The 56,839-nt window shown below is 72.7% G+C and carries 50 protein-coding genes and 1 pseudogene (1 of these 51 running past the window's edge); 12 read left to right on the forward strand and 39 right to left on the reverse strand.

What is annotated here, in order from left to right:
• From ACZ6Z8_RS10585 to ACZ6Z8_RS10675, 19 genes and pseudogenes are all read right to left on the reverse strand, one after another.
• A protein-coding gene (locus tag ACZ6Z8_RS10585) for a 2-oxoacid:acceptor oxidoreductase subunit alpha (protein WP_465608182.1) crosses the window boundary here: on the reverse strand, positions 1-869 show its 5' portion. Its footprint begins 1,129 nt before the window's first position; only the first 869 of its 1,998 coding nucleotides appear in the window; its start codon is at positions 867-869; its stop codon lies off the left edge, out of view.
• A gap of 260 nt (positions 870-1,129) precedes the next feature.
• Positions 1,130-1,792, reverse strand: a complete 663-nt coding sequence (locus ACZ6Z8_RS10590) for a response regulator (RefSeq protein ID WP_465608184.1) — start codon at positions 1,790-1,792, stop codon at positions 1,130-1,132.
• 71 nt (positions 1,793-1,863) lie between these two features.
• Positions 1,864-2,874, reverse strand: coding sequence for a polyprenyl synthetase family protein (locus ACZ6Z8_RS10595; protein ID WP_465608186.1), 1,011 nt, complete (start codon positions 2,872-2,874; stop codon positions 1,864-1,866).
• Between the two features lie 251 nt (positions 2,875-3,125).
• Positions 3,126-4,763, reverse strand: coding sequence for an NADH-quinone oxidoreductase subunit NuoN (gene nuoN / locus ACZ6Z8_RS10600; protein WP_465608188.1), 1,638 nt, complete (start codon positions 4,761-4,763; stop codon positions 3,126-3,128).
• Positions 4,760-6,394, reverse strand: coding sequence for an NADH-quinone oxidoreductase subunit M (locus ACZ6Z8_RS10605; protein WP_465608189.1), 1,635 nt, complete (start codon positions 6,392-6,394; stop codon positions 4,760-4,762). Before ACZ6Z8_RS10605 ends, nuoN begins: the two co-directional genes overlap by 4 nt.
• A 34-nt stretch (positions 6,395-6,428) precedes the next feature.
• Positions 6,429-8,324 (reverse strand): NADH-quinone oxidoreductase subunit L, encoded by a 1,896-nt coding sequence (gene nuoL, locus ACZ6Z8_RS10610; RefSeq protein ID WP_465608191.1) that lies wholly within the window; start codon positions 8,322-8,324, stop codon positions 6,429-6,431.
• Between the two features lie 14 nt (positions 8,325-8,338).
• Positions 8,339-8,638: an NADH-quinone oxidoreductase subunit NuoK gene (gene nuoK / locus ACZ6Z8_RS10615; RefSeq protein ID WP_030235394.1), complete on the reverse strand. Its 300-nt coding sequence runs from the start codon at positions 8,636-8,638 to the stop codon at positions 8,339-8,341.
• Positions 8,635-9,519, reverse strand: coding sequence for an NADH-quinone oxidoreductase subunit J (locus ACZ6Z8_RS10620; RefSeq protein ID WP_465608446.1), 885 nt, complete (start codon positions 9,517-9,519; stop codon positions 8,635-8,637). Before ACZ6Z8_RS10620 ends, nuoK begins: the two co-directional genes overlap by 4 nt.
• Entirely contained in the window at positions 9,519-10,121 is a 603-nt protein-coding gene (gene nuoI / locus ACZ6Z8_RS10625) for an NADH-quinone oxidoreductase subunit NuoI (RefSeq protein ID WP_465608193.1), read from the reverse strand. Before nuoI ends, ACZ6Z8_RS10620 begins: the two co-directional genes overlap by 1 nt.
• A gap of 6 nt (positions 10,122-10,127) precedes the next feature.
• Complete coding sequence (gene nuoH / locus ACZ6Z8_RS10630; protein ID WP_465608194.1) at positions 10,128-11,468, reverse strand: NADH-quinone oxidoreductase subunit NuoH; 1,341 nt, start codon at positions 11,466-11,468, stop codon at positions 10,128-10,130.
• A 104-nt stretch (positions 11,469-11,572) separates the two neighbouring features.
• Positions 11,573-14,050 (reverse strand): annotated as a pseudogene (locus ACZ6Z8_RS10635) (NADH-quinone oxidoreductase subunit G); the annotation flags it as partial.
• Entirely contained in the window at positions 14,047-15,408 is a 1,362-nt protein-coding gene (nuoF, locus tag ACZ6Z8_RS10640; protein ID WP_465608195.1) for an NADH-quinone oxidoreductase subunit NuoF, read from the reverse strand. The gene nuoF and the pseudogene ACZ6Z8_RS10635, both read right to left, overlap by 4 nt.
• The gene (gene nuoE / locus ACZ6Z8_RS10645; RefSeq protein WP_465608198.1) at positions 15,408-16,289 is read right to left on the reverse strand and encodes an NADH-quinone oxidoreductase subunit NuoE; all 882 of its coding nucleotides are present in this window, start codon (positions 16,287-16,289) and stop codon (positions 15,408-15,410) included. Before nuoE ends, nuoF begins: the two co-directional genes overlap by 1 nt.
• Positions 16,286-17,617: an NADH-quinone oxidoreductase subunit D gene (locus ACZ6Z8_RS10650; RefSeq protein WP_465608200.1), complete on the reverse strand. Its 1,332-nt coding sequence runs from the start codon at positions 17,615-17,617 to the stop codon at positions 16,286-16,288. The genes nuoE and ACZ6Z8_RS10650 overlap by 4 nt, the downstream gene beginning before the upstream one ends.
• Positions 17,617-18,330 carry an NADH-quinone oxidoreductase subunit C gene (locus ACZ6Z8_RS10655; protein ID WP_465608201.1) on the reverse strand — a complete coding sequence of 238 codons (714 nt, stop codon included), beginning with the start codon at positions 18,328-18,330 and terminating at the stop codon, positions 17,617-17,619. The genes ACZ6Z8_RS10650 and ACZ6Z8_RS10655 overlap by 1 nt, the downstream gene beginning before the upstream one ends.
• Positions 18,327-18,881 (reverse strand): NuoB/complex I 20 kDa subunit family protein, encoded by a 555-nt coding sequence (locus tag ACZ6Z8_RS10660; protein ID WP_030286559.1) that lies wholly within the window; start codon positions 18,879-18,881, stop codon positions 18,327-18,329. The genes ACZ6Z8_RS10655 and ACZ6Z8_RS10660 overlap by 4 nt, the downstream gene beginning before the upstream one ends.
• 188 nt (positions 18,882-19,069) lie before the next feature.
• A complete protein-coding gene (locus ACZ6Z8_RS10665) occupies positions 19,070-19,429 on the reverse strand; it encodes an NADH-quinone oxidoreductase subunit A (protein WP_030060100.1) in 360 nt (119 codons plus the stop codon).
• Between the two features lie 736 nt (positions 19,430-20,165).
• Positions 20,166-20,975 carry a response regulator gene (locus ACZ6Z8_RS10670; protein ID WP_465608203.1) on the reverse strand — a complete coding sequence of 270 codons (810 nt, stop codon included), beginning with the start codon at positions 20,973-20,975 and terminating at the stop codon, positions 20,166-20,168.
• Positions 20,972-22,084: a sensor histidine kinase gene (locus ACZ6Z8_RS10675; RefSeq protein WP_465608205.1), complete on the reverse strand. Its 1,113-nt coding sequence runs from the start codon at positions 22,082-22,084 to the stop codon at positions 20,972-20,974. The genes ACZ6Z8_RS10670 and ACZ6Z8_RS10675 overlap by 4 nt, the downstream gene beginning before the upstream one ends.
• A gap of 198 nt (positions 22,085-22,282) precedes the next feature.
• Between ACZ6Z8_RS10675 and ACZ6Z8_RS10680 the strand changes: the two genes are divergently transcribed.
• Positions 22,283-22,870 (forward strand): hypothetical protein, encoded by a 588-nt coding sequence (locus ACZ6Z8_RS10680; protein WP_465608207.1) that lies wholly within the window; start codon positions 22,283-22,285, stop codon positions 22,868-22,870.
• Positions 22,871-22,883: 13 nt separating this feature from the next.
• Here ACZ6Z8_RS10680 and ACZ6Z8_RS10685 read toward each other — a convergent pair whose 3' ends face one another.
• The gene (locus ACZ6Z8_RS10685; RefSeq protein ID WP_465608209.1) at positions 22,884-23,861 is read right to left on the reverse strand and encodes a DMT family transporter; all 978 of its coding nucleotides are present in this window, start codon (positions 23,859-23,861) and stop codon (positions 22,884-22,886) included.
• A gap of 176 nt (positions 23,862-24,037) precedes the next feature.
• A complete protein-coding gene (locus tag ACZ6Z8_RS10690; protein WP_465608210.1) occupies positions 24,038-24,703 on the reverse strand; it encodes a CatB-related O-acetyltransferase in 666 nt (221 codons plus the stop codon).
• 178 nt (positions 24,704-24,881) lie between these two features.
• Between ACZ6Z8_RS10690 and ACZ6Z8_RS10695 the strand changes: the two genes are divergently transcribed.
• The 3 genes from ACZ6Z8_RS10695 to ACZ6Z8_RS10705 all read left to right on the forward strand — a co-directional run bounded on the left by ACZ6Z8_RS10695 (position 24,882) and on the right by ACZ6Z8_RS10705 (position 26,967).
• Complete coding sequence (locus tag ACZ6Z8_RS10695; protein WP_465608212.1) at positions 24,882-25,472, forward strand: TetR/AcrR family transcriptional regulator; 591 nt, start codon at positions 24,882-24,884, stop codon at positions 25,470-25,472.
• A 234-nt stretch (positions 25,473-25,706) separates the two neighbouring features.
• A complete protein-coding gene (locus ACZ6Z8_RS10700; protein WP_465608214.1) occupies positions 25,707-26,417 on the forward strand; it encodes a peptidylprolyl isomerase in 711 nt (236 codons plus the stop codon).
• A 106-nt stretch (positions 26,418-26,523) separates the two neighbouring features.
• Positions 26,524-26,967, forward strand: a complete 444-nt coding sequence (locus ACZ6Z8_RS10705; protein ID WP_465608215.1) for a MazG-like family protein — start codon at positions 26,524-26,526, stop codon at positions 26,965-26,967.
• Positions 26,968-26,999: 32 nt separating this feature from the next.
• Here the strand turns inward: ACZ6Z8_RS10705 and ACZ6Z8_RS10710 are convergent, their stop codons facing one another.
• The 7 genes from ACZ6Z8_RS10710 to ACZ6Z8_RS10740 form a co-directional block, all read right to left on the reverse strand.
• Complete coding sequence (locus ACZ6Z8_RS10710) at positions 27,000-28,310, reverse strand: geranylgeranyl reductase family protein (RefSeq protein ID WP_465608217.1); 1,311 nt, start codon at positions 28,308-28,310, stop codon at positions 27,000-27,002.
• A gap of 224 nt (positions 28,311-28,534) precedes the next feature.
• Positions 28,535-29,230 (reverse strand): demethylmenaquinone methyltransferase, encoded by a 696-nt coding sequence (locus ACZ6Z8_RS10715; protein WP_465608218.1) that lies wholly within the window; start codon positions 29,228-29,230, stop codon positions 28,535-28,537.
• 138 nt (positions 29,231-29,368) lie between these two features.
• On the reverse strand, positions 29,369-29,965 hold the full coding sequence (locus ACZ6Z8_RS10720; RefSeq protein ID WP_465608220.1) for a hypothetical protein: 597 nt from the start codon (positions 29,963-29,965) through the stop codon (positions 29,369-29,371).
• Positions 29,966-30,269: 304 nt separating this feature from the next.
• Positions 30,270-31,025, reverse strand: a complete 756-nt coding sequence (locus tag ACZ6Z8_RS10725) for an amidohydrolase family protein (protein WP_465608222.1) — start codon at positions 31,023-31,025, stop codon at positions 30,270-30,272.
• Positions 31,026-31,085: 60 nt separating this feature from the next.
• A complete protein-coding gene (gene mqnC / locus ACZ6Z8_RS10730; protein WP_380411597.1) occupies positions 31,086-32,306 on the reverse strand; it encodes a cyclic dehypoxanthinyl futalosine synthase in 1,221 nt (406 codons plus the stop codon).
• 180 nt (positions 32,307-32,486) lie between these two features.
• Positions 32,487-34,217 (reverse strand): serine/threonine-protein kinase, encoded by a 1,731-nt coding sequence (locus tag ACZ6Z8_RS10735; RefSeq protein ID WP_465608224.1) that lies wholly within the window; start codon positions 34,215-34,217, stop codon positions 32,487-32,489.
• A gap of 204 nt (positions 34,218-34,421) precedes the next feature.
• The gene (locus ACZ6Z8_RS10740; protein ID WP_465608226.1) at positions 34,422-35,336 is read right to left on the reverse strand and encodes a menaquinone biosynthetic enzyme MqnA/MqnD family protein; all 915 of its coding nucleotides are present in this window, start codon (positions 35,334-35,336) and stop codon (positions 34,422-34,424) included.
• A 419-nt stretch (positions 35,337-35,755) separates the two neighbouring features.
• On the opposite strand from ACZ6Z8_RS10740, the gene ACZ6Z8_RS10745 reads away from it, so the two are divergent.
• Complete coding sequence (locus ACZ6Z8_RS10745) at positions 35,756-35,959, forward strand: cold-shock protein (protein ID WP_030287184.1); 204 nt, start codon at positions 35,756-35,758, stop codon at positions 35,957-35,959.
• Positions 35,960-36,295: 336 nt separating this feature from the next.
• Here ACZ6Z8_RS10745 and ACZ6Z8_RS10750 read toward each other — a convergent pair whose 3' ends face one another.
• Positions 36,296-37,645 (reverse strand): dicarboxylate/amino acid:cation symporter, encoded by a 1,350-nt coding sequence (locus ACZ6Z8_RS10750; RefSeq protein ID WP_465608228.1) that lies wholly within the window; start codon positions 37,643-37,645, stop codon positions 36,296-36,298.
• Between the two features lie 475 nt (positions 37,646-38,120).
• Here ACZ6Z8_RS10750 and ACZ6Z8_RS10755 point away from each other — a divergent pair, with 475 nt between their 5' ends.
• The gene (locus ACZ6Z8_RS10755; RefSeq protein WP_465608230.1) at positions 38,121-39,350 is read left to right on the forward strand and encodes an MFS transporter; all 1,230 of its coding nucleotides are present in this window, start codon (positions 38,121-38,123) and stop codon (positions 39,348-39,350) included.
• 138 nt (positions 39,351-39,488) lie between these two features.
• Here ACZ6Z8_RS10755 and ACZ6Z8_RS10760 read toward each other — a convergent pair whose 3' ends face one another.
• From ACZ6Z8_RS10760 to ACZ6Z8_RS10775, 4 genes are all read right to left on the reverse strand, one after another.
• On the reverse strand, positions 39,489-40,484 hold the full coding sequence (locus ACZ6Z8_RS10760) for a LacI family DNA-binding transcriptional regulator (protein WP_465608232.1): 996 nt from the start codon (positions 40,482-40,484) through the stop codon (positions 39,489-39,491).
• A 162-nt stretch (positions 40,485-40,646) separates the two neighbouring features.
• Complete coding sequence (locus tag ACZ6Z8_RS10765) at positions 40,647-40,991, reverse strand: DUF4229 domain-containing protein (protein ID WP_465608234.1); 345 nt, start codon at positions 40,989-40,991, stop codon at positions 40,647-40,649.
• Positions 40,992-41,184: 193 nt separating this feature from the next.
• Positions 41,185-41,712 (reverse strand): GNAT family N-acetyltransferase, encoded by a 528-nt coding sequence (locus ACZ6Z8_RS10770; protein ID WP_465608236.1) that lies wholly within the window; start codon positions 41,710-41,712, stop codon positions 41,185-41,187.
• A 32-nt stretch (positions 41,713-41,744) separates the two neighbouring features.
• The gene (locus ACZ6Z8_RS10775) at positions 41,745-43,082 is read right to left on the reverse strand and encodes an MFS transporter (protein ID WP_465608238.1); all 1,338 of its coding nucleotides are present in this window, start codon (positions 43,080-43,082) and stop codon (positions 41,745-41,747) included.
• 135 nt (positions 43,083-43,217) lie between these two features.
• On the opposite strand from ACZ6Z8_RS10775, the gene ACZ6Z8_RS10780 reads away from it, so the two are divergent.
• Positions 43,218-44,198 (forward strand): GlxA family transcriptional regulator, encoded by a 981-nt coding sequence (locus ACZ6Z8_RS10780; protein WP_465608240.1) that lies wholly within the window; start codon positions 43,218-43,220, stop codon positions 44,196-44,198.
• A gap of 495 nt (positions 44,199-44,693) precedes the next feature.
• Here ACZ6Z8_RS10780 and ACZ6Z8_RS10785 read toward each other — a convergent pair whose 3' ends face one another.
• Entirely contained in the window at positions 44,694-45,167 is a 474-nt protein-coding gene (locus tag ACZ6Z8_RS10785; protein ID WP_465608242.1) for an ATP-binding protein, read from the reverse strand.
• Positions 45,168-45,866: 699 nt separating this feature from the next.
• Here ACZ6Z8_RS10785 and ACZ6Z8_RS10790 point away from each other — a divergent pair.
• The gene (locus ACZ6Z8_RS10790) at positions 45,867-46,559 is read left to right on the forward strand and encodes a sigma-70 family RNA polymerase sigma factor (RefSeq protein WP_465608244.1); all 693 of its coding nucleotides are present in this window, start codon (positions 45,867-45,869) and stop codon (positions 46,557-46,559) included.
• Positions 46,556-47,755, forward strand: coding sequence for a zf-HC2 domain-containing protein (locus ACZ6Z8_RS10795; protein ID WP_465608447.1), 1,200 nt, complete (start codon positions 46,556-46,558; stop codon positions 47,753-47,755). The genes ACZ6Z8_RS10790 and ACZ6Z8_RS10795 overlap by 4 nt, the downstream gene beginning before the upstream one ends.
• 98 nt (positions 47,756-47,853) lie before the next feature.
• On the opposite strand, the gene purU is transcribed toward ACZ6Z8_RS10795, so the two are convergent.
• Positions 47,854-48,720 (reverse strand): formyltetrahydrofolate deformylase, encoded by an 867-nt coding sequence (purU, locus tag ACZ6Z8_RS10800; protein ID WP_465608246.1) that lies wholly within the window; start codon positions 48,718-48,720, stop codon positions 47,854-47,856.
• Positions 48,721-48,836: 116 nt separating this feature from the next.
• Positions 48,837-49,352, reverse strand: a complete 516-nt coding sequence (locus tag ACZ6Z8_RS10805; RefSeq protein WP_465608248.1) for an SCO4402 family protein — start codon at positions 49,350-49,352, stop codon at positions 48,837-48,839.
• A 173-nt stretch (positions 49,353-49,525) separates the two neighbouring features.
• Here ACZ6Z8_RS10805 and ACZ6Z8_RS10810 point away from each other — a divergent pair, with 173 nt between their 5' ends.
• The gene (locus tag ACZ6Z8_RS10810; protein ID WP_465608249.1) at positions 49,526-50,827 is read left to right on the forward strand and encodes an ABC transporter substrate-binding protein; all 1,302 of its coding nucleotides are present in this window, start codon (positions 49,526-49,528) and stop codon (positions 50,825-50,827) included.
• A gap of 52 nt (positions 50,828-50,879) precedes the next feature.
• Here ACZ6Z8_RS10810 and ACZ6Z8_RS10815 read toward each other — a convergent pair whose 3' ends face one another.
• Both ACZ6Z8_RS10815 and ACZ6Z8_RS10820 read right to left on the reverse strand, forming a co-directional pair.
• Entirely contained in the window at positions 50,880-52,064 is a 1,185-nt protein-coding gene (locus tag ACZ6Z8_RS10815; RefSeq protein ID WP_465608251.1) for a hypothetical protein, read from the reverse strand.
• A 172-nt stretch (positions 52,065-52,236) separates the two neighbouring features.
• Positions 52,237-53,613, reverse strand: a complete 1,377-nt coding sequence (locus ACZ6Z8_RS10820) for a transcriptional regulator (protein ID WP_465608253.1) — start codon at positions 53,611-53,613, stop codon at positions 52,237-52,239.
• Between the two features lie 305 nt (positions 53,614-53,918).
• On the opposite strand from ACZ6Z8_RS10820, the gene ACZ6Z8_RS10825 reads away from it, so the two are divergent.
• Positions 53,919-54,623: a bifunctional DNA primase/polymerase gene (locus ACZ6Z8_RS10825; RefSeq protein ID WP_465608255.1), complete on the forward strand. Its 705-nt coding sequence runs from the start codon at positions 53,919-53,921 to the stop codon at positions 54,621-54,623.
• A 409-nt stretch (positions 54,624-55,032) separates the two neighbouring features.
• On the opposite strand, the gene ACZ6Z8_RS10830 is transcribed toward ACZ6Z8_RS10825, so the two are convergent.
• Positions 55,033-55,725 (reverse strand): metal-dependent transcriptional regulator, encoded by a 693-nt coding sequence (locus ACZ6Z8_RS10830; protein WP_465608257.1) that lies wholly within the window; start codon positions 55,723-55,725, stop codon positions 55,033-55,035.
• Between the two features lie 221 nt (positions 55,726-55,946).
• On the opposite strand from ACZ6Z8_RS10830, the gene ACZ6Z8_RS10835 reads away from it, so the two are divergent.
• Positions 55,947-56,711: a sugar isomerase domain-containing protein gene (locus ACZ6Z8_RS10835; RefSeq protein WP_465608258.1), complete on the forward strand. Its 765-nt coding sequence runs from the start codon at positions 55,947-55,949 to the stop codon at positions 56,709-56,711.
• Positions 56,712-56,839 lie beyond the last annotated feature (128 nt).

Raw genomic sequence — 56,839 nt, forward strand, 5'->3', positions numbered from 1 at the left:
CCGTAGGACAGCGCCAGGTTGCCGGAGATGTTGCGGTAGCGCCCGGCGGGCAGCTTGGCCGGCGGCACCTCGTAGGAGACCGCGAAGGACTCGGTGGTCTCGCCGAAGTTCCAGCCCGCCCGGAAGGCGCTGATGTTCGCCTCGGCGATCTGCGGCTTCTTGGCGAACTTGCCGCGCAGGAAGGCCTCGGTGCCGTGGGTGGGCCGGTGGTACATCCAGGACAGCAGCCCCAGGGCGAACATGTTCTTCGCCCGCTCGGCGTCCTTGCGGGCCAGCCCGCTGTCCTTGAGCGCCTCCAGGGTCAGCGTGGTCAGCGGCACCTTGTGCAGGTGGAAGCCGTCCAGCGAGCCGTCGCCCAGCGGGTCCGCCGGGTAACCGACCTTCGCCAGCGCCCGCTTGGTGAACTCGTCGGTGTTGACGATGATCTCCGCGCCGCGCGGCAGGTCCGGCAGGTTCGCCTTCAGCGCCGCCGGGTTCATCGCCACCAGCACGTTCGGGGCGTCGCCCGGGGTGAGGATGTCGTGGTCGGCGAAGTGCAGCTGGAAGGACGAGACACCCGGCAGCGTGCCGGCGGGCGCCCGGATCTCGGCCGGGAAGTTCGGCAGCGTGGAGAGGTCGTTGCCGAACGCGGCCGTCTCCGAGGTGAACCGGTCACCGGTGAGCTGCATGCCGTCACCGGAGTCACCGGCGAACCTGATGATCACCCGGTCGAGTCTGCGAACGGGCTTGGCGCGCGCGGGCGGCGGGCTGCCCGGGGCGTGCGGACCGGCGGGCCCGGCCGCTCCGGGGCGCTGCGCACCGCTGCCGGTACGGGCCCCGTCGCCGTCCGATCCGTCCACTGCCTCTGACTGATCGACCTGACTGGTCACTGCCGCGGACCTCCTCGTGGGCACACCACCGCGGGCGCGGCCCCGTGCCCCGTCCGCCTGGTGCACCGCTCGCATCCTATGCGCGCGCACACGAGCCCGGCCGGAACTCCGGCAGGAATTTCCACCCGCCCGCGGCTCACCCCGCACCTGTCGACAACGCTCGGCCGCCGGAGATCATTCCGCGTACGGAGCAGTGCGCCGCCACGGGGCCGGAAGGGCTCCCCGGGCCGCGGGCGGGAGCGCCCGGCGAACCGTCGCGGTCAGGAGTTGAGGTAGGTGAGCACCGCCAGCACCCGGCGGTGGTCCTCCGGGCTCTGCGCCAGGCCGAGCTTGAGGAAGATGTTGCTGACGTGCTTCTCCACCGCGCCGTCGGAGACCACCAGCTGCTTGGCCACCGCCGCGTTGGTGCGCCCCTCCGCCATCAGCCCGAGCACCTCGCGCTCGCGCGGGGTGAGACCGGCCAGGACGTCGCCCTTGCGGCTGCGGCTGAGCAACTGCTGCACCACCTCCGGGTCCAGCGCGGTACCGCCCTCGGCGACCCGCACCACCGCGTCGGCGAACTCGCGCACCTCGGCGACCCGGTCCTTCAGCAGGTAGCCGACGCCCCGGGTGGAGCCGGCCAGCAGCTCGGAGGCGTACCGCTCCTCCACGAACTGCGACAGCACCAGCACGCCCAGCTGCGGGTAGCGCCCGCGCAGTTCCACGCACGCGCGCAGGCCCTCGTCGGTGTGGGTCGGCGGCATCCGCACGTCCGAGACCACCACGTCCGGCAGGGTGTCGGAGGCCGCCAGGTCGTGGACGGTCTTCACCAGGGCAGCGCCGTCCCCGACCCCCGCCACGACGTCCAGGCCGCGGTCGGTGAGCAGCCGGGTCAGACCTTCCCGCAGCAGTACGGAGTCCTCGGCGATGACGACGCGACGCATGGCGACCTTCCGGGCAGGCGTGAGCTGACGGGAGCCAGTCTCCCCCATCCCGGCGGCGCCGTGGGCCGGGATCACATCGTGCGGATGGCCACCGCGTCGCACAGGCCGTCCAGGGCCGCCTTCGCCGCGCAGTCCGGCAGCGGGGCCAGCAGCGCCCGGGCCTCCTCGGCGTGCCGCAGGGTCTCCCGGCGGGCGCGCTCCAGCGCGGGGTGGGCGCGCAGCAGGCGCAGCGCCTCGGCGTGCAGGGCGTCGTCGGAGAGGTCCTGGGTGAGCAGTTCGCGCAGCCGGGTGTCGTCCGGGTCGGCCGGGTCGGCCGGCATCTGCTGGAGCAGCAGGGTCGGCAGGGTGGCGACGCCCTCGCGCAGGTCGGTGCCGGGGGTCTTGCCGGACTCGTCGCCGTCGCTGGCGATGTCCAGCACGTCGTCGGCCAGCTGGAAGGCGATGCCGATCCGCTCGCCGAACTCGCCGAGGGTGTCCACCAGCCACGGCTCGGCGCCGGCCACCAGCGCTCCTATCCGGCAGGAGACGGCGATCAGCGATCCGGTCTTGCCCTCCAGCACGTCCAGGTAGTGCAGCAGCGGGTCCCCGTCCGGGCCGGGGCCGCGGGTCTCCAGGATCTGACCGGTGACCAGCCGCTCGAAGGCCTCGGCCTGCATCCGCACCGCCTCCGGGCCGAGGTCGGCCAGCACCTGGGAGGCGCGGGAGAACAGGAAGTCGCCGGTGAGGATGGCCACCGAGTTGTCCCAGCGGGAGTTGGCGCTCTCCGTCCCGCGGCGCACCGGGGCCTCGTCCATCACGTCGTCGTGGTACAGCGTGGCCAGGTGGGTCAGCTCGACCACCACCGCGGCCGGCACCACGCCGGGCGCCCCCGGGTCGCCGAACTGGGCGGCGAGCAGCAGGAGCAGCGGGCGGAAGCGCTTGCCGCCGGCCTCGATCAGGTGGCTGGCGGTGACGGTGATGAAGGGGACGTCGCTCTTGACGGCCTCGGAGAGCGCCGCCTCCACCGCCTCCAGTCCGATCTGGACGTCACGGGTCAGGTCGCGGTCCTGCACGCTGAGCCCGAAGGGTCCCACGACGGTCACGAAGACCACTCCTCTGTCCCTGGTCGATCTAGCGGCCTGGTCCCTGAGTGCCGCCGCTGGCCATACAGGCAGGGTATCCGGTCGCGAGTGGATCACTGCACGGGCGTGCGGATCCTGTCATGCCCGAGCCGGAAGGCCTGGTCAGGACCGCTTCGGGGGCGGAGCGGCGGTGGGGGCGAATTCGTCCGGGAATAAAGGCCGGAGATCGGCCCGGAACCCGGACCGATCTCCAGCGAACCGCCCGGTGACGGTCAGTACGCGAACAGCGAAGCCTTGGAGGCGAGGTCCAGGAAGTACTGCGGCAGCAGGCCCAGGCCCAGCGTGACCAGCACCCCCACTCCGATCGCCGTCGCCGTGAAGGCGCTCGGGATCGCCACCGTCGGACCGCCCGGCTGCGGGTCGGAGAAGAACATCAGCACGATCACCCGGATGTAGAAGAACGCGGCCACCGCCGAGCTCAGCACACCGACGATCACCAGCGGCGTCGCGCCGCCGGCCGCCGCCGCCTGGAACACCGCGAACTTCCCGGTGAACCCGGAGGTCAGCGGGATCCCGGCGAAGGCCAGCAGGAACAGCGCGAACACCGCCGCCACCAGCGGTGAACGCCGCCCCAGCCCCGCCCAGCTGGACAGGTGGGTCGCCTCGCCCTTGGAGTCCCGCACCAGGGTGACCACGGCGAAGGCGCCGAGCGTCACGAAGGAGTACGCCGCCAGGTAGAACAGCACCGAGGACAGGCCCTGCTTGTTGACGGCGATCACCCCGGTCAGGATGAACCCGGCGTGCGCGATCGAGGAGTACGCCAACAGCCGCTTGACGTCCTGCTGGGTCACCGCCAGCACCGCGCCGACCACCATGGTCAGGATCGCCACGCCCCACAGCACCGGCCGCCAGTCCAGCCGCAGCCCCGGGAAGGCCACGTAGAACAGCCGCAGGAACGCCCCGAAGGCCGCGACCTTGGTCGCCGAGGCCATGAACCCGGTCACCGGGGTCGGCGCGCCCTGGTAGACGTCCGGCGTCCAGGAGTGGAACGGCACCGCGCCGACCTTGAACAGCAGTCCCACCGCCAGCATCGCCAGGCCCGTCAACAGCAGCACGTCGCTCTGGGTGCTGCTCAGCTGCGCCGGGGTGGTCATCGCCTTCCCGGAGATGACGTCCGCGATGTCGCCGAGCTTCACGCTGCCGGCGTAGCCGTACAGCAGCGCCGTGCCGAACAGGAAGAACGCCGAGGCGAAGGCGCCGAGCAGGAAGTACTTGACCGCCGCCTCCTGGGACAGCAGCCGGCGGCGCCGGGCCAGCGCGCAGAGCAGGTACAGCGGGAGGGAGAAGACCTCCAGCGCCACGAACATGGTCAGCAGGTCGTTGGCGGCCGGGAAGAGGAGCATGCCGCCGACCGCGAACATGGTCAGCGGGAACACCTCGGTGGTGGTGAAGCCGGCCCGGATCGCGGCCCGCTCCTGCTCCCCGCCCGGGGTGGCGGCCGCCTGGGCGGCGAAGGCGTCGGCGGGCTCGCCGCCGGCCTTCGGCTCCAGCTTCCGCTCGGCGTAGGTGAGCACCGTGACGACCGCGACCAGCAGGATCACGCCCTGGAGGAACAGCGCCGGGCCGTCCAGCGCGACCGACTCCATGGCCAGCAGGTCGATCCGGGGCGCGCCGTGGCCCTGCGCGGCCAGCACCACCACGGCGGCGAAGGCGCCGACCAGCGCGACCAGGGCCAGCGAGACCTGGGTCCAGTGCCGCAGCCGCCGGGGGACGAACGCCTCCACCAGGACGCCGGCCATGGCGGCGCCGAACACCACCAGCATCGGGGAGAGTTGGCCGTACTCGATGTGCGGTGCGGGAATGCTCGGGGTGTTGCCGCCGGCGGCGGCGAGCACTGCGCTGGCACTCACTTCTGCTCACCTCCTGAGGTGGCGGCGACCGGGTGGGCCGGCGCCGGGTCGGTCCGGTGGACCTGCGAGAGCGTCGCGTCCACCGAGGGGTTCACCAGGTCGGTGAGCGGCTTCGGGTAGACGCCGAGCAGGATCGTCAGCGCCACCAGCGGTGCCGCCACGGCCAGTTCGCGGACCTTGAGGTCGGGCATCGAGCGCACGCCCTCCTTCACCGGGCCGGTCATGGTGCGCTGGTACAGCAGCAGCGCGTACAGCGCGGCCAGCACGATGCCCACGGTGGCGATCACGCCGATCGCCGGGTAGCGGGTGAAGGTGCCCACCAGCACCAGGAACTCGCTGACGAACGGAGCCAGGCCCGGCAGCGACAGGGTCGCCAGACTGCCGATCAGGAACGTCCCGGCGAGCACCGGGGCGACCTTCTGCACCCCGCCGTAGTCGGCGATCAGCCGCGAGCCGCGGCGGGAGATCAGGAAGCCGGCCACCAGCATCCACGCGGCCGTGGAGAGGCCGTGGTTGACCATGTAGAGGGTCGCGCCGCTCTGGCCCTGGCTGGTCAGGGCGAAGATGCCCATGATGATGAAGCCGAAGTGCGAGATCGAGGCGTAGGCGACCAGCCGCTTGATGTCCTTCTGGCCGATCGCCAGCAGCGCGCCGTAGACGATCCCGATCAGCGACAGCACCAGGATCGCCGGGGCGAAGGTCTTCGAGGCGTCCGGGAACAGCCCCAGGCAGAAGCGCAGCATCGCGAAGGTGCCGACCTTGTCCACCACGGCGGTGATCAGCACGGCGGTGCCGGCCGTGGCCTCGCCCATCGCGTTCGGCAGCCAGGTGTGCAGCGGCCACAGCGGGGCCTTCACCGCGAAGGCGAAGAAGAAGCCCAGGAACAGCGCGTCCTGCGCGGTGCCGGACAGCTTCAGGCTGCCGTCGGCGACCGCGCCGGTCAGGGTCGGCAGGTCGAAGGTGCCGAAGCCCTGGTCCTGGGCGGCCACGTACAGGCCGATCACCGCGGCCAGCATCACCAGACCGCCGAGCAGGTTGTACAGCAGGAACTTGACGGCCGCATAGGAGCGCTGGCGCGCCGACTCGGGTCCGCCCGCCCGGTCGCCGAAGCCGCCGATCAGGAAGTACATCGGGATCAGCATGGCTTCGAAGAACACGTAGAACAGGAAGACGTCGGTGGCGTAGAAGGAGACGATCACCATCGCCTCCACCGCCAGGATCAGGGCGAAGAAGCCCTGGGTCCGCCGGCGCCGCTCGAAGGTGTCGGGGTCGGGGGTCCCGTCCGGCGCGGCCGGGCCCGGATCGGCGTCGTGCCAGGAGGCCAGCATCACCATCGGCACCAGGACCGCCGTGAGCAGGGCGAGCACCGCGCCGATGCCGTCCACGCCGAGCGAGAAGGTGATGCCGAAGGAGCGGATCCAGCTGTACGACTCGGTCAGCTGGTAGCGGGCGCCGTGCGGGTCGAAGCGCAGCGCCACCGCGGCGGCCAGCGCCAGGGTGACGGCCGAGACGGCCAGCGCGACGGTCTTGGTGGTGCGGCGCCGGGCCTCGGTCGCCCCGGCGGGCAGGGCGGCGGTCAGCACCGCGCCGGCCGCCGGGACGGCGCAGGTGGCGGTCAGCAGGGCGCTCACGGCCGCACCCCCCGGGTGGAATGTTGGCGATGCATCAGACGGACCTCATCAGGAGAGTCGAGGCGACCAGCACCAGCGTGCCGCCGAACATGGAGAGCGCGTACGAGCGGACGAAGCCGTTCTGGACCCGCCGCAGCCGGCCGGACAGACCCCCGATGACGGCGGCCAGGCCGTTGACGAAGCCGTCCAGGCCGCGGCTGTCGAAGAACACCAGGGTCGCGGTGAGCGCCGAGCCCGGCCGCACCAGCACGGCGTGGTTGAAGTCGTCCTGCAGCAGGTCGCGGCGGGCGGCCCGGGTGAGCGGGGAACCCACCGGCGGCACCACCGGGACGGGCGAGCGCCCGTACATCACGTACGCCAGGCCCAGGCCGGCCAGCATGCAGACCGTGGTCAGCCCGGTGACGGTCCAGGAGCCGAGCGGCGAGTTGCCCTCGCTGTGCCCGGTGACCGGCTCCAGCCACTTCACGAAGGAGTCGTTGATGTCGAACAGCGCGCCCGCGAACACCGAGCCGAAGGCCAGCAGCACCATCGGGATCACCATGGTCCTCGGCGCCTCGTGCGGGTGCGGGAGGTTGCCCTCCGCGTCGGGCTGCCAGCGCTCCTCGCCGAAGAAGGTCAGCAGCATCACCCGGGTCATGTAGAACGCGGTGACCGCCGCGCCGACCAGCGCGCACAGGCCGAGGATCCAGCCCTCGGTGCCGCCCTCGGCGAAGGCCGCCTCGATGATCCGGTCCTTGGAGAAGAAGCCGGACAGGCCGGGGAAGCCGATGATGGCGAGGTAGCCGAGGCCGAAGGTGGCGAAGGTCCAGGGCATGTGCTTGCGCAGGCCGCCGTAGTGACGCATGTTCACCTCGTCGTCCATGCCGTGCATGACCGACCCGGCGCCGAGGAACAGCCCGGCCTTGAAGAAGCCGTGGGTCACCAGGTGCATGATCGCGAAGACGTAGCCGATCGGACCCAGCCCGGCCGCCAGCACCATGTAGCCGATCTGCGACATGGTCGAGCCGGCCAGCGCCTTCTTGATGTCGTCCTTGGCGCAACCGACGATCGCACCGAACAGCAGCGTCACCGCGCCGACCACCACCACGGCGGTCCGGGCGTCCGGCGCCAGGTCGAAGACCGCCGCGGAGCGGGTGATCAGATAGACCCCGGCGGTCACCATGGTGGCCGCGTGGATCAGCGCCGAGACCGGGGTCGGGCCCTCCATCGCGTCCCCGAGCCAGGACTGCAGCGGCACCTGCGCCGACTTGCCGCAGGCCGCCAGCAGCAGCATCAGGCCGATCGCCGTCAGCTTGCCCTCGCTCGCCTCGTGCGCCGCCCCGAAGACCGGGGTGAAGGCGAAGGAGCCGAACTCCGCGAACATCAGCATGATCGCGATCGACAGCCCCATGTCGCCGACCCGGTTGACGATGAAGGCCTTCTTCGCCGCCGTCGCCGCGCTCGGCTTGTGCTGCCAGAAACCGATCAGCAGGTACGAGGCCAGGCCCACGCCCTCCCAACCGAAGTACAGCAGCAGGTAGTTGTCCGCCAGCACCAGCAGCAGCATGGCGGCCAGGAACAGGTTCAGGTACGCGAAGAAGCGGCGCCGGCGCTCGTCGTGCGCCATGTAGCCCACCGAGTACAGGTGGATCAGCGTGCCCACCCCGGTGATCAGCAGCACGAAGGTCATCGACAACTGGTCCAGCCGGAACGAGACGTCCGCCTGGAACGCGTTCACCGGCACCCAGCTGAACAGGTGCTCCGTCACCGCCCGGTGCTCGGCGTCACGGCCGAGCATGTCCGAGAAGAGCACCAGGCCGAAGCCGAACGAGAGCGCGGCGAGCGCGGTGGCCAGCCAGTGGCCGAACCGGTCCAGTGCCCGGCCGCCGAGCAGCAGCAGGGCGGCGCCGGCCAGCGGGGCCGCCACCAGCAGCGGAATGAGAGAGTTCACCGAAGGTCCTCCGCCTACAGCTTCATCAGGTTGCTGTCGTCGACCGAAGCGGAGTGCCTGGTCCGGAAGATGGAGACGATGATGGCGAGGCCGACCACGACCTCGGCCGCCGCGACCACCATCGTGAAGAAGGCGATGATCTGGCCGTCCAGGGTCCCGTGCATCCGGGAGAACGTCACCAGCGCCAGGTTCGAGGCGTTCAGCATCAGCTCGACGCACATGAACAGCACGATCGCGTTGCGCCGGATCAGCACCCCGGACGCCCCGATGGTGAACAACAGGGCCGACAGGTACAGGTAGTTGACCGGGTTCACTGCGCGTCCTCCTCGCCGCTCTCGTGGTTCGGCACCGGTTCCAGGGACTTGCGCGGACCACCCACCGCGGGCCGCTCCGAGGACGGACGGCCCAGCCAGTCCGCCGTGCTGTTCTCCAGCTCCGCCATCCGCCGCAGCATCGCCTGGCTGACGTCCCGGACCTGGCCCCGCTCGCGCAGCGTCGCCATCACCGAGTCCTCGGCGACCGTGCCGTCCGGCAGCAGCGCCGGCACGTCCACCGCGTTGTGCCGCGCGTACACCCCCGGCGCCGGCAGCGGCGGCACCTGGACGTTGTCCCGCACCCGCTGCGCCGCCAGCTCGCGCTGGGTCTTCGGCGCCTTCACGTGCTCGCGGTGGGTCAGCACCATCGCGCCGATCGCCGCGGTGATCAGCAGCGCGCCGGTGACCTCGAAGGCCCACACGTACCGGGTGAAGATCAGCCGGGCCAGACCCGGCACGTTGCCCTCGGCGTTCGCCTCGGCCAGCCCGGTGAAGTGGTGCAGCCTCGCGTTGGCGATTCCGGCGATCAGCAGCACACCGAAGCCCAGCCCGCACAGCACCGCCGCGAACCGCTGGCCCTTCAGCTGCTCCCGCAGGGAGTCCTCGCTGGTCACGCCGACCAGCATCACCACGAACAGGAACAGCATCATGATCGCGCCGGTGTAGACCACGATCTGCACCACGCCCAGGAACACCGCGCCCTGGGCCATGTAACAGACCGCCAGCGCCAGCATGGTGGCCGCCAGGCACAGCGCGCTGTGCACGGCCTTGCGCATCAGCAGCATGCCCAGCGCGCCACCGACCGCGACCACCGCGAGCACCCAGAACTGGACGGCCTCACCGGTGGAGGTCGTCCCGCTCGCCGCCGCCAGATGTGCGATCACGGCCGCACCTCCTTCTCCCGGTCGGTGCGCTCCTGCTGGACCGTCCCCGGCGCCGCCGCGGTGACCTCGCCCCGGTAGTAGGCGCCCTCGTCGGCGCCCGGGAAGATCGCGTGCGGGGTGTCGACCATGCCCTCGGACAGGCCCACCAGCAGCTGCTCCTTGGTGAAGATCAGGTCCTTGCGGGAGGAGTCGGCCAGCTCGTACTCGTTGGTCATGGTCAGCGCCCTGGTCGGGCAGGCCTCGATGCACAGCCCGCACAGGATGCAGCGGGCGTAGTTGATCTGGTACACCGCGCCGTAGCGCTCACCCGGGGAGTAGCGCTCCTCGTCCCGGTTGTCCGCGCCCTCCACGTAGATCGCGTCGGCCGGGCAGGCCCAGGCGCACAGCTCGCAGCCGACGCACTTCTCCAGGCCGTCGGGATGCCGGTTCAGCTGGTGGCGGCCGTGGAAGCGCGGCGCGGTCGGCTTCTTCTGCTCCGGGTACTGCTCGGTGAGCCGCTTCTTGAACATGGCCTTGAAGGTCACGCCGAAACCGGCGGCCGGGCCGAGGATCGACGGCCGGTCGGCCCGCTCGGGCCGGCCCGTCTGGTCGGACGACATCGCGGATCAGCTCCCTTCGGAATGGTCGGCCCCGTTGAGGGCGTCCTGGAGTTGCTTCGGGGCACGGCCGGGACGGCGCGGCACCGGCGGGAGCACCTGGCCGGGCAGCGGCGGCACCGGGTACCCGCCCGCCATCGGGTCGAACTCGCCCCTGGGCGGACCGTCCCCGGACGCCTCGGCCTCCTCGGGCTGCCTGCGCAGGAAGTCCCGCACCAGCGCCAGCAGCAGGACCGCGCCCACCGGCGCGCCCACGTACAGCACCACCTGGCCGAAGCCGTACCCCTCGTTGCGCAGCGCCCGCACGCTCGCGATCAGCACCAGCCACACCAGCGAGACCGGGATCAGCACCTTCCAGCCCAGCTTCATGAACTGGTCGTAGCGGAACCGGGGCAGCGTGCCGCGCAGCCAGATGAAGAAGAACAGCAGCAGCTGGATCTTCAGCGTGATCCACAGCATCGGCCACCAGCCGTGGTTGGCTCCCGCCCAGAAGGCCGACACCGGCCACGGGGCCCGCCAGCCGCCCAGGAACAGGGTCGAGGCCACCGCCGAGACCGTCACCATGTTGACGTACTCGGCCAGCATGAACATCGCGAACTTCAGCGAGGAGTACTCGGTGTTGAACCCGCCCACCAGCTCGCCCTCGGCCTCCGGCAGGTCGAACGGCGCCCGGTTGGTCTCGCCCACCATCGCGATGACGTAGACGATGAACGACACCGGCAGCAGCGCCGCGAACCAGGTCGGCTGCTGGTGCGCCACGATCTCCGAGGTCGACATCGAACCCGAGTAGATGAACACCGCCGCGAAGGACAGGCCCATCGCGATCTCGTAGCTGATCATCTGCGCCGAGGAGCGCAGCCCGCCCAGCAGCGGGTACGTCGAACCCGAGGACCAACCCGCCAGCACGATCCCGTAGATGCCCACCGAGGCCGTCGCCAGCACGTACAGCAGCGCCACCGGGAAGTCGGTCAGCTGCAGCGGCGTCCGGGTGCCGAAGACCGACACCTCGTTGCCGGGCGGACCGAACGGGATCACCGCGAAGGCCATGAACGCCGGGATGGCGCAGACGATCGGGGCCAGGACGTAGACCACCTTGTCCGAGCCCTTGACCACCAGGTCTTCCTTCAGCGCCAGCTTCACGCCGTCCGCCAGCGACTGCAGCAGGCCCCACGGGCCGTGCCGGTTCGGCCCGATGCGCAACTGCATCCAGGCCACCACCTTGCGCTCCCAGACGATCGCGACCAGCACCGTCAGCACCAGGAACGCGAAGCAGAACACCGCCTTCAGCAGCACCAGCCACCACGGGTCCTGGCCGAAGAAATGGAGCGTCTCGTACGGCTGCGAAGTCATCGGACCTCCCCTTCCCGGGGCTCGGAACCGGCGTCGTCGCCGGTGCCGGCGCCCTGGCCGCTGGCGGTGCCGGTGCCGGCCACGGTTACGGCCTGATCGAGTTCGGCCGCGGCGATCGTCACCAGGTGGCCGACGGTGGTGCCGAGCGCGCGGTGGGCGCCGCCCGGCGTGGAGTTGAGCGGGATCCAGACCGTGCGGTCCGGCACCGACTCGGTGATCTCCAGCGGCAGCACCAGCGAACCGGCCGGGCCGGTCAGCCGCAGCGCCCCGGCCGCCCGCGCACCAGCCACCTGCGCACCGGCCTCCTGCGCACCGACCTCCTTCGCGGTGGTCGGCGAGATCCGGGCCACCGCACGGTGCCGGGTGCCCGCCAGGTGCGGATCACCCTGCTGGAGCGAGCCCTCGTCCAGCAACAGGCGCCAACCCGCCAGCACCGCCTGGCCGGTGGCCGGCCGCGGCAGCACAGCCGGATGCGCCGCCGGAGCGGCCGCCCGGTCGCCCCGCCACGGCTCGAAGCGGTCCAGCTCCAGCCGGGCCGCCCGTACGTCCGCCAGGCCCAGCCGGTGGCCCAGGGCGTCCGCCAGCATCGTCAGCACCCGCAGGTCCGACTGGAGGTGGCGGCCCATCTGCTGGTCCGGCTTCAGTGCGGCCTCGAACATCCGCACCCGGCCCTCCCAGTCCAGGAAGGTGCCCGCCTTCTCCGCCACCGCCGCCACCGGCAGCACCACGTCGGCCCGCTCGGTCACCGCCGACGGCCGCAGCTCCAGCGACACCACGAACGCCGCCGCCAAGGCCTCCGCGGCCAGCACCGGATCCGGCAGGTCGCCCGGATCCACCCCGCCGACCAGCAGCGCGTCCAGGTCGCCCCGCACGGCCGCGGTCAGGATCTGACCGGTGTCCCGCCCCGGACGCGAGGGCAGCTCCGCCACCCCCCACACCGCGGCCGCCTCCGCCCGGGCCGCCACGGCGGCCACCGGACGCCCGCCCGGCAGCAGGCCCGGCAGCGCACCCGCCTCCACCGCCCCACGCTCGCCCGCCCGGCGCGGCACCCAGGCCAGCTCGGCCCCGGTCGCGTGCGCCAGCCGCAGCACCGCCGTCAGCGCACCCGGCACCGACGCCAGCCGCTCACCCGCCAGGATCACCGCACCCGGCCGGCGCAGCAGCTCCGCCGCCCGGCCCGCGTCGTCGTTCAACGGCTCGTCGGCGGCCAGCGCCGCGAACCACTCCGGCTCGGTGCCCGGAGCCGCCGGCAGCAGCGCACCGCGCAGCTTCGCCAGCCCCCGGGAGGCGAAGGCCGCCACCGAGAACACCTTCAGGCCCCCCGCCCGACTCGCCTTCCGCAGCCGCAGGAAGACGATCGGCGACTCCTCCTCCGGCTCCAAGCCCGCCAGCAGCACCACCGGGGCCTGCTCCAGCCGCTCGTAGTCCACCCCGGTGCCGTCCACGTCCACCCCGCGCCCGGCGACCGCCGCGGCCAGGAAGTCCGCCTCCTCACCGCTGTGCGGGCGGGCCCGGAAGTCCACGTCGTTGGTGCCCAGCACCACCCGGGCGAACTTCGCGTACGCGTACGCGTCCTCCACCGTCACCCGGCCGCCCGCCAGCACCCCCGTACGGGCCCCGCGCAGCCCCTCGGCCGCCCGGGCCAGCGCCTCCGGCCAGGACGCCGGCACCAGCTCGCCGTCCACCCGCACCAGCGGAGTGGTCAGCCGGTCGCGCTGCTGGGCGTAGCGGAAGGCGAACCGGCCCTTGTCGCAGTTCCACTCCTCGTTCACCGCCGGGTCCTCACCCGCCAGCCGGCGCAGCACCTTGCCCCGCCGGTGGTCGGTGCGCTGGGCGCAGCCCGACGAGCAGTGCTCGCACACGCTCGGCGAGGAGGTCAGGTCGAAGGGGCGCGAGCGGAAACGATAAGCCGCCGACGTCAGGGCGCCCACCGGGCAGATCTGGATGGTGTTCCCGGAGAAGTACGACTCGAAGTCGTCCCCCTCGCCCGTGCCCACCTGCTGCAGCGCCCCGCGCTCCACCAGGTCGATGAACGGGTCCCCGGCGATCTGCTGGGAGAACCGGGTGCAGCGCGCGCACAGCACGCAGCGCTCCCGGTCCAGCAGCACCTGGCTGCTGATCGGCACCGGCTTCTCGTAGGTGCGCTTCATCCCCTCGAAGCGGGAGTCCGCGTCGCCGGTGGACATCGCCTGGTTCTGCAGCGGGCACTCGCCGCCCTTGTCGCAGACCGGGCAGTCCAGCGGATGGTTGATCAGCAACAGCTCCATCACGCCGCGCTGCGCCTTCTCGGCCACCGGCGAACTCAGCTGGGTGCGCACCACCATGCCCTCGGCGACCGGGATCGTGCAGGAGGCCACCGGCTTGCGCTGGCCCTCGATCTCCACGATGCACTGCCGGCAGGCGCCGGCCGGGTCCAGCAGCGGGTGGTCGCAGAAGCGCGGGATCTGGGTGCCGATGGTCTCGGCGGCCCGGATCACCAAGGTACCCTTGGGGACCTTCACTTCGACGCCGTCGATGGTGAGCGTGACCAGTTCGACGGTGGTGTCGTCGTTCTCGGAGGCGGTCGGCTCGGTGATCGTCACGCGTGCACCTCCCTTTCGGTGGCGGACTGGTGGCCGGGGCGGGGGCCGTCGGCCCAGACGGTGGAGGCGGCCGGGTCGAACGGGCAGCGGCGCTCGGCCAGGTGCTGCTCGTACTCGGCCCGGAAGTACTTGAGCGAGGAGACGATCGGGCTGGCCGCGCCGTCGCCCAGCGCGCAGAAGGACTTGCCGTTGATGTTGTCGGCGATGTCGAGGAGCTTCTCCAGGTCGCCCTCGACGCCCTCGCCCGCCTCGATCCGCCTCAGCAGCTGGACCAGCCAGTAGGTGCCCTCCCGGCAGGGGGTGCACTTGCCGCAGGACTCGTGGGCGTAGAACTCGGTCCAGCGGGTGACCGCCCGCACCACGCAGGTGGTCTCGTCGAAGACCTGCAGCGCCTTGGTGCCGAGCATCGAGCCGGCCGCGCCGACGCCCTCGTAGTCCAGCGGGACGTCGAGGTGCTCGTCGGTGAACATCGGGGTGGAGGAGCCGCCCGGGGTCCAGAACTTCAGCCGGTGGCCGGCCCGGACGCCGCCGCTGAGGTCCAGCAGCTGGCGCAGGGTGATCCCGAGCGGTGCCTCGTACTGGCCCGGGTTGGTGACGTGGCCGGAGAGCGAGTACAGCGTGAAGCCGGGGGACTTCTCGGTCCCCAGGCCCTTGAACCACTCCTTGCCGCGGGCCAGGATCGCCGGCACCGAAGCGATCGACTCGACGTTGTTGACCACCGTCGGGCAGGCGTACAGGCCGGCGACCGCCGGGAACGGGGGCCGCAGCCTCGGCTGTCCGCGCCGGCCCTCCAGCGAGTCCAGCAGCGCCGTCTCCTCGCCGCAGATGTACGCGCCGGCGCCGGCGTGCACGGTGATGTCGAGGTTCACGCCGGAGCCGAGGATGTCGCGGCCCAGCAGCCCGGCCTCGTAGGCCTCGGCGACGGCCGCGTGCAGGCGGCGCAGCACCGGGACGACCTCGCCGCGCAGGTAGATGAAGGCGTGGTCGCAGCGGATCGCGTAGGAGGCGATCACCATGCCCTCGATCAGCGAGTGCGGGTTGGCGAACAGCAGCGGGATGTCCTTGCAGGTGCCCGGCTCGGACTCGTCGGCGTTGACCACCAGGTAGTGCGGCTTGCCGTCGTTCTGCGGGATGAACTGCCACTTCATCCCGGTCGGGAAGCCGGCGCCGCCGCGGCCGCGCAGGCCGGAGTCCTTGACCAGGGCGATCACGTCGTCCGGAGGCATGGCGAGGGCCGCCTTGAGGCCCTCGTAGCCGTGGTGGCGGCGGTAGGTGGCGAGGGTCCACGGGCGGCTGTCGTCCCAGGGGTCCGACAGGACGGGGGTGAGCAGCTTCTCGGCCGGCTCGGCGGAGGTCATCACGCTTCGGTCCCTTCGTGGCCGTCGGCCTTGCCGTCCTGGCCCGGCTCCTCGTGGCGGGGCTCGCCGTGGCCGGGCTGCTCGTGGCGGAGCTCCGCGGGGGCGGGCTCCTCGGGACGGGACGCCTCGTGGCCGGGCTCCTCGGGACGGGACGCCTCGTGGCGGGGGGAGACGACCTTGGCGCCCGGGGTGCCGGGCAGGGCCTCACCGCGCGCCAGCCGCAGGCCCGCCAACGAGGGGGCACCGCCGGCGCCGGACTCCTCGTTGGCGCCGGGGCGCTCGTCGGGGAAGCCGGCCAGGATCCGGGCGGTCTCCTTGAAACCGCACAGCCGGGCGCCGCGGGTGGGCCGCACCTCGCGGCCGGCCCGCAGGTCGTCCACCAGCTGCCGGGCGCTCTCCGGCGTCTGGTCGTCGAAGAACTCCCAGTTGACCATCACCACGGGGGCGTAGTCGCAGGCGGCGTTGCACTCGATGTGCTCGATCGAGATCCCACCGTCCTCGGTGGTCTCGTTGTTGCCGATCCCCAGGTGCTGCTGGAGCTCGGCGAAGATCTGGTCGCCGCCGAGCACCGCGCACAGGGTGTTGGTGCAGACCCCGACGTGGTACTTCCCGGCCGGGCGCCGCCGGTACATCGTGTAGAAGGTGGCGACGGCGGTGACCTCGGCGGTGGTGAGGTCCAACTGCTCCGCGCAGAAGCGGATCCCGGTCGGGCTGACGAAGCCCTCCTCGGCCTGCACCAGGTGCAGCAGCGGCAGCAGCGCCGAACGGGCCTGGGGGTAGCGGCCGATCAGCTCGGCGGCGTCGGCGGCCAGCCGGGCGCGCACCTCCTCGGGGTAGGGCGGGGCCGGCAGCGCCGGCAGTCCGAGTTCGACGTTGGTCACCGGTCCACGCCTCCCATCACCGGGTCGATCCCGGCCACCGCGACGATCACGTCGGCCACCTGGCCGCCCTCGCACATCGCCGCCATCGTCTGCAGATTGGTGAACGACGGATCCCGGAAGTGGACCCGGTACGGGCGCGTCCCGCCGTCGCTGACCACGTGCACGCCCAGCTCGCCCTTGGGCGACTCGATCGCCGCGTACGCCTGGCCGACCGGGACCCGGAAGCCCTCGGTGACCAGCTTGAAGTGGTGGATCAGGGCCTCCATCGAGGTGCCCATGATCTTGCGGATGTGGTCGAGCGAGTTGCCCAGGCCGTCCGGCCCGACGGCCAGTTGGGCGGGCCAGGCGATCTTCTTGTCGGCCACCATGACCGGGCCCGGGCGCAGCCGGTCCAGGCACTGCTCGACGATCCGCAGCGACTGCTTCATCTCCTCCAGGCGGATCAGGAAGCGGCCGTAGGAGTCGGCGGTGTCCGCGGTGGCGACCTCGAAGTCGTAGTCCTGGTAGCCGCAGTACGGGTCGGTCTTGCGCAGGTCGTGCGGCAGGCCGGTGGCGCGCAGGATCGGGCCGGTGGCGCCGAGGGCCAGGCAGCCGGCCAGGTCCAGGAAGCCGACGTCGACCAGGCGCGCCTTGAACACCGGGTTGCCGGTGGCGAGTTTGTCGTACTCGTGCATCCGGGACCGGAAGGTGCGGACCGCCTCGCGGATCTGGTCCACCGCGCCCGGGGGCAGGTCCTGGGCCAGGCCGCCGGGGCGCACGTACGCGTGGTTCATGCGCAGGCCGGTGACCAGCTCGAAGACGTCCAGGATCAGTTCGCGGTCCCGGAAGCCGTAGATCATCAGGGTGGTGGAGCCGATCTCCATACCGCCGGTGGCCAGGCAGACCAGGTGCGAGGCGATCCGGTTGAGCTCCATCATCATCACCCGGATGACGTTGGCCCGCTCCGGGACGTCGTCGGTGATGCCGAGCAGCTTCTCGACCGCCAGGCAGTAGGCGGTCTCGTTGAACAGCGGGGTCAGGTAGTCCATGCGGGTCACGAAGGTGGTGCCCTGGACCCAGCTGCGGAACTCCATGTTCTTCTCGATGCCGGTGTGGAGGTAGCCGATGCCGCAGCGGGCCTCCTTCACCGTCTCGCCGTCGATCTCCAGGATCAGCCGCAGCACGCCGTGGGTGGACGGGTGCTGGGGGCCCATGTTGACGATGATGCGCTCGTCGTCGGCCCGGCCGACCGCCTCCACCACCTCGCCCCAGTCGCCGCCGGTGACGGTGAAGACCCGGCCCTCGGTGGTCTCGCGGGCGTCTGCTTCCTCGTAGTGCTGAGTACTCATCAGCTGTACGACCTCCGCTGGTCGGGTGCCGGGATCTGGGCGCCCTTGTACTCGACGGGGATGCCGCCGAGCGGGTAGTCCTTGCGCTGCGGGTGGCCCAGCCAGTCGTCCGGCATCATGATCCGGGTGAGCGCCGGGTGGCCGTCGAAGACCAGGCCGAAGAAGTCGTAGGCCTCGCGCTCGTGCCAGTCGTTGGTCGGGTAGACGCTGACCACGGAGGGGATGTGCGGGTCGGCGTCCGGCGCGGTGACCTCCAGCCGGATCAGCCGGCCATGGGTGATCGAGCGCAGGTGGTAGACCGCGTGCAGCTCGCGGCCCTTGTCCCCGGGGTAGTGCACCCCGCTGACGCCCAGGCACAGTTCGAAGCGCAGCGCCGGGTCGTCGCGCAGGGTGCGCACGGCCTTCAGGAGGTGGACGCGGTCGAGGTGGAAGGTCAGCTCGCCGCGGTCGACCACGGTCTTGTCGATCACCTCGGCCGGGTCCAGGCCCTGTTCCTCCAGCGCGCCCTCGAACTCGTCGGCCACCTCGTCGAACCAGCCGCCGTACGGGCGTTCGCTCGGGCCGGGCAGCACGATCGGGGCGGTCAGGCCGCCGAAGCCGGAGGTGTCGCCGCTGCCCCGGGTGCCGAACATGCCCTGGCGGCGGCCGACCACCTCGACGGGGATCTCGCGCACCGGCTGCTCGCGGCGGGTCTCGGGTACCTGCTCGTTCATCGCAGCTGCCCCCGCATCTCGCTGACCGGGGTGGCCTTGAGGGCCAGGGCCTCGCCGAGTTCCTCGGCGCGGCGCCGGTTCACGCCCAGCGGCTCGTGCTGGATCTTGTCGTGCAGCTTCAGGATGGCGTCCATCAGCATCTCCGGGCGGGGCGGGCAACCGGGCAGGTAGATGTCCACCGGGACGATGTGGTCGACGCCCTGGACGATCGCGTAGTTGTTGAACATCCCGCCGGAGGAGGCGCAGACGCCCATCGAGATGACCCACTTCGGGTTGGCCATCTGGTCGTACACCTGGCGCAGCACCGGGGCCATCTTCTGACTCACCCGGCCCGCCACGATCATCAGATCGGCTTGCCGGGGGGAGCCCCGGAAGACCTCCATGCCGAACCGGGCCAGGTCGTAGCGGCCGGCGCCGGTGGTCATCATCTCGATCGCGCAGCAGGCCAGACCGAAGGTGGCCGGGAAGAGTGACGCCTTGCGCACCCAGCCGGCGGCCGTCTCCACGGTCGTGAGCAGAAAGCCGCTCGGCAGCTTCTCCTCGATTCCCATCAGATCCCTCTCAATGCCCTCGAAGTCCTCTGGTACGTCCGGCGCTGCGCCCGGGGAGCCTCCGGGGTGCGCCCGGGGAGCCCGGGAGAACGTCCGGGGAGCCCGGGGAGGACGTCCGGCTCGTTGGAGCTTGTCCGCTCGTTCACAAGGGCGGCGGCGCCGCCCCCGGCTCAGTCCCGCTCCAGGGCTCAGTCCCACTCCAGGCCGCCGCGGCGCCAGACGTAGGCGTAGGCGACGAAGACGGTGGCGATGAACAGGAGCATCTCGACCAACCCGAAGATCCCCAGCGCGTCGAAGGTCACCGCCCAGGGGTAGAGGAAGACGATCTCGATGTCGAAGACGATGAAGAGCATCGCCGTCAGGTAGTACTTGATCGGGAACCGACCGCCGCCCACGGGCTGCGGGGTCGGCTCGATGCCGCACTCGTACGCCTCCAACTTGGCCCGGTTGTAGCGCTTGGGGCCGGTGAGTGAGGCCATCACGACGGAACCGACCGCGAACGCCGCCGCGATGGCACCGAGTACGAGGATCGGCGCGTAGGCATTCATAGCCCCCGCTCCCTCCGTCCAGTCGTCCTTGACTGCAGATCGGAACCGGCGGGTCACGCTGAGGTGAACCCGCGTTCCAGTTCCCGAGATCCACCTCATGTGAGGCAGTTCACAAAGCCTGGAACGAGCGCATCCTATGCCCGGTGGCTTGTGATCTGCGACACGCAGTTCGTCGCCATCTTTGTGATCTACGACACCATGTGAATGGTGGCGAATGTGAACATGCCCAGAGTTGTCAACGCAAAGGAGTCAAATGGTCACAAGCAGTCGCATTTATCTTTGAAGCGGCTGGTCAGGGACGGGTTCCTATATCAACTATGCGTCGGCGGTGGCAAATTTCCGGGCGTCAGGTTGACGTGTTATTGCGGCTCACTCGGAGGGGTGGTGGGGGGAGGAACGCTTGCTTGACCCTTCGTTCACAAGCGCGCGAAGTTCTCTTGGGGTTCCCCCTCCCCTCCCCCTCCCCCACCCGCCCGCCGCCCGCCGCCCGCCGCCCGCCGCCCGCCGCCCGCCGCCCGCGCCAGGGTTGCCCAGCTGCTGCCGGTGTCACGTGCGCTGAGCCGGCCGGTCTCAGCGCCGAGCTGCTGCGCGCTCGCAGCTCCGGCAACGTGCGGGTGGGGCCCTGGGGGCCTGCCCTGGTCCTCGCCCTCCTCCTCCGCCTCCGCCTCCGCTCCGCCGGCTCCGCTATTGCGGGTCCGCCGCCCGTTGCGGGCAGGCCCTGCTTCTGGTGCGGCCCTCAAATCTCTCGGCCCGCCTCCACCTCTCGCCTTGCCTTCCTCTCGTTCTCGGGGCTCGCCCTTGTGCGGGCCTCCTCCAGTGATCCGCTCTCGCCCCGCGGGCCAGGCAGCCGGTTACCGTTACTGGCTGCCTGTTCCCACACCCAGGCCGCGACGCCCACCCGGTTGCGGGCGCCGAGCTTGCGCTGGATGTTGGCGAGGTGGTTCTTCACCGTTCCCGGTGAGATGAAGAGCCGGGCTCCGATCTCGGCGTTGGTCGCTCCGTCGGCCACCAGCTCAGCGATCTCCCTTTCCCTCTCGGTCAGTTCCTCCACCGGGCCGGCTATCAACGGACCCGGCACGCCTGCCGCTGTCGCGGGCCCGGGTGCCGGGCTGGATCCGGGCAGCGCCATGTGCTGGAGCAGCCGGACCGTGATCTGTGGACTGATCAACGCGTCCCCGGCCATCGCCGCTCGGACCGCCTCGATCAGCAGTACCGGCCCGGAGCGCTTCAGCAGGAAGCCCGCCGCACCGTGCCGCAACGCCGTGTGAACGTACTCGTCCAGGTCGAAGGTGGTCACCACGATCACCTTGCACTGGCCGGCCAACTGCCTCGTGACCTCCAGGCCGTCCAGCTTCGGCATCCGAATGTCCGCGAGCACCACGTCCGGCCGGAGCCTCTTCGCCTCCTCCACCGCTGCAACGCCGTCCGCCGCCTCGGCCACCACCGTCATGTCCGGTTGGACGTCCAGGATCATTCGGAACGCGCTTCGGACATCGGCCTGGTCATCTGCGACCAGGATCCGGATCGGCCTCGTACTGTTGCTCATCCGCTCTTCTCCCCTGCACCCGCACTGGTCCTCATCGGGGTCTCCAGACGCCCCGGCTCCACCGGCCCGGCCAACGGCAGCCTCGCCGCCACGCGCCAGGCCTCCTGCCCGTGCGGACCTGCCTCGAACGCGCCACCAAGGGCCTCCACACGCGCTGCCAGTCCTGGCAGCCCGCTGCCGCCGCCACGACGGGGGCGGGTGACCGGACCCGGAGGCCGGCCGTCGTTAGTCACGGTCAGCTCCAGCCACTCACCGGCGCGGCGGGCCCGGATCTCGATCCGGCAGACGCCCCGGGTGTGCCGTCGGACGTTGGTCAGCGCCTCGACGACGATCCGGTGGACCGTCCCGCCCACCTCGCGCGGGACCGGCTGCTCCGGCAGCTCCAGCTGGACCTCGACCCCGCCTGCGGCCGCGAACTGCTCCGCCACCTGAACCAGTTCCGCGAGGCCCGGCTGTGGATTGCGTCCAGCCACCTCCTCGCTGCGAAGCAACTGCACGGTTCGGTCCAACGAGGCCAGGGCCCGCTGCCCCGCCTGCTCTATCCGCTCGAACATCTCGGCCGTCCGCGCCGGGTCGACGGAGGCCAGGTACGCCCCCGCCTGTGCCTGGGCGACCATGCCGCTGACATCGTGCGCGACGAAGTCGTGGAGGTCATGGGCCAGTTCGATCCGCTGAGCTCGCCTGGCCTCGGCGACCGCGCGGGCCCGGCCCTCGTCCAGACCACGCAGGTAGAGCCCGATCAGCACCGTCGGCAGGGACAGCATCGATCCGAACCCGAAGAGCGTGAGCGCGTCGACGGGCCCGTCGAACCGGGACGGCCAGAGCGCTACCGCTCCGCACGCCGTCCACGCGGCCGCCGCACACCGCGGGCCGTCCTCGGCGCGCAGGCTGAGGACCACCGCCAGCAGCAGGCCCGCCAGTTCGGCCAGACCGACCAGCCCGGTCCAGCGGTCCGCCTCCGTCCAGTGGCCGGCGAACCAGACGACGACCGAGACCGCCACCGACACCGCGCCCAGCACGGTGGCCACCGCCGCCGATCCGTAACGCCCGCGGAGCAGCCAGGCCGGCAGCAACAGGGCCGGGACGGCCAGGGACAGGAGCTGAGTCATCGTCACCGCCTCTCGTGGACTCTTCGACTGCCGTCACATTACGACGGGCAACGGCGCGTCCACCTGTGCCGATCGGCATATTTCACAGGCCCGTTGAGCAGCGGGAACAGCCCGATCGGCACTGCCGTGCGCCCCTGCTGGACCGCCAGTCTTGAGTCATCGCACCGGCCGAGGGGGTCGGGCCGTAAGGAGTGCACCATGTCGAAGCTCGTGATCAACGCCCGCGCCACTGCCACCCACCGAGCCGGTGCCGCGGGGGCGGTGGGCGTTGCCGTCGAGGCCGCACCCCGCTGGGCCCAACTGGCCGCCAAAGCCGCCGCCCTGAGCGCCGTACCCTCGGGGGTGTGGCGGGTCGTCTTCGGCTTCGGTGTCCCGGTCGGCTTCAGCGGGGCGACGGCCGCGGCCTACGGGGCGCACCAGCCGGGTTGGGGCACGGTCTACTGCGTGGTGCTGAGCGCCCTGGCGGAGGCACTGGCTTTCCTGACCCTCGGCCTGGTCCGGCCCTGGGGGCTGGTGGCACCCGGGTGGCTCCCGCTGATCGGCGGCCGCCGGGTCCAGCCGCTCGCGGCGATCGTGCCGGCCCTGCTGGGCTCGGCGATACTCACCGCCCTCGGCTTGGAGGGGTTGTTCGGCCGCTGGGCCCACAACCTGGCCGAGCCGGATGCGCCGCACGGATTCGCGGGCCTGGTGATGACGGCCGCGTACCTGCCTCTGGTGGCCTGGGGCCCGCTGCTCGGCGCGGTCACCGTCGACTACGCCCGTCGGACGCTGTGGCGGCGCCGGTGACCACGACGACGGATCACGCCGGGGTCGGCTCCCGCGTCTGCTCCCCGGTGCTCGCGTCCGCCGCCGCGCCTGTTCCCTCCTCGTCCGTGGCCGAGCGCGGCGCGGGGGCGGTGCGCCGGCCCCACTCGGTGGCGACCAGCACCAGGGCCCCGCCGAGCAGGGCGAGCGGGCCCATCCGGTTCCCGGCGACGGTGATGCCGAAGATCGCGGCCCACAGCGGTTCGGTACCGAGCAGCAGGCTCACCCGGGACGGCGAAGTGGCCCGGACGGCCCACATCTGAACGAAGAAGGCGAAGAGTGTGCAGAACAAGGACAGGTGCAGCAGCCAGGCCCACTGGCCGGCTCGGTACGAGAGCGCGACAGTCCAGGGGGCGGGTCCGACGGCGAGTGCGACGACGGCGAACACTGTCGTGGCAACCGCGAGTTGGATCCAGGTGACGGCGAGCATGTCGGTGTCGCGAACGGCCCTGGTGCGGGCCATGGCGAGGACGTACGCGGAGCGGACGAGGGCGGCGCCGAGTACCAGGAGATCGCCGAGCGTCGGAGGGCGCAGTCCGCCGTCGCCGGTGAGCAGGGCAACGCCGAGGACGGCCAGTCCGGCGGCCGCGAGGAAGGCTCGCGGTGGTGCGGTCCGGCCGAGGGCGCTCTCGCCGAGCGGGGTGAGCACCATGGCGAGGCTGATGATCAGCCCGGCGTTGGTGGCCGAGGTGTGCACAGCGCCGTAGGTCTCCAGCAGGAAGATGCCGCTGAGAACGAGGCCCAGTGCGGCGCCGCCGAGCCACTCGGCGCCGCTCAGCTTCCGCAGGGCCTGCCATGCGGCCAGCCCGAGCAGCGGCAGTACCAGCCCGAAGCGCAGCACGAGCATCGCCACGACCGTTCCGGGCTCGGCCACCTGTTGGACGGCGAGGAAGCTCGATCCCCAGACCACTGCCACGAGCAGGACCGGCAGATCACGAAGAACCGACGAGGACGAGGATATGGAGGCAGGCATGAGGAGGATCCCTCCGAGCGAACGGAACCGGCGGGTGCGAGGACCGTACGGCGTCGGACGGACCCAGGAGCTGGGCGTGTGGCTCAGCGGCGGACGGGGTGAGGGCTGGGGCAAGGGGGCGCCATCCTCGCGTACCGGGCCGCCGGTGATCAATGCCCCGGCCGGGTGCCGACGGGTCAGGAGGCGAGGAGGCCGTTCGCGTCGGCGATGGCCTCGATGTCGGCTGGGGTGCCGGACATGATGGCTCGGACGTGCTCGGTGACGAGTTCGACCGGCCAGTCCCACCAGGCGGCGCGGAGCAGGCGTTCGATGTCGGCATCGCCGAAGCGGTGCCGGATCGGGCGGGCGGGGTTGCCGCCGACGATCGTGTAGGGCTCGACGTCGGTGGTGACCATCGCACCGGCCGCGATGATCGCTCCGTCGCCGATCCGGACGCCGGGCAGGACGGTGGCACCAAAGCCGAACCAGACGTCGTTGCCGACCAGGGTGTCGCCCCGGCTGGGAAGGCCGGTGACGATGTCGAGGGTCTGCTCCGTCCAACTGCCGCCGAACATCGTGAAGGGGAAGGTGGACACACCGATGGTCGGGTGAGCGGCCCCGGCCATCAGGAAGCGGGTGCCGGTGGCGATCGCGCAGTACTTGCCGATCACCAGCCGTTCGGGCCCGTACGCGTAGAGGACATTGCGCTCCTCGAAGCGGGTGGCCCCGTCGGGGTCGTCGAAGTAGGTGTACTCACCGACCTCGATCCTCGGGTCGGTGACGAGCGGACGCAGCAGGACCACTCGGTCATGGCCGGCGAGCGGGTGGAGAGCGGTCGGGTCGGGGATGGCGGTGGCGGTCACACAGACTCCTCTCATAATGCGACTCAAGTCGCATTACGATGAGCATGGCACGACCGCCACCCTGCAGCAAGTGTTAATGCGACTGGAGTCGACTTTGAACGAGCCTGCCCGCGCTGACCAGCAACCCCGCACGCCGTCTCCGCGCCCGGGCGGCCGCAGCGCCCGCGTCCGTGCGGACGTGGTAGCCGCCACACTCGCCGAGGTAACGGAGAAGGGCTACGACGGACTCACCGCCGAGGCGGTCGCGGCCCGGTCCGGCGTCCACAAGGCGACCATCTACCGACGCTGGGGCGGGGTCGACGGCCTGGTCGCTGACGCGCTGACCGCCTCGGCCGACCAGCCCTGGCCCCTGCCCGACACCGGAGACCTCCAGGAGGACCTCCGCCGGATCACCGCGGAGGTGTTCACCGTCTTCACCGACCCCGAGCAGAGCCCCACGCCCACCGCACTGATCTCCGCCGCCCAGCGCTCCGACACAGGCGCGGCAGCCCTTCGCGAGTTCTTCGCGGCCCGCCACCGCCAGGCCGCCACGGTCGCCGAACGGGCCGTCGCCCGGGGCGAGTTGCCGACCGGGACGGACGGCGCCGAGGTCATCAGGGCAGCCACCGCCCCGCTCTACTACCGACTGTTCGTCACCGGCGAACCACTGGAAGCCCGCACCGCCGAGCGGGCCGCCGACGCCGCCGCCCTGGCCGCCCGCGCCGGGCTGTTCACCTCCGCCTCGACCGACCGGGAACCCGACTCCGCACCGAACTCCTCCGCCCCGTAGCCGCGAGTCCGGCGGGCCCGCAGCCCAACAGGCTCATAGACCCAAAGGCCCGTAGGCCCGCAGGCCCGCAGGCCCGCAGGCCCGCAGGCCCGCAGGCCCGCAGGGCCGATCCAACCGCCCACCGGCCACCAGCCACCAGCACACAGCTGACCAACCATCACCACCACACGACCAAAGGAGCCCCAACCGCCCCGACCCCTACCGGAGACCTACCCGGCCGTGGATGATGCCTCCATGACAAGCATGCCGTCCACCACCCCACGGAACGCCCGTCACGTGAAGCGCAAGCACTGGGCACTGGTCGCCGCCGCCACCGTCCTCCCGCTCGCGGCGAGCACCGGCACCGCCGTCGCGGCGCCGCCCGGCGCCACCCCCACCCAGAGCGCGGCCTGCACCTACACGCCCGCCGTCCCGGCCGACAACTTCAAGGGCATCCCGGTCTTCGACGCCCAGAAGGCCGCCCGCCCGTACCATGCGACCCTGCGGACCAACCAGGGACCGATCACCTTCGAAGCACTGACCGACAAGGCGCCCTGCACCACCTTCTCGTTCCGCTTCCTCGCCGAGCACGACTACTTCGACCGCACTCACTGCCACCGCCTCACCACCCAGCGGATCTACGTCCTGCAGTGCGGGGACCCGACCGGGACGGGCAGCGGCGGCCCCGGTTACTCCTTCCCGGACGAGAACCTCACCGGCGCCACCTACCCGGCGGGCACCGTGGCCATGGCCAACGCCGGTCCGAACACCAATGGCAGCCAGTTCTTCATCGTCTGGAAGGACACCAAACTCTCCCCCTCCTACACCCCCTTCGGCCGGGTCACGGCCGGCCTGGACGTCCTGCAGAAGATCGCCGCCGCCGGCGAGGACGACCAGAACGGCCCCGGCGACGGCTACCCCAAGGTCCCCGTGAACATCCGCAACGTGAAGATCAGCAAGCACTGACCGGCGGCCGACCGGCGGGAGGGCCGGGCGCAGCCGCCCGGCCCCACCCCCCGTTGCCGCTCCCGTACGGTGGCAGCACCAACGACACCGCAGGGAGCAGCACCGCATGGACAGCCGGATCTGGGAGAGCGTCGACCACCTGGTCGCATGGCTGGACGAGCACAGCACGCAGTCGCCGCAGGAGGAGCGCCTGCTGCGGCTCCTCAAGCTCTCCGAGGAGGTCGGCGAGGTCGGAGCGGCGGTGATCGGCGCCACCGGTCAGAACCCGCGCAAGGGCGTCACCCACACCTGGGAGGACGTCCAGCACGAGCTCTGCGACGTCGTCTTCAGCGCCCTCGTCGCCCTGCGGACGCTCACCCCTGACGCTGCCCGGGTGTTCGCCGAGCGCCTCGCCTACGTCGAACAGCGCTCCGCCGCCTCCCGGCGCCCGGTCGACGGGCCCGAGGAGACGGCGGACGAGAAGGCGGAGGAAACGGCGGACGAGAAGACGGAGGAAACGGTGGACGAGGAGGCGGAGACGACAGGAACGGAGACGGAGGCGAAGGCCTGAGCGGCCCGGCATCCGCCGTCAGGCCACACCCATCAGGCGTTGGGCGCGACCTTCGCCAGCCCGTTGATCACGCGGTCCATCGCGTCGCCGCCCTTCGGGTCGGTGAGGTTGGCGAGCAGCTTGAGGGTGAAGCGCATCAGCAGCGGCCGGGGCAGGCCGTGCTGGGCGGCGAGCTGCATCACCTTGGGGTTGCCGATCATCTTCACGAACGCGCGCCCGAGCGTGTAGTAGCCGCCGTACACGTCCTTGAGGATGCGCGGGTAGGCCTGCAGGGCGCGCTCGCGGCCGCCGTCGGTGAGGCGGGCGTGGGCCTGCACGATGACGCCGGCGGCGATCTGGCCGGATTCCATCGCGTAGGCGATGCCCTCGCCGTTGAACGGGTTGACCATGCCGCCCGCGTCACCGACGAGCAGCAGGCCGCGGGTGTAGTGCGGCTGCCGGTTGAAGGCCATCGGCAGCGCGGCACCGCGGATCGGTTCGGTCATGTTCTCGGGGGTGTAGCCCCACTCCTCCGGCATGCCGGCGCACCAGGCCTTGAGCACCTCGCGCCAGTCGAGTTCGCCGAACGCGGGCGAGGAGTTGAGGATGCCGAGGCCGACGTTGGAGGTGCCGTCGCCCATGCCGAAGACCCAGCCGTAGCCGGGCAGCAGCTTGCGCTGGCCGCCGCGGGTGTCCCACAGCTCCAGCCAGGACTCCAGGTAGTCGTCGTCGTGGCGCGGCGAGTTGAAGTAGGTGCGGTAGGCGACGCCCATCGGGCGGTCCTCGCGGCGGTGGAGGCCCATGGCGAGCGAGAGCCGGGTGGAGTTGCCGTCGGCGGCGACCACCAGCGGGGCCCGGAAGGTGACCGGCCGCTTCTCCTCGCCGAGCTTGGCGGTGACGCCGACGATCCGGCCGGTGCGGTCGTCCAGGACCGGCCCGCTGACGTTGCAGCGCTCGTAGAGCCGGGCGCCGGCCTTCTCGGCCTGACGGGCCAGCAGTTCGTCGAAGTCGGCGCGCTTGCGGACCAGGCCGTAGTCCGGGAAGGAGGCCAGCTCGGGCCAGTCCAGCTCCAGTCGGACGCCGCCGCCGATGATGCGCAGGCCCTTGTTGTGCAGCCAGCCGTTCTCGGTGGAGACGTCGATGCCCATGTCCACCAGCTGCTTGGTGGCGCGCGGGGTCAGGCCGTCGCCGCAGACCTTCTCGCGCGGGAATGCGGTCTTCTCCAGCAGCAGCACGTCCAGCCCCGCCTGGGCGAGGTAGTACGCGGTCGTGGAGCCGGCCGGGCCCGCGCCCACCACGATGACGTCGGCGGTGCTCTCGACCGTGCTGTCCGGCTTCGTCAGATCGGCTGCGGTCTCGGACACGTGGACACACTCCTGGAGCTGCGGCGGGGGATGGCGGCTTTTGTCTCCGGCAGTCTAGTTCCGCTCACGCCACCGGAGTCGCCCGCGCCCCGACGCGGGACGGGGCCGGACGGACGGGGCCGGACAGCGCGGAACGGGACGGGCGACGCGGGACGGGGCCGGGCGGCGCGGGACGGGATGGGCAGCACGGCCCGCTACCCGCCCTCACCCCACGCCCGCCCCCGCTACGCGGACTTGTACGCGCGGTGGAGCGCGACGATCCCGCCGGTCAGGTTCCGCCAGGCGACCTTCGACCAGCCGCTCTCCTGCATCCGGGCGGCCAGCGTCGGCTGGTCCGGCCAGGCCCGGATGGACTCGGCGAGGTAGACGTACGCGTCCGGGTTGCTGCTGACGGCGGTGGCGACCGGCGGCAGCGCGCGCATCAGGTACTCGGTGTAGACGGTCCGGAACGGCGTCCAGGTCGGCGTGGAGAACTCGCAGATCACGAGCTTGCCGCCGGGCTTGGTGACCCGGTGCATCTCGCGCAGCGCCGCCTCCGTCTCCTGGACGTTGCGCAGCGCGAAGGAGATCGTCACCGCGTCGAAGGTGTCGTCCGCGAACGGCAGCCGGGTGGCGTCACCGGCGGTGAGCGGCAGCTCGGGGTGGCGGTGCTTGCCCTCGGTCAGCATGCCGACCGAGAAGTCGCACGGGACGACCTTGGCCCCGGCCTCGGCGAAGGGCAGCGAGGAGGTGCCGGTGCCGGCCCCGAGGTCGAGCACGAGGTCCCCCGGTCCGGCGTCGACCGCCTCGGCCACCGCCCGGCGCCAGGCGCGGGCCTGGCCGAGGGAGAGCACGTCGTTGGTGAGGTCGTACTTGGCCGCGACGTCGTCGAACATGGCGGCGACTTCGTGCGGCTGCTTGTCCAGGGAGGCTCGGGTCACGCCCCCCATTCTTCACCCTGTGACGGGCGTCCCGACCAACGGGGCACACCGGGAGGCATCACGGGCCCGATCGGCACGAACCCGACCACCGGGCTACCGCCCGACCGACAGGAACCCGACCACCGGCCGCCCCACCGGTCACCCGCCCTGGTGCGCCCCCCGCCGCCCGCCCGCGCGCCGCCGGCGCCGGGAGCGCTTGCCCTGGGTTATCGCGGGCATCCCCTCGGCCAGCGTCCCGGTCGCCAGCGCGAGATTGGCGGCCAGCCGGCCCTGGCCGGTGCGGACCGCCAAGGCCCGCCGGTGGCGCCGGATGCGCAGCACGCAGATCAGGAACAGCACGACGGCGACCGGCACGCTGAACCGGGCCAGCCCCACGCCGACCGGCTGGGGGTAGGTGTCGCCGCAGATCCGCACGGCTCCCGGGTCGTCGGCCGCGTGCTCCAGGCAGACCGGGTCGCCGACCTTGGCGCCGTCGGCGAGCGGCAGCGCGGCCGCGGTGTGCGGCTGGCCGCTCACTGTGTAGCTGACGGCGCTGTACGTGCCGCCGCCGGTCGGCAGCCGGGTGACGACGCCCTCGACTCTCACCGGATGGGCCGCGATCCGGTCGGCCTGGTCGGCCTGGCGCCAACCGAGCAGGCACATCCCGACGGCCAGCACGGCGCTGAGCACGGCGGCGAGGTACCAACCACGGCCCATCCGCGGGGATCGCGGCGGGGGGACGGTCGCGGTTCGCATGGTTCCTGTCCTGGCTTGCCTCCGGGGCCTGGGACACGGCCCCGCCGCCCGCGGGCACGGGCGGTGGTGTGGTGAGGGTACGGAGTGAGCTGTCCGGGATCGTATCCGCTGGCGGGCCCTCAGGTCACGACGAAGTGGCAATCACCCCCCTGGGAGGGCACGGCAGTTCGGGTGCACACGAAGCAAGTTCCGTGTGCGCCAAGGCAATCCGAATACTGACGAGTGCGTCACACCCCAGCCGGTCCCGGCCACTGGCAACCGCCCACCGGGCACCGGCCCCCGGCCCCCGGCCCCCGCCGAGCGGTCACCGCCGCCGGTACACCAACCGCCCGCCCAGCACCGTCGCCAGGCACCCACCGGGCACCGGCCGCACCCCACCCGCGCTCTCCCCGGGCAGCACCGGAAGCGCCGGCAGCCCCGACGGCACCGACGGCACCGACGGCACCGGGAACACCGCGAAGTCTGCCCGCCCGCCGGCCACCACCCGCCCGTGCACGGCCAGCGCCAACGGCAGCACCGCCAACGGGTCCAGCGACCCCGCACCGGCACCGGAAGCACCGGCACCGGAGGTCCCGGCCCCGGGCAGCGCCCCCAGCCCCGAACGCGCCACCGCCGTCCGCACCGCGGCCCGCTCGAACGGCCCGGCCACCGCCGTCACCCCGTACCCGAGCATCCGCTGCAACCCGCGTCGCGCGCTCGCCCCGTACCGGGTCTCGTCGGTGCAGCCCACCAGCCCGTCCGCCACCGGCTCGACGCCGATCTCCTCGCGCGGGTCCGGGTGGTAGTCCCGCTCCAGCAGCCGCTGCCCCCAGGGGTTGCGCAGCCCGGGTGTGAGCACGGCCGCCGCGCCCCAGTCCCGCACCCGCGCCGACGGGTGCGCCGCCGCCAGCTCCCCGTATGGCCCGACGGCCTCGACCAGTTCACCGCGCACCACCACCGCCCCGTCGGCGAAGGACGGGGCGGTGGGATCGGCCGGGTCGGGCAGCACGAGGGCCGCCCGGTGGAGGGTCAGCACCGGTTCGGACTCCGAGGACTCGACGAGCCCGGCAAAAAACTCCAACGGGCTCGATGGACGCGCGGGACGCTAAGAACGCGCAGGACGACGAAGAAAGCGCAGGACTCAGTTGTCCAGGATCTTCAGCTCCGGGTGCGCCGTGCCGCCCTCGATCGCCGTGGAGGCGATGTGCGAGGCGACCCGCGGGTCGACCGGGTCGTTCGCCGGGTCGTCCAGCACCCGCAGGTGCTCGTACGTGGTCGAGCGCTGCGCCGGGACGCGGTCGGCGGCGCGGATCAGGTGGATCAGCTCGGTCAGGTTGGAGCGGTGCTTGGCACCGGCGGCCGAGACGACGTTCTCCTCCAGCATCACGGAGCCGAGGTCGTCCGCGCCGTAGTGCAGCGACAGCTGGCCCGCCTCCTTGCCGGTGGTGAGCCAGGAGCCCTGGATGTGGGCGACGTTGTCGAGGAACAGGCGGGCGATCGCGATCATCCGCAGGTACTCGAAGACGGTGGCCTGGGTCGAGCCCTTCAGGTGGTTGTTCTGCGGCTGGTAGGTGTACGGGATGAAGGCTCGGAAGCCGCCGGTGCGGTCCTGCACGTCGCGGATCATCCGCAGGTGCTCGATCCGCTCGGCGTTGGTCTCGCCGGTGCCCATCAGCATGGTGGAGGTGGACTCCACGCCGAGGCCGTGCGCGGCCTCCATGATCTCCAGCCAGCGCTCACCGGACTCCTTGAGCGGGGCGATCGCCTTGCGCGGCCGCTCCGGGAGCAGTTCGGCGCCGGCGCCGGCGAAGGAGTCGAGGCCCGCCTTGTGGATCCGGGTGATGGCCTCCTCGATGGAGACGCCCGAGATCCGGGACATGTGCTCGACCTCGGAGGCGCCCAGCGAGTGGATCACCAGCTGCGGGAACTCGGCCTTGATCGCCGAGAACGCGCGCTCGTAGTACTCCACGCCGTAGTCCGGGTGGTGGCCGCCCTGGAACATGATCTGGGTGCCGCCCAGCTCGACCGTCTCCGCGCAGCGGCGCAGGATCTCGTCGAGCTCGCGGGACCAGCCCTTGTCGCTCTTCGGCGGCACGTAGAAGGCGCAGAACTTGCACGCCGTCACGCACACGTTGGTGTAGTTGATGTTGCGCTCGATGATGTACGTCGCGATGTGCTCGGTACCCGCGTAGCGGCGGCGGCGCACCGCGTCGGCGGCGGAGCCGAGCGCGTGCAGCGGCGCGGACCGGTAGAGGTCGAGCGCCTCCTCCGGGGTGATCCGGCCGCCGGCGGCGGCCCGGTCGAGCACGGCCTGCAGGTCGGTGCTGGACGCATCGAGGGTGGTCGCTGCGAGCTCGGTCACCTGGCGGCCTTCTCTCTCTCAAGTGCTACTGGGGTACGGCCGAACCAGCCTACGCCAGGCCTTTCGGGCGCCCGCGTCAGCCCGCTGGACTGCGCCGCGGCCCGCCGGGGCGCGCCCCCGCTTCACCTCCTCAACCCGTCAACCCCTCACTCCCCTCAACCCCTCAGCCCCGGAGACCCCTCACCCCTTCGACCCGTCCACCCTGCGCATCGTCCCGGCCGGGTTCCCCGCCGCCGGGTCGGCGGAGGTGAAGCGGATCGTCCCGTCGGGCTGGAGGGTGAGCGTCTCGGTGTTGGAGCCACCGGTGCAGGCGCCGGGGATCGACGACTTCACCAGCCGGGACTGGAACACCAGCACGGTGTCGGAGACCGACCGCAGCGTCCAGGCGCCCTCGCAGCTGATCGAGATCAGCCCCGAGAGGGCGTTGCGGCTGGTGGTGGCCTCCTGACCGATCGCCGCCTGGCGGACGGTGAGCGTGGTGGTGCCGCCGGGCAGTCCCTTGTCGGTCACCATGTCGCCGCTCCAGGTGCCCAGGAACGCCGCCGGCACCGCGCTCGGCCCGCCCGTCGCACCCGTCGCACCCGTCGCACCAGTCGCACCAGTCGCACCAGTCGCGGACGGCCCGCCCGTGGCGCCCGCTCCGGACGTCGACGCCGTAGCGACGGGCGACCCCGCGGCAACGGCCGACACCGTGGCGGCGGCCGACACGGAAGCCGAGGCCGACGGCCCCGACACCCCCGGATCCGGCCGATGGGTCATCGCGTACAGCCCGTACCCGCCGCCCCCGAGCACCGCGGCCACCAGCACCGCCGCCCCCGCCAGCCCGGCCCGCCGCGTCCACGGATCCGCCTGCCCCCTGCGCACCGGCTCCGGCTCCGCCCCTGGCACCGGACGGCCCCCCGGCACCAGGGTCGGGGTCCGCATCACCCCGGCCCCGCCCTCGGCCCCGCCCCCGCCCCCGGTCCCGCCCCCGGCCGCAGCCTCGCCCCCGACCGGACCCGCTTCCGCCCCCTCCAGGTCCAGCAGCTCCACCGCGCTGCGCCCCACCCCCGCCGCCAGCGCCGCCGGCAGCCAGTCGCCCCGCGGCAGCCGGGCGGCGGCCGCGCCGTCCGGGTCCAGCCGCGCGGCCAGCCGCTGCGGGGTGGGCCGGGCGGCCGGGTCCTTGGCCAGGCAGTCGAGGACGACCGGCCGCAGCCCCTCGGGCAGCCCGGTCACGTCCGGTTCCTCGTGCAGCACCCGGTAGAGCAGGACGGCCGCGCTGACGCCTTCGCCGAAGGGGTGGACGCCGCTGGCGGCGAAGGCCAGGACGGCGCCGAGCGAGAAGACGTCGCCGGCCGGTCCCACGGTCTGCCCGTTCGCCTGCTCGGGTGACATGAAGCCGGGCGAGCCCACGACATAACCCGAACGAGTGAACCCGCTGGTCGCGTCCAGGGCCCGGGCGATCCCGAAGTCGATCAGCCGCGGCCCGTCCAGGGTGAGCAGCACGTTGGAGGGCTTGACGTCGCGGTGCACCAGGCCGAGGCCGTGCACGTGGGCGAGGGCCCCGGCGAGTCCGACGCCGAGGGCGCGGACGGACGCCTCGGGCAGCGGCCCGTGCTCCTGGACGGCGTCCGCGAGCGCGGGGCCCGCGACGTAGCCGGTGGCGACCCAGGGCTGCTCGCCCTCGGTGTCGGCGTCCAGGACGGGCGCGGTCCAGGTGCTCCCGACCCGGCGGGCGGCTGCCACCTCCTGGCGGAACCGGGCGCGGAACTCGGGGTCGTCCGCGAGTTCGGTCCGCACCACCTTGACCGCGACGGTGCGGCCGCCGGCCGTCCGGCCGAGGTAGACCCGGCCCATCCCGCCCGAGCCGAGCCGCCGCAGCAGCCGGTAGGCGCCCACCCGGCGCGGATCGTCCGACCCCAGTGCCCGCATGCCCCGCACGCTCCCCTCGCACGCGCACGCGCGGCCCCGGGCGGGTGCCCGGCCGCGTACGCCGCTCCCGAACCGCACCCCGCGCAACACTGCCGGACGCGCCTCGGGAGCAGACCGTACCGGGCCGGGCGAACCGCCGTCCGGCCGTAACGACCACCGACCGCCCGCGACCGCCCGCCCGACCAGCCCCCGACTACCGCCCGACTACCGCCTGACCGGCAACGCCGCCGGCTCCAGCAGCCGCACCGCCACGTCCGGCGCGAAGCCGCTGTCGTGCGCGACCCGCCGGGCGAACTCGGCGACCCCGGCCAGCTGCCGCTCACCGAGCGAGAAGTCGAGCGCCTCGCTGAAGTACCGCTCCAGCACGTCCGCCCCGAAGGCCTCCCAGCGGGCGGCCTGCTCGGCGACCTTGGCGGCCTCCACCAGCGACAGGTCGCGGGACTCCAGGAAGGCCCGGTGGACGGCCGCGGTCAGCTCGGGGCGGCGCTCGGCGAACTCGCGGCGCACGGCCCAGACGGCGAAGACGAACGGCAGCCCGGTCCACTCCTTCCACATCTCGCCGAGGTCGTGGACGGTCAGCCCGAGGTCGGCGGCCTGCCCGAGGTAGGCGCGCAGGGCCGGGTCGCCGATCAGGACGGCGGCGTCGGCCTCGGCGAGCATCGCGCTGAGGTCCGGGGGGCAGCTGAAGTAGTCCGGGCGCACGCCTTCGCGCTCCTCCAGGAGGAGCCGGGCGAGCCGGACGGAGGTGCGGCTGGTGGAGCCGAGGGCGACCCGGCGGCCGCCGAGGTCGGCGAGCGGCACCTTGCTCACGATCAGGCAGGACATCACCGGGCCGTCGCTGCCGACCGCGATCTCGGGCAGGACCAGCAGGTCGTCGGCGTTGCGCAGGTACTCCACGCAGGTGATCGGCCCGATGTCGAGGGAGCCGCCGACGAGCTGGTCGCTCAGCTTCTCGGGGGTGTCCTTGGTGAGGTCCAGGTCGAGCAGGTTGCCGGTCCTGGCGAGACCCCAGTAGAGGGGGACGCAGTTCAGGAACTGAATATGGCCGACCCGCGGCCTGACCGGGGTGTTCCCTTCGGGCTCGTCGGGCTCCCGCTTTTGCGCGTCCGGTGCTGCCACTGCGCCGCTCCCTTGCTGTTCGTGCGCTTCCCCGCAGCGTATGCCCGCTGTTCACGGCGGCTCGCACCGGCCACCCGACACGCGCGGGAACGGCCCTCGTCAGAGCCGTGCGCGCTCCCAACGCGCCTTCCAGCGCCCGATCCCAGCGCTCTCCCGGGCCGTTCCGGGGGCGTACGACACGCCCTGTCCGGAGGGCAAGTGACCCCTGGTCGTCACAGCGGCCGCATGCTAGCGTTGCCCTCAGTTGCAGTTTGATTCCCCTTGCAGTACTTGAAGCCTGCGGAGCATGTAACCGCAGGCTTTTTGTAGTTTTTCAGCAATATCGAAAAACTTCGGACTCGTCCGGAGGCAGGGCGATCAGCGCAGCGGACCGGGGACCACACGGTGTGGCCCCCGACACGCATCGCAAGGAGAACGGCATGGCTCAGGGAACCGTCAAGTGGTTCAACGCTGAGAAGGGCTTCGGCTTCATCGCCCAGGAGGGCGGCGGCCCCGACGTCTTCGTCCACTACTCCGCCATCAACGCGAACGGCTTCCGTTCGCTGGAGGAGAACCAGGCGGTCACCTTCGACGTCACCCAGGGTCCGAAGGGCCCGCAGGCGGAGAACGTCACCGCTGTCTGACCATCCTCTGATGTTCTGATCGCTCGGGACCCCTTCGGGTCCGCCGACGGCTCCCGACAGCCGTCACCATGAGCACAAGAGCAGCACCCAAGGGGGCCTGCCCACCGCGGCGGGCCCCCTGCCTTTTCGGTGGTCTCCCGCCTCCTCCCCGGAGGCGGGAGACCCGGAAGGGCGACGAGGAACGCCGAAGGGCCCTCCCCATCAGGGGAGGGCCCTTCGCACACCCAGCGGTGAACCGGACCGGAGGACCCGGGCCGGGAGAACAGCCCGGGAGGCCCGGACCGGGAGAACGGCCCGGAAGGCCCGGACCGGAAGACCCGGACCGGAAGGCCCGGATCAGGCCGCGGCCGCGCCCTTGGCATCGGCCAGCACCGGAACGGCGGCCTTCGGCGCGTCCTCCTCGTACAGGTCCCCGGAGGGGTTGTTGTACGCGGCCACGTCCAGGATCCGCTCCCGCGCCGCGACCACGATCGGCACGACCACCTGACCGGCGACGTTGGTCGCGGTCCGCATCATGTCCAGGATCGGGTCGATGGCGAGCAGCAGGCCGACGCCCTCCAGCGGCAGGCCCAGGGTGGACAGGGTCAGCGTCAGCATGATGATCGCGCCGGTGAGGCCGGCGGTCGCGGCCGAGCCGACGACCGAGACGAAGGCGATCAGGATGTAGTCCTTGATGCCCAGCTCGATGTTGTAGACCTGGGCGACGAAGATCGCGGCGACGGCCGGGTAGATCGAGGCGCAGCCGTCCATCTTGGTGGTCGCGGCGAACGGCACCGAGAAGGAGGCGTACTCGCTCGGGACGCCGAGGCGCTCGGTGACGCGGCGGGTGACCGGCAGGGTGCCGACCGAGGAGCGGGAGACGAAGGCCAGCTGGATGGCGGGCCAGGCGCCCTTGAAGAAGTGCAGCGGGTTGAGGCCCGCGGCGAAGCGCAGCACCAGCGAGTAGACGACGAACAGCACCAGCGCGCAGCCGACGTAGATGTCGAGGGTCAGCGTGGCGAAGGGCTTGAGCAGGTCCCAGCCGTACTTGGCGACGGACTTGCCGATCAGGCCGAGGGTGCCGAGCGGGGAGAGCCGGATGACCCACCACAGGGCGGTCTGGGTCAGTTCCAGCACGGTCTCGCTGAGCTTGAGGACCGGCTCGGCCTTGGTGCCGAGCTTGATGATCGCTGCGCCGACCACGACCGCCATGAAGACGATCTGCAGGACGTTCACCTTGACGAAGGCGTCGACGATGTTGGTCGGGAAGATCCCGGTCAGGAAGTCGATCCAGGTGCCCTTGGAGTCGAGTGCCTTGAGGCCCTCGGTCTTCAGGTTGGTGCCCCGGCCGGGGTTGGTGAGCAGGCCCAGGCCGAGGCCGATGCCGACCGCGATCAGCGAGGTGATCATGAACCAGAGCAGCGTGCGGGTGGCCAGCCGGGCCGCGTTGGTGACGTTGCGCAGGTTGGCGACGCTCACCACGATCGCGGTGAAGACCAGCGGGGGCACGGCCAGCTTGAGCAGCTGGACGAAGATCTTGCCGATGGTCTCCAGGGTGGTGGCCAGCCAGGAGATGTCGGCGGCACGGGCCAGGTAGCCGAGGCCGACCCCGAGCAGGAGGCCGGCGACGATCTGCACCCAGAACGGCGTCTTGCGGATGCGGGTGAGCACGGACGGCGACGAGGTCGCCTCGGGCGCTGTGGACATGGGGGTGCGACTCCGGGGGAGGGCGTTGCTGACGGTGGGGTGTGGGCGGAGGAGGCGGCACGGCACGGGGCCGGACGTGGGAGAGGCTCGGGCCCCGGTTCAGGGGCGTGCCGCCGCGGTACAGCTCATGGCCGTACAGCCCATGGCGCGACAACGGCGCGGGCTGTCCACAGCACCGGTCAGAGCGCACGGGCGGGCGGCTCCGGGCAGCGGGCCCGGGCCGTGCATCCGCAGTGCGTCTGAGGTGGTCACGGCCGATACGTTAGCAGTAAAGGTTTGAGATGTTCAAAGTAGTTGTTTGAGATGGGGTCGGACCCCAAGGCCGCCCAGGAGTGGGATCCGGACACGAACGATGCTGACGCCCCATCAGGCCAGCGCCCCGGCCGGATTGACCGACCGGCAGTTATACGTATAACTTTGACGGAGTCCCGGCCCTCCCAGCCCTCCCCTGCCCAGACACCGGAGAACACCACCGATGGGCTACCTCGCCCTGCTCCGCGCCCCGCACGTCACCCGACTCCTGCTCGGCACCCTGCTCGGCCGCCTGCCCGCCGGTATGACCGCCCTGGTGATCGCCCTCGCCCTGCGCGAGGCCGGCGTCCCGTACGGCCGGATCGGACTGGCCACCTCCGTCTACGCGCTCGCCGCCGCCGTCGGCGGACCGGTGCTCGGGCGGATCGTCGACCGCACCGGGCAGCCCCGCGTCCTGCTCGCCTCCGCCGTGGTCGCCGGCGGCGGGTACGCGCTGCTCGCCCTCGCCCCCGGCTCCCCCGTCGCCGCACCCCTCGGCGCCGCCGTCGCCGGCCTGGCGATGCCGCCGCTGGAACCCTGCCTGCGCTCGCTCTGGCCGGACGTGGTCGAGGACGAACAGCTCGACACCGCGTACGCCTTCGACTCCGCCTCCCAGCAGATCCTCTACGTGGCCGGGCCGCTGGCCGTCGCCGGGATCGCCGGACTGTTCAGCCCGGTCGCCGCGCTCTGGGTGGCCGCCGGACTCGGGCTGGCCGGCGCCCTGGTCGTCGCCACCGCCGCCCCCGCCCGGGCCTGGCGCGCCCCCGCCCGCGAGAAGTCCGCCGGACTGCTCGGCCCGCTGCGTTCCCCGGGCCTGGTGCTGCTGCTGATCGGACTGGCCGGGGCCGGCTGGGCGGTCGGCGCGCAGAACGTGCTCTTCATCGCCTACGCCGAGCGGCATGCCGGCGGACTGCCCGGCGGCGGGGGCACCCTGCTGGCCCTGGCCGCGCTCGGCGGACTGCTCGGCGCGCTGGCCTACGGCATGGTCAACTGGCGGCGGAGCACCGCCACCCGCACCTGGCTGATGGCCCTCGCGATGGCCGCCTCCTACCTCCCGCTGGTGACGCTGCCCGGCCCGTACCCGATGGCCGCGCTGGCCTTCCTCTCCGGCATCGTGCTCGCCCCGCTGCTCGCGGCCGCCTTCGTACTGGTCGCCGAACTCGCCCCGGCCGGTACGGTCACCGAGGCCTTCGCCTGGCTGGTGACCCTGTTCGCCACCGGCAACTCGCTCGGCTACGCCGTCTCCGGCCACCTCGCCGAGGACTCCTCGCTGCGCCCGGTCGCGGTGTGCGCGGCGGGCGGGATCGCGCTCGGCGCACTGGTGCTGTTCGGCGCCCGCCGCTGGTTCCGCTCCACGCCCGCGGTCATCTCCGGAGCGCCCGTCGAGCCCGCCGAGCCGCTCCCGGTGGGCTGACCGGCCCGCCCCACAGACGACTGCGCCCGCCGGGGGTCTGGCCGGCGGGCGCAGTCCTTCCGCCGGAGGCGGAGCCGCGGTCGCAGTCGCGCTCGCGCTCGCGGCGCAGCCACAGCCACAGCCGCAGCCGCAGTCCCGTCAGGGCCGTGCCGGAGCCGTCGAGGAGCGCTGCACCAGGGAGGTGGCCAGCGGCGCCACCGGCTCCACCCGCTCGCCGCGCAGCAGTCCGGCGAGCGCCGCCGCCCCCGCCCGGCCGAGCTCCTCGCCGGGCAGGTCGACGGTGGTCAGCGGCGGGGCGAGCAGCCCGGAGACCGCGACGTTGTCCATGCCGACCACCGAGAGGTCGTCCGGCACCCGCAACCCCCGCTCGGCGGCGGCCTGGTAGACCCCGGAGGCGACCACGTCGTCGTCGCAGATCACCGCGCGCGGACGGTCCGCCCGCTCCAGCAGCTCCCCCGCCACGCTCCGCGCGGCCGCGTGCCCCTCGTTCAGGCTCACGCCCAACTCCACGACCTCCAGGCCGAGTTCGCGGACGGCCTGCTCGAAAGCGGCCTGCCGGACCCGGAAGGTGTACGCGGCGTGGGTGGAGCGCAGGCGCCCGATCCGGCGGTGCCCGAGGGCGGCCAGGTGCTCGACGGCGGCCCGCATCCCGCCGGCCACGTCGAGTTCGACGGTCGGGCGGGCCCGGTCGGTGCCGGGATCGGCGTCCAGGAAGACGGCCGGGGTGTCGGGCGGCAGCTCGCCGAGCTGGCTGTCGTCCGGGGAGCAGATCAGCAGGCCGTCGAAGCGGCCCGCGGTGGCGGCCTCGGCGAGGGTCGCGCTGCCCCAGCCGGAGCTGACCACGACCGCCAGGCCGTGCCGGCCGGCCTCGTGGTGGACGCCTTCCAGCACCCGGCCGAAGAACGGGCCCTGGAGGTTCGGCACCGCCAGCATGATCATCCCGCTGCGGCCGAGCCGCAGTTGACGGCCGGCCGCCTGCGGGCGGTAGCCGAGGCTGCGGGCGGCCTCGCGGACGCGTTCCCGGGTCGCCTCGGAGACCCGGCGGCCGGCCTCGGCACCGGAGAAGACCAGCGAGACGGTGGCCTGGGACACCCCGGCGAGCCGGGCCACGTCCCGCCCGGTGGGGCGGCGCACGGGGGCCGGCCACGTCCCGGCGGGCCGGTCGGCCCCGGAAGGATCAGCGGCTCCGGGAGGGTCAGCGGCTCCGGCGGCCCCGTCTGCCCCGACGGCCCCTTCGGCACCGGCGGGCCGGTCGGCCCCGGAAGGATCAGCAGCCACGGCGGGCGGCGCCCGGCGTCAGCTCTGCCCGGAGGCGGCCGCGCGGGCGGCGTCGTCCGCGGCGTCCTCCTCGGCGTTCTGGCCGGCGATCCGATCGGCGGTGCGGCTGCGCATCCCGGCGACCTTGGTGGTGATCTGGGAGGACATCTCGTCGCGCTGCTTGCTCAGCAGCACGTAGCTGAGCGGCGCGGAGGCGATCGCGGCCAGCAGGACCAGGAAGACCACCCCGGCCTCGCCGCTCACCGGGATGACGCCGAAGTGCCCCAGCAGCAGGGCCACCAGCAGGCAGCCGAGGAAGATGCTCGCCCGCATGGAGGTGTAGCGGAGCGTGGCGTGCGACTTCTGCGGGCCGTTGCTGCTCACTGGGACACATCCTTCTGGTTCGAGCCGGGGCGGGACTTCCAGTCAAGCATGCCTGACACCCGGCCCGGGCCAGGGGTCCGCCGCCCCTCCCCCGGGAAGCCCGCGACCGGTCCCCCGACCGGCTCCCCGACCGGCTCCCCGACCGGTCCCGACCGGTCCCGCAACGGGTCCCCGGCAGGTCCCCCGACGGGGTTCAGCGCAGGTCCAGCCACATGGTGATGTCGTCGCGGTCGTCCCCCGGGGCGACCCGGATCGCGGCCGGCACCCGGCCGACCTCCCGGTAGCCGCACCGGGTGTAGAAGCGCTCCAGTCCGAGGCCGCCGCGCGCGGTGAGCCGCAGCGACTCCAAACCCCAGGCGCGGGCGACCCGTTCGGCCTCGGCGAGCAGTTCGGCGCCGTAGCCGAGGCCCTGGAAGTCGGGGTGCACCATGACCCGCTTGAGCATCCGCCAGTGCTCCATCGGTTCGAAGCGCATCGACGCGAAGAACAGCACCCCGACCAGCCGGCCGGTCGCGCTCTCGTGCGCGACCAGCAGCCGGTCGGGGCCGTCCGGGTCGACCCCGGCGAACTGGTGGTCGGCGGTGTCCCGGACCTCCTCCTCGGTGACCGGGGCCACGAAGCCGACCGCGCCGCCCGCGTTGGTCACGTCCGTCCACAGCCGGACGACGGCGGTGCGCAGGTCGGGGTCGAGCTTCGGGTCCAGGGTGAACGTGAGCGCCATGAAGCGGAGCCTAGCCGTCCGCTCGAACGCGCTTACGAGAGGGCGGGCACGGCCCGATCGGTCGGCCGACCGGTGCGCAGCGCCAGGCAGAGTCCGACCGCGACCGCGCACAGCGCGCCGGCGCCGTACCAGGTCAGGTCGTAGTTGCCGAGCGCGTCGCGGGCCAGGCCGGCCAGTCCGGCGACGACGGCGGCGCCGATCTGGTGGGCGGCGAGCACCCAGCCGAAGACGATCGGGGCGTCCTCGCCGAAGTGGCGGCGGCACAGGGCGACGGTCGGCGGCACGGTGGCGACCCAGTCCAGGCCGTAGAAGACCACGAAGGCGAGGATCGGCGGCTGGAGCGAGCCGGCGAGCAGCTGCGGCAGCAGGAGCAGGGACGCCCCGCGCAGCCCGTAGTAGACGGTGAGCAGCAGCCGGGAGTCGACCCGGTCGGTGAGCCAGCCGCTGAAGACGGTGCCGGCCACGTCGAACAGGCCGATCAGGGCGAGCAGGCTCGCGGCGGTGGTGACGGGCATGCCGTGGTCGTGGGCGGCCGGGATGAAGTGGGTGCCGACCAGGCCGGCGGTGGTGGCGCCGCAGATCGCGAAGGAGCCCGCCAGCAGCCAGAACGGCCGGGTGCGGGCGGCGTCGCGCAGCACCCGCAGGGTGCGGGCCAGGGCTCGGGCGTCCCGCACCGGCTCGGGCGGCGCCTCGGTGGCGCCGTACGGGAGCAGGCCGAGGTCGGCGGGGCGCTCGCGCATCAGCAGCAGGACGGGCACGGCGACGGCGCTGGCGGCGAGCGAGACCACGACGACGGCCGAGCGCCAGCCGTGCTGCTCGACCAGCCAGGCGCCGACCGGCAGGAAGACCAGGTTTCCCGCTGCTCCGGCGGCGGTGAGCACTCCGGTGACCAGTCCCTGGCGGGCCTGGAACCAGCGGCCGGTGATGGTGGTGGCGAAGGCGCCGGCCATCGAGCCGCTGCCGAGTCCGACCAGCACGCCCCAGCACAGGATCAGCTGCCAGGGCTGGCGCATCAGCATGGTGAGGCCGGCGCCGACCGAGATGGTCAGCAGTGCGCAGACGACCACCAGGCGCACGCCGAAACGGTCCATCAGGGCGGCGGCGAAGGGGGCGGTGAGGCCGTAGAGGGTGAGGTTGACGGAGGTGGCGCTGGAGATCGTCCCGAGCGACCAGCCGAACTCGTTGTGCAGGGCGTCCATCATCAGGCTGGGCGTGGAGCGGAAACCGGCCGAGCCGAGCAGGACGAGCAGGGCGACGGCGGCGACCACCCAGGCGTAGTGCACCCGGGGGCGCCGGCCGGGGCCGGGCGCGGGGGCGGTGGCGGCGGTGGGGGCGGTGGAGGGGGCGGCGAGGGCACTGCGTTCGGTCACGTGGACGAGTCTCCCGAGCGCGCGCCGCCCGGACGAGTGGCCTGGATGACAGCTTTCGCAAGGATCGGGCCACGCCCTCGCGTACCCTGGCCCGGACGCCCCCCGCTCCGGTCGGGGGCCCCGGGGAGGAACGGCATGGCGCACCTGGTCGCGGTACTCGCCCTGGAGGGCGCGATCGCCTTCGAACTCGGCATCCCCGCACGGATCTTCGGCAACGCCAAGGACGACGCCGGCCGCCCGCTGTACGAGGTGGCCACCTGCACGCTGGACGGCGGCCCGGTCGCCACCAGCGCCGACTTCCGGATCGCGGTCGACCACGGGCCCGAACTGCTGGAGCGGGCCGACACCGTGGTGATCCCGGCTTCCCGCGACTCCGACCCGGACCTGGCGGACGCCCCCTTCACCCCCGAACTCGCCGCCGCGCTGCGGCGGATCCGGCCCGGCGCCCGGCTGATGTCGATCTGCACCGGCTCCTTCCTGCTGGCCGCCGCCGGACTGCTGGACGGCCGCCCGGCCACCACCCACTGGCGCTACACCGAGCTCTTCGCCCGGACGTACCCGAAGGTCCTGCTGGACCCGGACGTGCTCTACACCGACGACGGCGACATCCTCACCTCCGGCGGGGTCGCCGCCGGGGTGGACCTGTGCCTCCACGTGGTGCGCCGCGACCACGGCAGCGCGGTGGCCAACGCGGTGGCCCGCAACTGCCTGGTGCCGCCGTGGCGCGACGGCGGCCAGAAGCAGTACGTGGAGGCCCCGAGCCCGGTGACCGTCGGCGGCACCGGCAGCACCGGCACCGCGGCCGTCCGGGCCTGGGCGCTGGAGCACCTGGAGGAGCCGCTGCCGCTGCGCCGGCTCGCCGACCGGGCGGGCCTGAGCGTGCGGACCTTCACCCGGCGCTTCCGCGAGGAGACCGGTGCCAGTCCGGGCCAGTGGATCACCACCCAGCGCACCGAGCGGGCCCGCCAGTTGCTGGAACGCACCGACCTGACGATCGACCAGGTCGCCCGGCGTTCCGGTTTCGGCACCGCGGCCTCGCTGCGGCTGCAGCTGCGCGGACGGCTGGACGTGGCGCCGAGCGCCTACCGGCGCACGTTCCGGGCCACCCCGGCGTAGCGCCGGCCGGACGGCGGTTCCCGCGCGGAGCCGAACCGGGAGGCTGGGGCCGGGACCCGGGAGGCCGGGGCCGAGAACCGGGTGAAGCTGAGTGAACCCTGGGAAAAGGCTGACGCTTGGCCGGAATCCGCCCCTCCGGAGCGACGCGCCGGACGGCGGCCGACCGCGTGCGCGTCGAGCGCAGCGTGGCGGGCCGCCATCCGATCGCGGCGCACGGGCCCTGAACCCGCGCCGCGCCCTCCGCACTCGCCGAGGAGCGGGCCGCGCCCGGCGGTCCACGATCCCCCCCTGCTGACGCGATCCCCCTGGACAGCAGCACCGTGGCGCGGACGGACGTCCCCTCGGCGTCCCCTCGCAACGGAGAGCCGCACCCAAGCGTGATCAGTCGGATACGTCACGTCAATGGCTAGTCCGAAATTCGGAATGGTTGCGTCAGCTTTCAGCCGGTGATCGCCGGCGCGGTCCGCGCTGTCGCTCCGACCGGCCCGGAAGCCGCTATTGAGCCAAAGCCGCCCAGTCCACCCCGGCCATCGGGTCCACCGGCGGGGCCTGGGTGTCGATCTCGCACCACACCCGCTTGCCCGTTCCGTCCGGGTACCAGCCCCAGCGCTCGCAGAGCAGCTCGACCAGTTCCAGCCCGCGCCCGTTGGTCGCGTCCTCGTCCGCACCGGCGTGCCGGGGGACCGGGGCGGTCCGGCTGGCGTCGGCCACCTCCACCCGCAGCGGACCGGACGGGCCGGCCTGCGCGGAGTCGTCGGCCACCGGCAGGCAGAGTCGCAGCACGGCCGGACAGCCGGTGTGCACAACGGCGTTGGTGACCAGTTCCGAGACCACCAGCACCACCGTCTCGGCCATCGGCGCGTCCGGGTCCACTCCGTGGTTCAGCAGCCGGGAGCGCACCCACCGGCGGGCCCGGCCGACCTCCGAGGGGTCCGCCCGCACCGCAAGCTGTACCTGAAGAACCTGCACCGCTCCACCACCCGCACTCGCAGTTCGGCCAACGTCCCGATCGGGCCGGATCAGCCGGCCGGCGGGGCCCTCGCTCTTCACCCGGTGCCACCCGGGGCTCGCCCGGGCGCTCGCCGACCCGTCCACCCGCGCCACTCGCCCGCGCCAACTCGTCAGTCGCGCACAGGCGCGACACGAATACGCCTCAGGATGGGTGGGCGGGCGGACGGCAGCAAGCGCTTCGGGCATATTCCGGCGATCGGGGTACAGGGCAGTGCATACTGTCCCGTTCACTCTCGCGAGCCTCGCACCGGCGCTCGTCCGGCCCGGGCCGACGCCGGTCCCGCTCAGCGCGTGTCGGACACGCCCTGGCGGGAACCTACCGCCGGACACCCCCGCCTCCCCGCCCGCCACTCACGAACCACCCGTGCGACATATGTCCAGCGGGGGTCGAACAGCGGCACCGGCGGCGGACGGCCCCACGACCGGACCGTCCCACCGTGTGACGACCCGCCACCGGGATCCACCGGGACCCACTGGGACCCATCGGGATCCGCCGCGACCCGCCGCGACCCGCGACCGGGCGCGCCCGGGGCGCCCCGGACAATCGCCGAACCACGAGGCGGGGTTCCGTTCTTGCCCGATTCCCTCCCACCGCCGACCGGCCACGGGATACCGTGGGGTAACGTCAAGCGAACCGGGCAGGGAGGGTGGTTCCTGATGGCCGCCCCGGACCGGATCCCGCGCTGGGACGAGCAGTTGCAGCGGCGCCTCGCCCGCGGCGAGGAGACCGCGCTCGGCGAACTCTACGACCGGCTCTCGCCGATGGTGCACGGCCTGGCCGGGCGGATACTCGCCGACCAGGCGGCCGCCGCCCAGCTCACCCGGGAGATCTTCGCCCATGTCTGGGAGCACCCCCAGGACTTCGACCCCGCCCAGGGATCGCTGCGCTCCTGGCTCGGCGCGCTCACCCACCGCCGCGCGGTCGAACGGCTGCGGGCGCGCCGCGGCGCCGAGCGGGCGCCGGAACGCGGGACCCTCGCGAGCGAGGAGGAGATCCGCGCCGTGGCGACCGCCGCGCGCATGCAGTACGTGGTGGACTCCCTGCCCCAACCCCTGCGTGAGACCATCGCGGTGACGTACTACGACGGCCGCACCTACCAGGAGACGGCCCGGCTGCTCGGCATCAGCGAGCAGGCCGCCAAGCAGCGGATGCGGCTCGGCCTGGAGCTGCTGGCCACCGAACTGGCCGACGAACGCGCCCGCCAGGAGCCGGGCGCGGAGCACCGGGACGGGCGCGGCGACCAGCACCGCGGGCAGCACGGCGTGGCGGGCGAACGCGGCGACATGGACGGCAACGGGGACGGCAACGGGGGCGGTAACGGCGACGTGGACGGGGGCAGGTGGACATGAACGAGGAGCGGCACGACGCCCTGCGCTCGCTGCTCGGCGCCTGGTCCCTCGGTGCCTGCCCGCCCCGCGAGGCCGCCGAGTTGGAGCAGCACCTGCGCGGCTGCGCGGAGTGCGCCGAGGAGGCCGTCCGGCTGCGCGACGCGGCCGGCTGGCTCTCCCTGGACGAGCCGCTGGACCAGCCCGGTTCGCTGCGCCAGCAGGTGCTGGACTGGTGCCTGGCCCGCCGACCGGCCGAACTGCCTGTCCCCGCCTGGGGGATGCCGTACACCGCGGAGACCGCCAAGCTCGACGCGCTGCTGCGCGACCTCGGCCCGGAGGAGTGGCAGGAGGTGGCCGAACTGCCGTGGCACGGCGGCGCCGAGCTGTTGCGCCCGGCCGAGGTGCTGGGCCGGCTGACCGCGGTGGACGGCTTCCTGGCGCTCGCGCTCGGGCTGCCCGACCCCGTCCCGGCGGCCGCCCCGTCCGCACCGGTGCCGGCACCGCAGGCCGGGCGCCGGGTGCCGCCGCAGGAGCCGGCCGCCCCGGTGCTGCGGGTGCCGCGGGTGCCGCCGCAGGGCGGCCCGTACGGGGCGGTCACCACGCGCACGGCCCGGCTGCTCGCCGACCAGTCCGGGCTGCCGCCGCAGTCGGTGCGCGCCCGGTGGCGCCAGCAGACCCACGACCTGGTGCGCAGCGCCGCGCTGGCCCCGCAGGGCAGCACTCCGGTCGACCTCGGCTGCGCGGTGCTGCCGCTGCGCGACGCCTTCGTGGACCGCGCCCTGGAGTGCTACGTGCACGGCGAGGACGTGGCCCGCGCGGTCGCCTACCCGTACGACCCTCCGGCGCCGCAGCACCTGCGGCAGATGGTGGAGTTGGTGGTCCGGCTGCTGCCGCGGGCACTGGCCGGGCTGCGGGCGGCGCGCCCCGCAGCCGCCGGGACGCCGGGCACACCGGGCGCGGCGGCCGTAGCGGGGGCGAGGCGGCTGCGGCTGGTGGTGGACGGTCCGGCGGCCGGCGAGTGGCTGGTGCCGCTGGACGGCGAGCAGGCCGGGCCGCCCGGCGGCGAGCCGGTGGCCTCGATGGTGCTGGACGGCCTGGAGCTGTGCCAGCTGGCCGCCGCGCACCGCGACCCGGACCGGCTGCCGGTGGGCGAGCACGGCGACCGGGCCGCGGTGCGCGAGGTGCTGCACGCGCTGCCGCTGCTGTCCCGCCCTTGAGAGTTCGGGAGCCCCGTAGCCCCGGAGCCCCGGAGCCCCGGGAGACGCGGAGCCCCGGGAGACGCGAAGCCGCCGGGAGCCGCGAGGGCCCGAGCGGCTCAGGCGAAGACGACGGTCCGGCTGCCGTCGAGCAGCACCCGGTGCTCGCTGTGCCACTTGACCGCGCGGGCCAGCGCCTGGCACTCGACGTCCCGGCCGAGCGCGACCAGCTGGTCCGGGCTGATGTCGTGGGTGACCCTGGCCACCTCCTGCTCGATGATCGGGCCCTCGTCGAGGTCGGCGGTGACGTAGTGCGCGGTGGCGCCGATCAGCTTCACGCCGCGGGCGTGCGCCTGGTGGTACGGCTTGGCGCCCTTGAAGCTCGGCAGGAAGGAGTGGTGGATGTTGATCACCCGGCCGGACAGCTCGGTGCACAGCTGGTCGGAGAGCACCTGCATGTAGCGGGCCAGCACGACCAGTTCGACGTTCTCCTTCTCGACCAGGTCGAGCAGCTGCCGCTCGGCCTCGGCCTTGGTGTCCCTGGTGACCGGGATGTGGTGGAAGGGGATGCCGTAGCTCTCGGTCAGGTCCCGCAGGTCGGTGTGGTTGGAGACCACCGCGGCGATCTCCACCGGCAGCGCGCCGATCCGGGTGCGGTAGAGCAGGTCGTTCAGGCAGTGCCCGAACTTGCTGACCATGAGGACGATCCGCATCCGCTGCTCGGTCGGGTGGATCTGCCAGTCCATCCCGAAGGAGGCGCCGATCGCGGCGAAGCTGGCCCGCAGCTTGTCGGCGGTGACCGGCTCGGGGGCGGAGAAGTGCACCCGCATGAAGAACAGTCCGGTGTCCCCGTCCCCGAACTGCTGGCTGTCGATGATGTTGCAGCCGGTCATGAAGAGGTAGCTGGAGACAGCGTGGACGATGCCCTGCTTGTCGGGGCAGGACAGCGTGAGGACGTACTGGGCGCTGGCCGGCTGCTGTTCCACTGGGGGTATCCCGTCCTGAGGTCGTGCGAGTTCGTGAATGGTCCAGCGTGTCACATCCTGGACAGTGGCCGCCCCGCTGCCCGTACTGCGGGACGCCACCGCCCGGCGGACGGGCCTCAGACCTGGGTCAGGATGCGCAGCACGTCCAGGGACCGGGGGGCCGCGTCCGGGTCCTCCCCGTCGCCGACGGCCAGGGCGACGTGGGCCTCGCGGGCGGCCCGGACGGTCTCCGGCCAGCCGGGGTGGCCGAGGTAGGCGGAGGCGGGGGCGTCCGCGCCGACCTCGTGCAGCATCTGCACGGCGCGCAGCACCGCGACGTCGACCAGGGCGGCCTCGGCGGAGTCGCGGAAGATCGTGCCCACGTACTTCTCGGCGGACCAGCGGTCCAGCCAGGTGTCCTCGACCAGCCGGTAGACGGCGTCGGTCACGTCCCCGTAGCCCTCCCGTCCGGCCAGCCAGGCCTCCTGCTGGAAACCGGGGTCGGACAGCATGTGCAGCGCCGAGCGCAGTCGGGCTCGCCAGCGCCACCAGGGCAGGTCGTTGAGCGGCATGCCGCCCATCGTGCTGGAGCGGTGGCCCGGACGAGAAGTGTTTCGGGCGGACCGGTGCGAAGAATCTGTGCTGGCGGACATGGTGAACGATCGTACGTTCCCCGTCTGTTCGTGCTCCACTCGCGATCTACACGCGTACCCCTCCGGATTTCAGCCTCCGTTGGCCGAGCGTTCGCATTTCGGCCCTCTCGCCTTGCGGCGCCGGGTCTTGGCTGTTTCCGGTGCGCCGGATGGCGCCCAGAGAGGGAGGACCGATGACCAGCCGAAGGGACTCGTTCCAGGGCCGTCCCAGGATGGCCCGGCGCCGCCGCCGGCGTCCGATCGCCGCCGCGGTGACCGCCGCGGCGCTGCTCCCCACCCTCTTCTCGGCCTCCGCGTGCGGCGGACCGGCCGATGCCTCCACCAACGCCGACGACCTGACGGTGATGACCTGGGCCCCGTCCGGCACCGGGTCCGCGGACCGTCCCGGCATGACCGCGCTGGCCGACTCGATCGGCCGGGACGTCAACCTCAAGGGCGGGCTGAACGGCCACAAGCTGCACGTGATCACCTGCAACGAGCACAACACCGCGGACGGTGCCAAGGCCTGCGCCCAGCAGGCGGTGGACGCCAGGGCGGTCGCGGTGATCGGCTCCTACAGCCAGTGGGGCGACGCCTTCATGCCGGTGCTGGAGCGCGCCGGCATCCCGCTGATCGGCGGGTACGGCCTCTCCCAGCCGGAGTTCTCCAGCCCGCTGTCCTACCCGGTGGACGGCGGGATGCCGGCGCTGATCGCGGGCAGCGGCCGCCAGCTGGTCGAGGCCGGCTGCAAGTCCGTCGCGCTGATCCGCCCGGACACCCCGGCCGGCGACAACCTGCTCGGCTACCTGGGCAGCGCGCTCAAGCCCGCCGGGATGAAGCTGCTGGACGTCAAGGCGCCCGAGCAGTCCTCCGACTACACCGCGGTGGCCCGCAAGGCGATCGGCAGGGACGAGCCGGGAAACTGCGTCACCAGCGCGATGGCCGCCGAGCCGACCGGCAACCTGCTGGACGCCTACCGGCGGCTGACCCCGAGGAACACCCGGATCGCCTCGGTGATCGGCAGCGTCCAGCAGTCGGTGGTCGACTCCACCGGCGGCGACTCCGGCCCGCTGGCGGGCGCGTTCGTCACCAGCTGGTACCCGCCGGAGTCGGCCAGGATCTGGGACGGGCTGCGCTCGGTGGTGCGCTCCCAGGCCGCCGACGGGCACAGCATCGACGTCGCCGACCCGGGCGTGCAGACCACCTGGGTCGCCTACGAGGTGTTCCGGGTGGTGTCCGAGAAGCTGGCCGCGGCCGGGAAGCCGGTCGACTCGAAGTCCGTCACCGCCCTGCTGGACAGCGGCGAGGGCATCGACGTCGGCCTGACCCCGCCGCTGAACTGGGGCACCACCAACATGCTGCCCAGCACCGAGTCGCCGCGGCTGGTCAACACCTGGATCACCTACCAGGTGGTCAGGAACGGGCGGATCACCTTGCAGCAGCCGGGCTTCGTGGACGTCCGCTGGGTGCTCACCGGCGGCCGGCCGCCGGCCTGAGCCGCGGTTTCCCGAGGGGCGGGCCGTTGCCCGGCCCGCTCCTCGGCGGCTGCTACAGGTCGCCGTCGCCGCGGCTGGGCAACCCGGTCTGGGTGGCGATCGCGTTCCACAGGGTCGAGGCCTGCTTCTTCGCGGTGGTCGCCGTGCCGCTGGCCTGCACTGCGTTCTTGTAGTGCTGGTTGCCGGTGTCCGGCTTCTTCGGGTCGCAGGAGGACTGGGCGTCGGTCGCCCAGGCCGCGTACTCGTCGTCGGCCTGGGCCGAGGCCGTCCAGGCGGCGTTGAGCTGCTCGATCAGCTGCTGGCCGCCGGGCAGCTTGTCGGTCTTCAGCTGGCCGAGCTTGGTCTGCAGCTCGCGCCGCTTGCCGGCCGCGGCGGCCAGGGCCTGCTGCGAGTCCGGGAGCTTGTCGCACTTCTGCACCGAGGCGACCGCGGAGACCACCGAGCTGCGGCTGTCGCTCGCGGTGCCCAGCAGGTCGGACAGCGGTTGGGCCTGCGCCTTGACCTCCGGGTCGACGGCGGCGGCGGAACCGCTCGCGCTGGCCGTGCCGGGGGCGGTGCTGCCGGTGGCGGCGACCGGCGCGGTCTTCCGGCCGGACTTGCCGGTGTCGTCGCCGCCGTTCATCAGGACGGCGACCAGGATCCCGGCCGCGGCACAGCCCGCCACCACTGCGCCGATGATCAGCTTGTTGGAGGAGCGGCCGCCGCGGCCCGGGCGGCCCGCCTGGGTCGTGTCGGGGTCGGCCTGACCGTAGCCGCCCTGCCCGTAGCCGTCGGTGGGGTGGCCGCCCTGCGGGTAGCCGTCCTGGCCGTAGCCCTGCGCCGGGTAGCCGGGCTGCTGGAACTGCTGCGGCTGCTGAAGCGGCTGCTGCTGCGCGGCCGGCGGGTACCCCTGGTAGCCGGGCGCGGCCTGCGGCGGGACGCCGTAGCCGGGCTGCGGCGCGGGGTAGCCGCCGCCCTGGGGGTCGCCGCCCGGGTACGGCGGCAGGTGCTGGGTGGCCGGCGCCGGGTCGGCCTGCGGCGGGACGCCGTAGCCGGGCTGCGGCGCGGCACCCCACTGCTGCTGGGTGTGCGCGCCCTCGCCCAGGTACTCCGGCTGACCGGACGGCTGACCCACCGGCGGCACGGCCGTGGGGCTCTGCGGCTGGCCCGGCTGGCCCTGGGGCTGGCCGGGCTCGGGGCGGAACAGGTCGTCCAGGTTGAAGTCACCCGAGTTGGGGTACGAGCGGCGCTGACTCAACGCGATTCCTCACCTGTGCAGGACCGCGCACAGTCGGCGGACCACATCTCGTCGGTTCTTGGGAGCATCACAGTTCCTTGGACGTCGCGCCCACGCTACCGGTTCACCTCACCGGGTGACCACGCGGGCGGGACAATCCCACCGCTCCGACCGCTCCCCGCACGGGCGCTCCTCAGGCCGCCTCCGCGTCCGCCCTGGCGTGGAACTCGCGCACCACCCGCTGCTCCCGGTAGGGCTCCAGCCGGCGCCGGAACTCGTCCAGGTACTCCACGCCCCGGTTGGAGCGCAGCCCGCTCAGCAGCCGCACCGCCTGGGTGCCCGTCTCGCAGGCGCGTTCCAGGTCGCGCTGCTGGAGCTGGGCGGTGGCGAGCAGCACGAGGTCCACCGCGCGCCGGCGCACCCGGGTGGGCGGGTGCAGGTCGAGCGCCCGCCGGGCGTAGTGCTCGGCCGGACCGGCCTGTTCCAGGTCCCGGTGGCAGTGGGCGAGTTCGTCGGCGAGGTAGGCGTCGTCGAAGTGGGCGATCCAGTCCGGGTCGTCCTCCGGGCGGCGCTTCTCCATCATCTCCAGCGCCTTGGCCGACACCGCCTCGCAGGAGCGGGCGTCGCCGAGCAGGGCGTGGCCGCGGGCCTCGGCGGCGTAGAACATCGCCATCGCCGTCGGGGTGGCGACCGCCCGGGCGCCCTCCTGGGCGGCGCGGGCGAGCTGGGCGATCTCCCGCGGGTTGCCGAGGGTGGCCGCCAGGTGGCTCATCGAGGCGGCGAGGACGTAGCCGCCGTAGCCGCGGTCGTCGGCGGCCTGGGCGAGCCGCAGGGCCTGGATGTAGTAGCGCTGGGCCAGCCCGGGCTGCCCGGTGTCCACCGCCATGTAGCCGGCGAGTTCGGTCAACCGGGCCACCGCGGCGAAGAGTTGGCGGCCGGTCTCCTCCCGGTAGGCGCCGCCGAGCAGGCCGGAGACCACCGAGTTGAGGTAGTGCACGACGACCGGGCGCACGTGCCCGCTGCCGAAGCGGTGGTCCAGGTCGACCAGCATCGCGGTGGTCGCCTTGATCGCGGCCACGTCCGTCGGGCCGACCCGGGGGCCGCCGGTGCGGGCCACCACCGGGTCGGGCGGGGTGATCAGCCAGTCCCGGCTGGGCTCGACCAGCGCGGAGGCGGCGACCGTCGCCCCGGTCAGGAAGTCCCGCCGGCCGACGTCGCTGCGCCACAGCTCGCACACCTGCTCCAGGGCGGCGCCGATGGTCGGCGCGAACTGCAGCCCGATGCCGGAGCTGAGGTTCTTGCCGTCGGCCATGCCGATCTCCTCGACCGACACGCTGCGGCCGAGCTTGCGCCCGAGGGCCTCGGCGATCACGGCCGGCGCCTGCCCCCTCGGCTGCTGACCGCGCAGCCAGCGGGCGACGGAGGTCTTGTCGTAGCGCAGGTCGAGTCCGTGCTCCGCGCCGCACAGGTTGACCCTGCGGGCCAGACCGGCGTTGGAGCAGCTGGCCTCCTGGATCAGCTGCTGCAGGCGCTCGTTGGGCTGTCGTGCGACGAGTGGTCTCGCGGCCATTGGGCTTCGCCTCCCCACACCCTCCGGTCCCGGCCGGCGGGCGACGATGTGCTGATCTGTTGCCGACTGTCCGACCGTCCAAGGAATCTGACACCAGGTTAGCGATCAGCAACGTCAGCGGGATACCCACGGTGACGAACCGCACCCCCCGCGCGCCCTGGGAAATGCTTCCGTGCGCCCCCGCTGCGCCTGCCTCCGCCCGCGCCAACTCGCTTGAGTCACCGGTTCGGGTGACGTTGCCGGGATGCGGCCGACCGGGGGCCTCCGAGCCGTAACCAGCCTCACGCACGGTAGTTGAGCAGCCCGTGGAAGACATCCCCGACGCCCCCGGCCAGAACGAGAACGCCGGCCTGCCCCCGCTGCTGATCGAAGCCGTCGGCTACGCCGAGAACCGCCACTGGGAGGTGGCCCCGGGCGCCTGGCTGATCGACGGCGACGGGCCCGCCCGCTGCTCCTGCGGCGACCCGCGCTGCGCGCTGCCGGGAGCCCACCCGATGGACGCGGACTGGGCGCGCAGGGCGAGCGCCGGGCCGGGCGCGGTGCGGCGCTGGTGGACCGAACGGCCGAGGGCGTCGATCCTGCTGCCCACCGGCCGGTCCTTCGACGTGCTGGACGTGCCGGAGACCGCCGGGTGCCTGGCGCTGGCCCGGATGGAGCGGATGGACCTCCAGCTCGGCCCGGTCGCGGTGCTGCCCTCCTCGCCCGGGCGGGTCGGACGGCGGCTGCACTTCCTGGTGCTGCCCGGGGTCGCGGCCAAGCTGCCGGAGATGCTGCGCAAGCTGGGCTGGCCGCCCGGGCGGCTGGACCTGGTCGCCCGCGGCGAGGGGGACTGGACGGTCGCCCCGCCCTCGCGGATCGGCTCCACCGGCTACGCCCAGTGGGCCCGCTCCCCCTCCGAGTCCAACCGCTGGCTGCCGGACGCCGCCGAGCTGATCAGCCCGCTGGCCTACGCCTGCGGCCGCGAGGCTCCCGCCCAGCAGTTCCAGCCCGCCCAGCCGGCCGGAGTCTGACCCCGGCGGCGGCCCCCGAATCCTGCCGCCCTGAGCCGATCGGGTGAGGGCGAGCAACGCGCGACACAACGCGCGCGAGTGACGGGCCTTGTCTCCCACCGGAGACAGGGCCCGTCATACGCATGTGCGGATAAGGCCTCGGTCTACCCGCTGGTCAACCGGAAAAGCCCCTCGTACGAGTGACAGCGCTCAAGGATTGCCATGATCGGCCGAGGGGAGGAATTGCGGTGCGAGGGGACGCCGGAAGGGTCGCTCGGACGGGGAAGCCGGGCGAGGCGGTGGAGGGGACGGGAGGGAGCGGGAGGGGCGGAGGGGAACGGGAGGGAACCGGGGAGGACGGGAAGGGCCCGCTGCACGGGGAGCAGCGGGCCCTGACCGTCGGTACCGAGGAAGCGGCCGGGCCGGGGCCTCAGCCCTGGGCGACGAACACGTGCTGGGCGATGTCCTTGCCCAGCTCCGCGGCGTTCTCGCCGCTGCCGACCAGCACGCCGCCGACGCCGGTGGTCACCTTGACCGTGGAGCCCGGCCGGATGCCGGCCCGGCGCAGGGTGCTCATCAGGGCGCTGTCGGTCTGGATCGGCTCGCCGATCCGGCGGACCACCACGTCCGCCCCGGCCTCGCCGGGCTTGACGGTGTCCAGCGGGACGAGCGCGGCGTCGAAGCCCTCGCCCTCGGCCTTGGTGTCGCCGAGCTCGTCCAGGCCCGGGATCGGGTTGCCGTACGGGGACTGGGTCGGGTGGCCGAGCATGGCGAGCACCTTGCGCTCGACCGTCTCGCTCATCACGTGCTCCCAGCGGCAGGCCTCCTCGTGCACCTGCTCCCACTCCAGGCCGATCACGTCGACGAGCAGGCACTCGGCGATGCGGTGCTTGCGCATGACGCGCACGGCGAGCCGGCGGCCCTCCTCGGTGAGTTCGAGGTGGCGGTCCCCGGCGACCTGGAGCAGCCCGTCGCGCTCCATCCGGCCGACCGTCTGGCTGACCGTGGGACCGCTCTGTTCCAGGCGCTCCGCGATCCGGGCGCGCATCGGGACGATGCCCTCTTCCTCCAGCTCCAGGATGGTGCGAAGGTACATCTCAGTGGTGTCGATCAGCCCAGACATCGCCGCTGGCTCCGTTCTTCGGTGTCCTCACCGCCAATTCTGACGTACCGCACCGACAACCGGGCCCGCCCGGGGTGTTCCGGTAGCGGTTTTCGTTCCTGTTGACAGCGGTACCGCCGGGGCGCGACCGTGCTCGCCGTAGCTTTCTCCACTGGCGGTCTGGACCACCCCCGCCGCCCCACCCGGCCGGCTCCCTCACCGGCAGAGAGCGAAGGCAACCGATGAACGACCTGGTCGGCAGGTACTTCGACGCCGCGATCGCCCACCTGAACCGGGTCCGGGAGGAGGAGGCCGACGGCATCGAGGCGGCGGCCGCCCTGCTGGCCGAGGCGATCGCCGAGGGCCGCCGGGTCTTCACCTTCGGCGCCGGGCACTCCTCGCTGCCGGCCCAGGACGTGGTCTACCGGGCCGGCGGGCTGGTTCCGGTGAACCTGCTGAACGTGCCGGGGACGGCCGGGGTGACGACGGTGCCCGCGCCGCTGTCCAGCGCGCTGGAGCGGGTCTCCGGGCTCGCCACCTCGGCCCTCGACCTGACCCCGGCGACCGGCGGGGACCTGCTGTTCCTGGTCTCGCTGTCCGGCCGCCAGGTGATGCCGGTCGAGCTGGCCCGGCACGCCCGGGAGCGCGGGCTGAAGGTGATCGGGGTGACCTCGCTGGCCTACCCGGGCGAGGTGCCCTCGGCGCACCCCTCCGGCACCTACCTCAAGGACCACTGCGACGTCGTGCTGGACAGCAAGATCGCGGTCGGCGACGGCGAGCTGTCCCATCCCGGCGCCGAGACCTCCTTCGGCCCCGTCTCCACCATCGTCACCAGCGCGCTGATGCAGGCCGTGGTGGCCTCGGCGGTCGGGCGGCTGGCGGACCGGGCGGCCGCCGGGGACGCCCCCGCGCCGCCGCTGTTCCGCTCCGGCAACGTCCCGGGGGGCACCGAGTGGAACGCCAAGCAGATGGCCGACAACGCCGGGCGCATCTTCTACGCCTACTGACCCCGTCCACCCACCGATCCCCGCCATGACCCCGCGTGCCGGTGCGACCACGGAACGTACCGGACAATCCACCGGGCCTTCCCGGCCATTGCCGACCGCCCCGGCCCGCGCCAGGCGTACCGGGAAGC

This window comes from Kitasatospora sp. NPDC101108 (assembly GCF_055584725.1).

Coding starts and splice junctions, on each gene's coding strand:
- ACZ6Z8_RS10665 (WP_030060100.1), bottom strand. CDS start 19,429: ATGAATGCCTACGCGCCGATCCTCGTACTCGGTGCCATCGCGGCGGCG.
- nuoH (WP_465608194.1), bottom strand. CDS start 11,468: ATGACTTCGCAGCCGTACGAGACGCTCCATTTCTTCGGCCAGGACCCG.
- ACZ6Z8_RS10675 (WP_465608205.1), bottom strand. CDS start 22,084: ATGACTCAGCTCCTGTCCCTGGCCGTCCCGGCCCTGTTGCTGCCGGCC.
- ACZ6Z8_RS10705 (WP_465608215.1), top strand. CDS start 26,524: ATGGACAGCCGGATCTGGGAGAGCGTCGACCACCTGGTCGCATGGCTG.
- ACZ6Z8_RS10810 (WP_465608249.1), top strand. CDS start 49,526: ATGACCAGCCGAAGGGACTCGTTCCAGGGCCGTCCCAGGATGGCCCGG.
- ACZ6Z8_RS10790 (WP_465608244.1), top strand. CDS start 45,867: ATGGCCGCCCCGGACCGGATCCCGCGCTGGGACGAGCAGTTGCAGCGG.
- ACZ6Z8_RS10805 (WP_465608248.1), bottom strand. CDS start 49,352: ATGTCCGCCAGCACAGATTCTTCGCACCGGTCCGCCCGAAACACTTCT.
- ACZ6Z8_RS10780 (WP_465608240.1), top strand. CDS start 43,218: ATGGCGCACCTGGTCGCGGTACTCGCCCTGGAGGGCGCGATCGCCTTC.
- ACZ6Z8_RS10745 (WP_030287184.1), top strand. CDS start 35,756: ATGGCTCAGGGAACCGTCAAGTGGTTCAACGCTGAGAAGGGCTTCGGC.
- ACZ6Z8_RS10660 (WP_030286559.1), bottom strand. CDS start 18,881: ATGGGAATCGAGGAGAAGCTGCCGAGCGGCTTTCTGCTCACGACCGTG.
- ACZ6Z8_RS10835 (WP_465608258.1), top strand. CDS start 55,947: ATGAACGACCTGGTCGGCAGGTACTTCGACGCCGCGATCGCCCACCTG.
- ACZ6Z8_RS10650 (WP_465608200.1), bottom strand. CDS start 17,617: ATGAGTACTCAGCACTACGAGGAAGCAGACGCCCGCGAGACCACCGAG.
- ACZ6Z8_RS10700 (WP_465608214.1), top strand. CDS start 25,707: ATGACAAGCATGCCGTCCACCACCCCACGGAACGCCCGTCACGTGAAG.
- ACZ6Z8_RS10820 (WP_465608253.1), bottom strand. CDS start 53,613: ATGGCCGCGAGACCACTCGTCGCACGACAGCCCAACGAGCGCCTGCAG.
- nuoF (WP_465608195.1), bottom strand. CDS start 15,408: ATGACCTCCGCCGAGCCGGCCGAGAAGCTGCTCACCCCCGTCCTGTCG.
- ACZ6Z8_RS10755 (WP_465608230.1), top strand. CDS start 38,121: ATGGGCTACCTCGCCCTGCTCCGCGCCCCGCACGTCACCCGACTCCTG.
- ACZ6Z8_RS10680 (WP_465608207.1), top strand. CDS start 22,283: ATGTCGAAGCTCGTGATCAACGCCCGCGCCACTGCCACCCACCGAGCC.
- ACZ6Z8_RS10590 (WP_465608184.1), bottom strand. CDS start 1,792: ATGCGTCGCGTCGTCATCGCCGAGGACTCCGTACTGCTGCGGGAAGGT.
- ACZ6Z8_RS10735 (WP_465608224.1), bottom strand. CDS start 34,217: ATGCGGGCACTGGGGTCGGACGATCCGCGCCGGGTGGGCGCCTACCGG.
- ACZ6Z8_RS10830 (WP_465608257.1), bottom strand. CDS start 55,725: ATGTCTGGGCTGATCGACACCACTGAGATGTACCTTCGCACCATCCTG.
- ACZ6Z8_RS10720 (WP_465608220.1), bottom strand. CDS start 29,965: ATGCGAACCGCGACCGTCCCCCCGCCGCGATCCCCGCGGATGGGCCGT.
- ACZ6Z8_RS10685 (WP_465608209.1), bottom strand. CDS start 23,861: ATGCCTGCCTCCATATCCTCGTCCTCGTCGGTTCTTCGTGATCTGCCG.
- ACZ6Z8_RS10750 (WP_465608228.1), bottom strand. CDS start 37,645: ATGTCCACAGCGCCCGAGGCGACCTCGTCGCCGTCCGTGCTCACCCGC.
- nuoI (WP_465608193.1), bottom strand. CDS start 10,121: ATGTCGTCCGACCAGACGGGCCGGCCCGAGCGGGCCGACCGGCCGTCG.
- ACZ6Z8_RS10670 (WP_465608203.1), bottom strand. CDS start 20,975: ATGAGCAACAGTACGAGGCCGATCCGGATCCTGGTCGCAGATGACCAG.
- ACZ6Z8_RS10655 (WP_465608201.1), bottom strand. CDS start 18,330: ATGAACGAGCAGGTACCCGAGACCCGCCGCGAGCAGCCGGTGCGCGAG.
- ACZ6Z8_RS10795 (WP_465608447.1), top strand. CDS start 46,556: ATGAACGAGGAGCGGCACGACGCCCTGCGCTCGCTGCTCGGCGCCTGG.
- ACZ6Z8_RS10770 (WP_465608236.1), bottom strand. CDS start 41,712: ATGGCGCTCACGTTCACCCTGGACCCGAAGCTCGACCCCGACCTGCGC.